Origin of the sequence: Paraburkholderia phymatum (assembly GCF_040965635.1) — a bacterium.
Classification (GTDB): domain Bacteria; phylum Pseudomonadota; class Gammaproteobacteria; order Burkholderiales; family Burkholderiaceae; genus Paraburkholderia; species Paraburkholderia phymatum_B.
Window position 1 is genome coordinate 1 of sequence record NZ_JBFRCH010000022.1, and the last position, 55472, is coordinate 55472.

57 protein-coding genes, 1 tRNA gene and 1 riboswitch (1 of these 59 running past the window's edge) are annotated in these 55472 nt (G+C 63.1%); of the genes, 10 read left to right on the plus strand and 48 right to left on the minus strand.

The window, feature by feature from the left end:
* Nucleotides 1–665: 665 nt before the first annotated feature.
* Complete coding sequence (locus tag AB4Y32_RS27940) at nucleotides 666–869, plus strand: cold-shock protein (protein ID WP_012402098.1); 204 nt, start codon at nucleotides 666–668, stop codon at nucleotides 867–869.
* A 91-nt stretch (nucleotides 870–960) separates the two neighbouring features.
* On the opposite strand, the gene AB4Y32_RS27945 is transcribed toward AB4Y32_RS27940, so the two are convergent.
* The gene (locus tag AB4Y32_RS27945) at nucleotides 961–2229 is read right to left on the minus strand and encodes an Hsp70 family protein (RefSeq protein WP_368724466.1); all 1269 of its coding nucleotides are present in this window, start codon (nucleotides 2227–2229) and stop codon (nucleotides 961–963) included.
* Nucleotides 2226–2477: a hypothetical protein gene (locus AB4Y32_RS27950; protein WP_368724467.1), complete on the minus strand. Its 252-nt coding sequence runs from the start codon at nucleotides 2475–2477 to the stop codon at nucleotides 2226–2228. Before AB4Y32_RS27950 ends, AB4Y32_RS27945 begins: the two co-directional genes overlap by 4 nt.
* 22 nt (nucleotides 2478–2499) lie before the next feature.
* On the opposite strand from AB4Y32_RS27950, the gene AB4Y32_RS27955 reads away from it, so the two are divergent.
* The gene (locus tag AB4Y32_RS27955; RefSeq protein ID WP_368724468.1) at nucleotides 2500–3969 is read left to right on the plus strand and encodes an MFS transporter; all 1470 of its coding nucleotides are present in this window, start codon (nucleotides 2500–2502) and stop codon (nucleotides 3967–3969) included.
* A gap of 70 nt (nucleotides 3970–4039) precedes the next feature.
* Here AB4Y32_RS27955 and AB4Y32_RS27960 read toward each other — a convergent pair whose 3' ends face one another.
* Nucleotides 4040–4633, minus strand: a complete 594-nt coding sequence (locus tag AB4Y32_RS27960) for a nitroreductase family protein (protein ID WP_368724469.1) — start codon at nucleotides 4631–4633, stop codon at nucleotides 4040–4042.
* 263 nt (nucleotides 4634–4896) lie between these two features.
* Entirely contained in the window at nucleotides 4897–6183 is a 1287-nt protein-coding gene (locus AB4Y32_RS27965; RefSeq protein WP_368724470.1) for an MFS transporter, read from the minus strand.
* 155 nt (nucleotides 6184–6338) lie between these two features.
* Here AB4Y32_RS27965 and AB4Y32_RS27970 point away from each other — a divergent pair, with 155 nt between their 5' ends.
* Nucleotides 6339–6971, plus strand: coding sequence for a TetR/AcrR family transcriptional regulator (locus AB4Y32_RS27970; protein ID WP_368724536.1), 633 nt, complete (start codon nucleotides 6339–6341; stop codon nucleotides 6969–6971).
* 31 nt (nucleotides 6972–7002) lie between these two features.
* Nucleotides 7003–7584, plus strand: coding sequence for a DUF1415 domain-containing protein (locus AB4Y32_RS27975; RefSeq protein WP_368724471.1), 582 nt, complete (start codon nucleotides 7003–7005; stop codon nucleotides 7582–7584).
* A 22-nt stretch (nucleotides 7585–7606) separates the two neighbouring features.
* Here the strand turns inward: AB4Y32_RS27975 and AB4Y32_RS27980 are convergent, their stop codons facing one another.
* Nucleotides 7607–8437, minus strand: a complete 831-nt coding sequence (locus AB4Y32_RS27980) for an SAM-dependent methyltransferase (RefSeq protein WP_368724472.1) — start codon at nucleotides 8435–8437, stop codon at nucleotides 7607–7609.
* Between the two features lie 404 nt (nucleotides 8438–8841).
* Between AB4Y32_RS27980 and AB4Y32_RS27985 the strand changes: the two genes are divergently transcribed.
* Nucleotides 8842–9162, plus strand: coding sequence for a DNA-binding protein (locus AB4Y32_RS27985; protein WP_087736351.1), 321 nt, complete (start codon nucleotides 8842–8844; stop codon nucleotides 9160–9162).
* Between the two features lie 124 nt (nucleotides 9163–9286).
* On the opposite strand, the gene AB4Y32_RS27990 is transcribed toward AB4Y32_RS27985, so the two are convergent.
* A complete protein-coding gene (locus AB4Y32_RS27990) occupies nucleotides 9287–9502 on the minus strand; it encodes a DUF1059 domain-containing protein (protein ID WP_368724473.1) in 216 nt (71 codons plus the stop codon).
* 299 nt (nucleotides 9503–9801) lie between these two features.
* On the opposite strand from AB4Y32_RS27990, the gene AB4Y32_RS27995 reads away from it, so the two are divergent.
* A complete protein-coding gene (locus AB4Y32_RS27995) occupies nucleotides 9802–11073 on the plus strand; it encodes a TIGR03862 family flavoprotein (protein WP_368724474.1) in 1272 nt (423 codons plus the stop codon).
* 48 nt (nucleotides 11074–11121) lie between these two features.
* Here the strand turns inward: AB4Y32_RS27995 and AB4Y32_RS28000 are convergent, their stop codons facing one another.
* From AB4Y32_RS28000 to AB4Y32_RS28035, 8 genes are all read right to left on the minus strand, one after another.
* A complete protein-coding gene (locus AB4Y32_RS28000; protein ID WP_368724537.1) occupies nucleotides 11122–12246 on the minus strand; it encodes a methyltransferase in 1125 nt (374 codons plus the stop codon).
* A gap of 147 nt (nucleotides 12247–12393) precedes the next feature.
* Nucleotides 12394–12469 (minus strand) — tRNA-Thr (locus AB4Y32_RS28005).
* A 19-nt stretch (nucleotides 12470–12488) separates the two neighbouring features.
* A complete protein-coding gene (locus AB4Y32_RS28010; protein WP_368724475.1) occupies nucleotides 12489–12962 on the minus strand; it encodes a ClpXP protease specificity-enhancing factor in 474 nt (157 codons plus the stop codon).
* Between the two features lie 71 nt (nucleotides 12963–13033).
* Entirely contained in the window at nucleotides 13034–13645 is a 612-nt protein-coding gene (locus AB4Y32_RS28015) for a glutathione S-transferase N-terminal domain-containing protein (protein ID WP_006052302.1), read from the minus strand.
* A 95-nt stretch (nucleotides 13646–13740) separates the two neighbouring features.
* Complete coding sequence (locus AB4Y32_RS28020; protein ID WP_368724538.1) at nucleotides 13741–14493, minus strand: cytochrome c1; 753 nt, start codon at nucleotides 14491–14493, stop codon at nucleotides 13741–13743.
* Between the two features lie 23 nt (nucleotides 14494–14516).
* Nucleotides 14517–15902, minus strand: coding sequence for a cytochrome bc complex cytochrome b subunit (locus tag AB4Y32_RS28025; RefSeq protein ID WP_368724476.1), 1386 nt, complete (start codon nucleotides 15900–15902; stop codon nucleotides 14517–14519).
* Entirely contained in the window at nucleotides 15902–16519 is a 618-nt protein-coding gene (gene petA, locus AB4Y32_RS28030; protein ID WP_368724539.1) for a ubiquinol-cytochrome c reductase iron-sulfur subunit, read from the minus strand. Before petA ends, AB4Y32_RS28025 begins: the two co-directional genes overlap by 1 nt.
* 219 nt (nucleotides 16520–16738) lie before the next feature.
* Nucleotides 16739–17485 carry a Nif3-like dinuclear metal center hexameric protein gene (locus AB4Y32_RS28035; RefSeq protein ID WP_368724477.1) on the minus strand — a complete coding sequence of 249 codons (747 nt, stop codon included), beginning with the start codon at nucleotides 17483–17485 and terminating at the stop codon, nucleotides 16739–16741.
* Between the two features lie 20 nt (nucleotides 17486–17505).
* Here AB4Y32_RS28035 and AB4Y32_RS28040 point away from each other — a divergent pair, with 20 nt between their 5' ends.
* A complete protein-coding gene (locus AB4Y32_RS28040) occupies nucleotides 17506–18720 on the plus strand; it encodes a Do family serine endopeptidase (protein ID WP_087736357.1) in 1215 nt (404 codons plus the stop codon).
* Between the two features lie 217 nt (nucleotides 18721–18937).
* Here the strand turns inward: AB4Y32_RS28040 and tatC are convergent, their stop codons facing one another.
* The 29 genes from tatC to AB4Y32_RS28185 form a co-directional block, all read right to left on the minus strand.
* Complete coding sequence (gene tatC / locus AB4Y32_RS28045; protein ID WP_368724478.1) at nucleotides 18938–19714, minus strand: twin-arginine translocase subunit TatC; 777 nt, start codon at nucleotides 19712–19714, stop codon at nucleotides 18938–18940.
* A 42-nt stretch (nucleotides 19715–19756) separates the two neighbouring features.
* Entirely contained in the window at nucleotides 19757–20305 is a 549-nt protein-coding gene (gene tatB / locus AB4Y32_RS28050; protein WP_368724479.1) for a Sec-independent protein translocase protein TatB, read from the minus strand.
* Nucleotides 20306–20363: 58 nt separating this feature from the next.
* Nucleotides 20364–20600 (minus strand): Sec-independent protein translocase subunit TatA, encoded by a 237-nt coding sequence (tatA, locus tag AB4Y32_RS28055; protein ID WP_087736360.1) that lies wholly within the window; start codon nucleotides 20598–20600, stop codon nucleotides 20364–20366.
* A gap of 309 nt (nucleotides 20601–20909) precedes the next feature.
* A complete protein-coding gene (locus AB4Y32_RS28060) occupies nucleotides 20910–21275 on the minus strand; it encodes a histidine triad nucleotide-binding protein (RefSeq protein WP_368724480.1) in 366 nt (121 codons plus the stop codon).
* A 46-nt stretch (nucleotides 21276–21321) separates the two neighbouring features.
* Complete coding sequence (locus AB4Y32_RS28065) at nucleotides 21322–21717, minus strand: DUF4870 family protein (RefSeq protein ID WP_090871810.1); 396 nt, start codon at nucleotides 21715–21717, stop codon at nucleotides 21322–21324.
* A 113-nt stretch (nucleotides 21718–21830) separates the two neighbouring features.
* Nucleotides 21831–22205: a phosphoribosyl-ATP diphosphatase gene (locus AB4Y32_RS28070; protein ID WP_087736363.1), complete on the minus strand. Its 375-nt coding sequence runs from the start codon at nucleotides 22203–22205 to the stop codon at nucleotides 21831–21833.
* Nucleotides 22202–22612: a phosphoribosyl-AMP cyclohydrolase gene (gene hisI / locus AB4Y32_RS28075; RefSeq protein ID WP_368724481.1), complete on the minus strand. Its 411-nt coding sequence runs from the start codon at nucleotides 22610–22612 to the stop codon at nucleotides 22202–22204. Before hisI ends, AB4Y32_RS28070 begins: the two co-directional genes overlap by 4 nt.
* A gap of 1 nt (nucleotide 22613) precedes the next feature.
* Nucleotides 22614–23387: an imidazole glycerol phosphate synthase subunit HisF gene (gene hisF / locus AB4Y32_RS28080; protein ID WP_152764657.1), complete on the minus strand. Its 774-nt coding sequence runs from the start codon at nucleotides 23385–23387 to the stop codon at nucleotides 22614–22616.
* Between the two features lie 158 nt (nucleotides 23388–23545).
* A complete protein-coding gene (hisA, locus tag AB4Y32_RS28085; protein ID WP_368724482.1) occupies nucleotides 23546–24298 on the minus strand; it encodes a 1-(5-phosphoribosyl)-5-[(5-phosphoribosylamino)methylideneamino]imidazole-4-carboxamide isomerase in 753 nt (250 codons plus the stop codon).
* A gap of 198 nt (nucleotides 24299–24496) precedes the next feature.
* The gene (gene hisH, locus AB4Y32_RS28090; RefSeq protein WP_368724483.1) at nucleotides 24497–25138 is read right to left on the minus strand and encodes an imidazole glycerol phosphate synthase subunit HisH; all 642 of its coding nucleotides are present in this window, start codon (nucleotides 25136–25138) and stop codon (nucleotides 24497–24499) included.
* Nucleotides 25135–25755 (minus strand): MarC family protein, encoded by a 621-nt coding sequence (locus AB4Y32_RS28095; RefSeq protein ID WP_152764661.1) that lies wholly within the window; start codon nucleotides 25753–25755, stop codon nucleotides 25135–25137. The genes hisH and AB4Y32_RS28095 overlap by 4 nt, the downstream gene beginning before the upstream one ends.
* Before the next feature lie 43 nt (nucleotides 25756–25798).
* Nucleotides 25799–26386, minus strand: coding sequence for an imidazoleglycerol-phosphate dehydratase HisB (gene hisB / locus AB4Y32_RS28100; RefSeq protein ID WP_087736369.1), 588 nt, complete (start codon nucleotides 26384–26386; stop codon nucleotides 25799–25801).
* 58 nt (nucleotides 26387–26444) lie between these two features.
* The gene (gene hisC, locus AB4Y32_RS28105) at nucleotides 26445–27515 is read right to left on the minus strand and encodes a histidinol-phosphate transaminase (protein WP_368724484.1); all 1071 of its coding nucleotides are present in this window, start codon (nucleotides 27513–27515) and stop codon (nucleotides 26445–26447) included.
* Nucleotides 27516–27668: 153 nt separating this feature from the next.
* Nucleotides 27669–28991 (minus strand): histidinol dehydrogenase, encoded by a 1323-nt coding sequence (hisD, locus tag AB4Y32_RS28110; protein ID WP_368724485.1) that lies wholly within the window; start codon nucleotides 28989–28991, stop codon nucleotides 27669–27671.
* Nucleotides 28992–29045: 54 nt separating this feature from the next.
* On the minus strand, nucleotides 29046–29744 hold the full coding sequence (gene hisG / locus AB4Y32_RS28115) for an ATP phosphoribosyltransferase (RefSeq protein ID WP_368724486.1): 699 nt from the start codon (nucleotides 29742–29744) through the stop codon (nucleotides 29046–29048).
* Nucleotides 29741–31003, minus strand: coding sequence for a UDP-N-acetylglucosamine 1-carboxyvinyltransferase (murA, locus tag AB4Y32_RS28120; RefSeq protein WP_368724487.1), 1263 nt, complete (start codon nucleotides 31001–31003; stop codon nucleotides 29741–29743). Before murA ends, hisG begins: the two co-directional genes overlap by 4 nt.
* 234 nt (nucleotides 31004–31237) lie before the next feature.
* Nucleotides 31238–31477: a BolA family protein gene (locus AB4Y32_RS28125; protein ID WP_368724488.1), complete on the minus strand. Its 240-nt coding sequence runs from the start codon at nucleotides 31475–31477 to the stop codon at nucleotides 31238–31240.
* 11 nt (nucleotides 31478–31488) lie between these two features.
* Nucleotides 31489–32244 (minus strand): ABC transporter permease, encoded by a 756-nt coding sequence (locus tag AB4Y32_RS28130; protein WP_368724489.1) that lies wholly within the window; start codon nucleotides 32242–32244, stop codon nucleotides 31489–31491.
* A complete protein-coding gene (locus tag AB4Y32_RS28135; protein ID WP_368724490.1) occupies nucleotides 32241–33167 on the minus strand; it encodes an ABC transporter ATP-binding protein in 927 nt (308 codons plus the stop codon). Before AB4Y32_RS28135 ends, AB4Y32_RS28130 begins: the two co-directional genes overlap by 4 nt.
* Nucleotides 33168–33640: 473 nt before the next feature.
* Nucleotides 33641–33934, minus strand: a complete 294-nt coding sequence (locus AB4Y32_RS28140; protein WP_368724540.1) for a lipid asymmetry maintenance protein MlaB — start codon at nucleotides 33932–33934, stop codon at nucleotides 33641–33643.
* A gap of 20 nt (nucleotides 33935–33954) precedes the next feature.
* Nucleotides 33955–34587, minus strand: coding sequence for a phospholipid-binding protein MlaC (locus AB4Y32_RS28145; protein ID WP_368724491.1), 633 nt, complete (start codon nucleotides 34585–34587; stop codon nucleotides 33955–33957).
* A gap of 138 nt (nucleotides 34588–34725) precedes the next feature.
* Nucleotides 34726–35706: a VacJ family lipoprotein gene (locus tag AB4Y32_RS28150; protein WP_368724492.1), complete on the minus strand. Its 981-nt coding sequence runs from the start codon at nucleotides 35704–35706 to the stop codon at nucleotides 34726–34728.
* A 12-nt stretch (nucleotides 35707–35718) separates the two neighbouring features.
* Nucleotides 35719–36273: an outer membrane lipid asymmetry maintenance protein MlaD gene (gene mlaD, locus AB4Y32_RS28155; RefSeq protein WP_368724541.1), complete on the minus strand. Its 555-nt coding sequence runs from the start codon at nucleotides 36271–36273 to the stop codon at nucleotides 35719–35721.
* A gap of 105 nt (nucleotides 36274–36378) precedes the next feature.
* The gene (gene mlaE, locus AB4Y32_RS28160) at nucleotides 36379–37146 is read right to left on the minus strand and encodes a lipid asymmetry maintenance ABC transporter permease subunit MlaE (RefSeq protein ID WP_368724493.1); all 768 of its coding nucleotides are present in this window, start codon (nucleotides 37144–37146) and stop codon (nucleotides 36379–36381) included.
* The gene (locus tag AB4Y32_RS28165; protein WP_368724494.1) at nucleotides 37143–37964 is read right to left on the minus strand and encodes an ABC transporter ATP-binding protein; all 822 of its coding nucleotides are present in this window, start codon (nucleotides 37962–37964) and stop codon (nucleotides 37143–37145) included. The genes mlaE and AB4Y32_RS28165 overlap by 4 nt, the downstream gene beginning before the upstream one ends.
* A gap of 109 nt (nucleotides 37965–38073) precedes the next feature.
* The gene (thiE, locus tag AB4Y32_RS28170) at nucleotides 38074–39171 is read right to left on the minus strand and encodes a thiamine phosphate synthase (protein ID WP_368724495.1); all 1098 of its coding nucleotides are present in this window, start codon (nucleotides 39169–39171) and stop codon (nucleotides 38074–38076) included.
* Nucleotides 39168–40004 carry a thiazole synthase gene (locus AB4Y32_RS28175; RefSeq protein WP_368724496.1) on the minus strand — a complete coding sequence of 279 codons (837 nt, stop codon included), beginning with the start codon at nucleotides 40002–40004 and terminating at the stop codon, nucleotides 39168–39170. The genes thiE and AB4Y32_RS28175 overlap by 4 nt, the downstream gene beginning before the upstream one ends.
* 255 nt (nucleotides 40005–40259) lie before the next feature.
* Nucleotides 40260–40457, minus strand: coding sequence for a sulfur carrier protein ThiS (gene thiS, locus AB4Y32_RS28180; protein WP_368724497.1), 198 nt, complete (start codon nucleotides 40455–40457; stop codon nucleotides 40260–40262).
* 9 nt (nucleotides 40458–40466) lie between these two features.
* Nucleotides 40467–41627, minus strand: coding sequence for an FAD-dependent oxidoreductase (locus AB4Y32_RS28185; protein ID WP_368724498.1), 1161 nt, complete (start codon nucleotides 41625–41627; stop codon nucleotides 40467–40469).
* 222 nt (nucleotides 41628–41849) lie between these two features.
* Nucleotides 41850–41960: riboswitch (TPP riboswitch) on the minus strand.
* A 329-nt stretch (nucleotides 41961–42289) separates the two neighbouring features.
* On the opposite strand from AB4Y32_RS28185, the gene AB4Y32_RS28190 reads away from it, so the two are divergent.
* Nucleotides 42290–44023 carry an ABC transporter ATP-binding protein/permease gene (locus AB4Y32_RS28190; RefSeq protein WP_368724499.1) on the plus strand — a complete coding sequence of 578 codons (1734 nt, stop codon included), beginning with the start codon at nucleotides 42290–42292 and terminating at the stop codon, nucleotides 44021–44023.
* Nucleotides 44024–44150: 127 nt separating this feature from the next.
* Here AB4Y32_RS28190 and thpR read toward each other — a convergent pair whose 3' ends face one another.
* From thpR to AB4Y32_RS28210, 4 genes are all read right to left on the minus strand, one after another.
* The gene (gene thpR / locus AB4Y32_RS28195; protein WP_368724500.1) at nucleotides 44151–44783 is read right to left on the minus strand and encodes an RNA 2',3'-cyclic phosphodiesterase; all 633 of its coding nucleotides are present in this window, start codon (nucleotides 44781–44783) and stop codon (nucleotides 44151–44153) included.
* A 307-nt stretch (nucleotides 44784–45090) separates the two neighbouring features.
* A complete protein-coding gene (locus tag AB4Y32_RS28200) occupies nucleotides 45091–46557 on the minus strand; it encodes a glutamate synthase subunit beta (protein WP_368724501.1) in 1467 nt (488 codons plus the stop codon).
* A 115-nt stretch (nucleotides 46558–46672) separates the two neighbouring features.
* Nucleotides 46673–51376, minus strand: a complete 4704-nt coding sequence (locus AB4Y32_RS28205) for a glutamate synthase-related protein (RefSeq protein WP_368724502.1) — start codon at nucleotides 51374–51376, stop codon at nucleotides 46673–46675.
* Between the two features lie 319 nt (nucleotides 51377–51695).
* A complete protein-coding gene (locus AB4Y32_RS28210) occupies nucleotides 51696–52403 on the minus strand; it encodes a transposase (protein ID WP_368724503.1) in 708 nt (235 codons plus the stop codon).
* Nucleotides 52404–52588: 185 nt separating this feature from the next.
* Here AB4Y32_RS28210 and AB4Y32_RS28215 point away from each other — a divergent pair, with 185 nt between their 5' ends.
* A complete protein-coding gene (locus AB4Y32_RS28215; RefSeq protein ID WP_368724504.1) occupies nucleotides 52589–53311 on the plus strand; it encodes an OmpW family protein in 723 nt (240 codons plus the stop codon).
* A 376-nt stretch (nucleotides 53312–53687) separates the two neighbouring features.
* Nucleotides 53688–54071: a YqjD family protein gene (locus AB4Y32_RS28220; protein WP_368724505.1), complete on the plus strand. Its 384-nt coding sequence runs from the start codon at nucleotides 53688–53690 to the stop codon at nucleotides 54069–54071.
* A 326-nt stretch (nucleotides 54072–54397) separates the two neighbouring features.
* Here AB4Y32_RS28220 and AB4Y32_RS28225 read toward each other — a convergent pair whose 3' ends face one another.
* On the minus strand, nucleotides 54398–55472 hold the 3' portion of the coding sequence (locus AB4Y32_RS28225) for a deoxyguanosinetriphosphate triphosphohydrolase (protein ID WP_368724542.1). Its footprint extends 119 nt past the window's final position; 1075 of the gene's 1194 nt are visible here — the last part of the coding sequence; its start codon lies off the right edge, out of view; it ends in the stop codon at nucleotides 54398–54400.

Sequence of the window (55472 nt, forward strand, 5' to 3'; positions counted from 1 at the left end):
CCCACGCGCAGATCGCGGCAGGACCTGCAATCTTGGCCGCCTTCCAGGCGCCGAACAGCCAGCCCGATCCGATGATCGAGCCGAGCCCCGTCAGCATCAGCGCGAATGGGCCGATGTGCCGTTGAATAGAACTTTTCACGACTTCTCCTGTGTCGACGGGAATTGGGCTTTAGCGCTTGCTCCCGTCCCATGCAAGATGGTTACGATCTGAAAGCACGCCGCTGCCGCGTGCCACGAGAGACGGCTGGAGGTCATCCAAAAGACTAGGGCATACGGAGGGCGGGCGCGAGTCCGGGTTGCGGGTTACGCAAGGTGCAACCCGTCGCGCGCGGGGCGTAGTTTAACGGTTGCACCGCCCGATTGCAGTCAAAAAGCGTGTCCGTCCTATAAAAAAATCAAGAACATAGCAAGCTTTGTAAGACAAGCGATGCGGCGCCGATATCCCCGTCCTATATGGGGATTTAAAGATTGCGGTTGACCTTCTCTCGAAATGCCCGTATAAAGAACGGGCAGGATTTCAAGCGGCGAGTGAATTGGTCTTTCGTAGTTCGCCCATCAACGGTACTCCGGTTGGTCCCATTACCCTTCCTTGATTTTCATGCACCCTCGGGCTACGGCCTTTTTTTTGGCTTCGGCCTTGTTCACCATTTTTAGGAAAAAGTAATATGGAAACCGGTACCGTCAAGTGGTTCAACGACGCAAAGGGCTTTGGCTTCATCACGCCGGACGCCGGCGGTGAAGATCTGTTCGCGCATTTCTCGGAAATCCGCGTCGAAGGCTTCAAGACGCTGCAGGAAAACCAAAAGGTTACCTACGACGTCAAGACGGGTCCGAAGGGCAAGCAAGCCGCTAACATCAAGCCGGCCTAAGCTTCGCCTCCTTCTGGAACGCAAAAAACCCCGCCTCGGCGGGGTTTTTTGTTTATTGACCGATGCGATTATCGACGCGCTGTATGAGTCTTTACCGGAACAGGCGTCGCGCGTGAATGCCCAAGCCTGTTGCGACGCTCGCGAGCCGGTCGCCGAAAACAGGACGCGCATCGGGAAACGCCGCCGCCAGCGCGCTCGACAGAAACGCGAGCCCCGTTGATCCGCCCGTGAAGTAAAGCGCATCGACGTCGCGCGGCGCGACGCCCGCTCGTTGCACCGTTTCGCGCGCAGCCTGCACGATGCGCTGCGTCTCGTCCTTGCCGGCCGCAATCAGTTGCGCTTCGTCGAAGGCAAGGCGCAAGTCCTCCTCGACGATCTCCAGGTCGATCAGCGTCTCACCGCCCGCCGCGACGCCAATCTTCGCTTCCTCCGCGTGCGCAGCAAGCGCATGGCCAAAGCGCTGCTCGACGACGCGCATCAGCCGGTCGTGATGGCGCGTGTCCGAGTAAAGATGCCGCATCAGCGCCAGTTCGGATACGCGCTTCGGCGTGTAAATCGTGTTGATCAGATGCCACGTCGCGAGGTCGAAATAAACGCGGTTCGGCACCTCACGGCTTTCGGGATCGAGCGACTGATAGCCGAGTTCGCGCAGGATCGTCGCTAGCTCGACGCGCCGGTCGAAATCCGTTCCGGCGACGTGCACGCCGTGGTGTGCCAGCACGTCGTCCTTGCGCTCCAGACGCTTCATCCGCTCCGGGCCGACGCGCACCAGCGAGAAATCGGACGTGCCGCCGCCGATATCCGCGACCAGCACGAGCCCCTCGTGCGTCAGATGCGCTTCGTAGTCGAACGCGGCCGCGATCGGCTCGTACTGGAAGTGAATCTCCCGAAGGCCGACCGAACGCGCCGCCGCTTCCAGTTGCTGTTGCGCGAGCAGGTCGGCGCGCGGATCGTCGTCGACGAAAAACACCGGACGTCCGAGCACCGCGCGGGCGATCGGCGTGCCCGCCGCCTGCTCGGCGCACCGCTTCAGATGCGTGACGAAGATCGCGATGACTTCGGTGTACTTGATCGCGCTGCCATCGCCGAGATCGGTCGTGTTCTCGGCAAGCGGCGAGCCGAGAATGCTCTTCATCGAACGCATCAGGCGGCCATCGAAGCCGTCGATATACGCGTCGAGCGCCGCACGGCCGTACTCGCGGGTGTTTTCGTCGGTGTTGAAGAAGACGGCGGTGGGCAGCGTCGTGTACGCGCCTTCGACGGGCGCCAACTTCAACACAGCTTGTTCAGCCGACGGGCCGCCGACCGGGACGGCGACCGCCGAGTTAGACGTGCCGAAGTCAATCGCGCAATAGGTCATGGCAGGAAACGCCGCTCGCGCTGGCGCGCACAGAAAGAGGACGGGCTTTGTAACATGAAAGCGGTGACACCATCAACCGACAGCAACCCCGACAGCGCCCATAGCGCACTGCGCACGTTGCCGGCGTCGCGGAACGCAATTTGCTCCATCCAAGGGTCGCGCCGCGCGCGGATGAATGCGACAGGATACCCCGTCAGATTGCCAGCTTGCAGAACCTTCCGATCACTCGACGGATCACATTCGAACATTCACGAGACTTCTGGAGACTCGATGGAGGAATCCTCCGCCGCCACGATTCGCAGCGACCCGACGACCATCGTCGAGACCGATCTGCCATCGCGGCTCGACCGCTTGCCCTGGGGGCGCTTTCACACGCTGATCGTCGTCGCGCTCGGCGTGACGTGGCTGCTCGACGGGCTGGAGGTGACGCTCGCGGGCTCGGTGGCGAGCGCGCTGAAGTCGAGCGCAGTGCTGCGTTTCTCGAACGCGGACGTCGGCCTCGCGGGCAGCGCGTATATCGCCGGCGCGGTGCTTGGCGCGCTCGGCTTCGGCTGGCTGACCGACCGGCTCGGGCGGCGCAAGCTGTTTTTCATCACGCTCGCGTTGTATCTGGCGGCCACGGCGGCGACGGCCTTTTCGTGGAATCTCGCGAGCTTTCTCATCTTTCGCTTCCTGACGGGCGCGGGCATCGGCGGCGAATACACGGCGATCAACTCGACGATTCAGGAGTTCACGCCCGCCCGCGTGCGCGGCCACACCGACCTCGCGATCAACGGCACGTTCTGGATCGGCGCGGCGCTGGGCGCGTTCGGCTCGCTGGTTCTGCTCGATCCGCATCTGCTGCCCGGCGACTGGGGCTGGCGCGCGTGCTTTTTCATCGGCGCGGCGCTCGCGCTGGCGATTCTGCCGATGCGCGCCTGGATACCCGAAAGCCCGCGCTGGCTGCTCACGCACGGCGAAGAGAAAGCGGCGCGCTCGATCGTCGAAGGCATCGAAACACGCTTTCGCGCGGCCAATCACACGCTCGCAGACGACGGCCTGAACCGCCTGCGTCTGCGGGCTCGCGATCACACGACGCTGCGCGAGGTTTTCCACACGCTGTTCATGCTGCACCGGCGCCGCGCGCTGGTCGGGCTGTCCTTGATGACGGCGCAGGCGTTCTTCTACAACGCGATCTTCTTCACCTACGCGCTCGTGCTGACCGACTTCTATCACGTGCCGGGCGAGCACATCGGCTGGTACATCCTGCCGTTCGCGTTCGGCAATTTCACCGGGCCGCTGCTGATCGGCAGGCTGTTCGACGTGATCGGCCGACGCAAGATGATCGCCGCGACGTATGCGCTGTCGGGAATCCTGCTGACCGTCAGCGGCTATATGTTCGAAAAGGAAATGCTCTCCGTGACGACGCAGACGATCTCGTGGATGGTGATTTTCTTTTTCGCTTCGGCGGCCGCGAGTTCCGCGTATCTGACCGTCAGCGAATCGTTCCCGCTCGAAATCCGCGCGCTTGCGATTGCGGTGTTCTACGCGTTCGGAACGGCGCTCGGCGGCATCGCGGGTCCCGCCTTCTTCGGCCGGCTGATCGACACGCACCAGCGCAGCGAAGTCTTTTCCGGCTATCTGGTGGGCTCGGCGCTGATGCTCGCCGCCGCGCTGATCGCCGCGATCTGGGGCGTCAACGCGGAACGGCGATCTCTCGAAACCGTCGCGACGCCGCTGTCCGCCGTCGACAGCGACTAATCGGACGCGCATGAAAAACGCGGCCCTCGGGCCGCGTCGGGTCGTGGTGCGAAAGCGGCTCGCGGATCGCTCAGAACGCCTTGTTCCACGCGCCCGCATAGGCGACGTCGCCGAGCGGCAGACGCACGCGCGCCGACTTCTCGCGCTCACGCAGCACAGGGTCGAGCTTGTCGATATCGCCGCAGTGCGCAAGCGAAATCATCGCGATCACTTCGACGTCGTCGGGCACCGAAAACGCCTTGCGGAATGCGTTCACGTCGAAGCCGCTCATCTGATGCGCGGCCAGTCCGAGCGCGTGCGCCTGCAAGACCAGCGACATTGCCGCCGCACCCGCGTCGTACGGCGCGCAGCGGTTCACATCGCCCTTCGACGTCAGCGTGTGCGTCGTCACGCAGATCAGCACCGGTGCATTCGCGTTCCAGGCCTGATTGAACGGCACGAGCGTGTCGAACGCTTTCTTGAACGCCACTTCGTCAGTCGAGCGATCGAACACGACGAAACGCCACGGCTGCATGTTGTACGACGAAGGCGCCCAGCGTGCCGCTTCGAGCACCGCGCGCAGTTGCTCGCGGCTCACAGGCTCGCTCGAATACGCGCGCGGGCTCCAGCGGCCGGCGATCAGTTCATGAATGGGAACGTCGGTGGGTGCGGGTTTGTTGGTCATGCGCATCTCTCGGTCGAAATTCATGAATGGCGGGCCGTAGCCCGAGGGCCCACTAGGATAACCGAGGCGTCCCGATCCCGCTTCGCGCGTCGTGCAGATGCAAATCGCGCGAGCGCAATGGAAAAGCGCGCCGCGGCTCTTCGGCTGCGACGCGCTGTGAGGATGATCCGAAGCGCTTGCTTCTGCGTCTAAACGTGGCGCCCCAAGGAATGCAAACGAAGGAGATCCAAACGGAGGGGACGCAAACCGCCGCGACGCAAGCGTCAGACAGTGGCCTGACTCGCCACGCGTCGTTCGCCGCGATTGATCCGCAGCACGATGATCGACGCGATGAGGCACAAGCCGCCCGAGATCATCGATGCAACCGTGTACGTGCCGAGGCTCGCGCGCAGCATGCCCGCGCCGAGCGCCGCGAATGCCGCTCCGAGCTGGTGCCCCGCGACGACCCAGCCGAACACGACGGGCGCCGACTCCTTGCCGTACACATCGGTGGCGAGGCGCACGGTCGGCGGGACGGTCGCGATCCAGTCGAGGCCGTAGAACACGGCAAAAAGCGGCAAGCCGAAGAAGTCGATGCCGAACGCGTGCGGCAGATAGATCAGCGACAGGCCGCGCAGGCCGTAGTACCAGAACAGCAGCACGCGGGCGTTGAAGCGGTCCGACAGCCAGCCCGACAGCGTCGTGCCGAACAGATCGAAGATGCCCATTGCCGCGAGCAGCGATGCGCCCTGCACTTCCGTCATCCCGTAGTCGCCGCACATCGCGATCAGGTGGGTACCGACATAACCGTTCGTGCTCGCGCCGCAGATGAAGAAGCTGAAAAACAGCAGCCAGAAGTCGCGCGTCTTGCTTGCCGAAGCCAGCGTGCCGAATGCGATCGCAAGCGGGTTTTGCTTGCTCATGTCGGACCGAATGGGCGCGTCGGCGGGTGAGCCATATGGACGCAGCGCCATGTCGGAGGGACGTTCCGGCAGCAGGAACGCGACGAGCGGGAGCACGACGGCCGCAGCCGCCGCGACCGTCCACACGACGGGCCGCCAGCCGTGATGCTGCGCGATCGCCGCAAGGAGCGGCAGGAACACGAGCTGGCCCGTCGCCGAACTGGCGGTGAGTATCCCCATCACGAGACCGCGATGCGTCGTGAACCAGCGGTTGACGACCGTCGCCGACAGCGTCAGCGCCGCCACGCCCGTCGCGCCGCCGACCATCACGCCCCACACGAGAATCATCTGCCACGGATGCGTCATCAGCGACGACAGGCCGACGCCCGCCGCCATCGCGCCGAGCGCCGCCAGAATGGTGGGGCGCACGCCGAAGCGCTGCATCGCCGCCGCCGCGAACGGGCCCATCAGCCCATACAGCGCGATATTCACCGAAATTGCCAGCGAGATCGTCGCGCGGCTCCAGCCGAAATCGTGTTCGAGCGGCACCATCATCACGCTCGGCGTCGCGCGCGTGCCGGCCGCCGCAAGCAACACCAGAAAGACCACCGCCACGGCCAGCCAGCCGTAGTGGAAGCGCCCACCTATCATTCTTGCTGCCCAGTTCATCGGTTCTCCAATGGGTTCGCCGTACCCGATCCTTCACAGCACGGATTCTTACCAACTTCGTAAAGGACTTGTGACTGGTCTGTCACAATCAGTGTTGCAATGTTAGTTACCGGTCGGTAACATGTCAAGGCGTCTTACTCGTGGATCACAAGACCATGGCCAATTCCGACACCACCAAATCCGCGCCGAGCCGCCGCACGCAGACGGCCGGCTCCGAAGCGCAGCGGCATCTGCTACGCGCCGCCGCCGACCTGTTCTACCGGGAAGGCGTGCGGGCGGTGGGGGTCGATGCCGTCGTCGAGCGCGCGGGCGTCAACAAGATGAGCCTGTATCGCCAGTTCTCGTCAAAGGACGATCTGGTCGTCGCCTATCTGGAAGAGTCGGACCTGCAGTTCTTCAAACGCTTCGACGAGAGCATCGCAAAGCATCCCGGCGAGCCGAAGAAGCAGATCGTGCAGTATTTCGAGGACCTGTCGGGACGCGCGTCGAAGGACGACTATCGCGGCTGCCCGTTCGTCAACGTGTCGGCGGAATTTCCGGAACCCTCGCATCCGGCGAGGCTGTGCGTGCTGAATAACAAGACGAAGCTGATGCAGCGGTTGAACGAGCTTTGCGCCGCTGCGGGCGCGCGCGATCCGGCCGAACTCGCGAACGCGCTTGCGCTGCTGATCGAAGGCGTTTACGCATCGAGCCAGACATATGGCCCGGGCTGCGGGCCGATCAAGGTCGCGCCGCTCGTCGCTGTGCAGCTTGTCGCACAGGCATGCGGAGAGGCGCCGGTAAAATAGCGGTTTCCGCTTTTGCCGCCCGCCTCACATCATGCCTTCGACGCCCGCCGGATCACACACCCCCAGCCACGACGCCATTCTCGACGCCACCCGCCACTGGCTGACACGGGCCGTCATCGGGCTGAATCTGTGTCCGTTCGCGAAAGCGGTGCACGTCAAGAACCAGATCCGCTACGCGATCAGCGAGGCAACCGATATGGAAGGCGTGCTTGCCGATCTGGAAACGGAACTGCGCATGCTGGCGGAATCCGACCCCGCCGATATCGACACGACGCTGCTTATCATCCCGCGCGCGCTCGCCGATTTTCTCGAGTACAACGACTGCCTGTTCTTCGCGGACCGGATGCTGAAGCAGTTGCGGCTGGAAGGCACGCTGCAGATCGCGAGCTTTCACCCGCACTATCAGTTCGAGGGCAGCGGCCCCGACGATATCGAGAACTACACGAACCATTCGCCGTGGCCAATCCTGCATCTGCTGCGCGAAGCGAGCATCCAGCGCGCAGTCGACGCTTTTCCGGACGCCGCTGACATCTACGAACGCAACGAGGAAACTGTGCGCCGCCTCGGGCCGGACGGCTGGCGAAAGTGGATGAGCGAGCCCGCCAAAGACTGACGGGCTAACCGTTCACCGCATCTCAGGCCTCGACGTAGAAGCGCTCGCGCAACTCGCCGATGCCGAGCGTCTCCATCACTTCATTGAGCCGTTCCGCCGGACGACGGCGCGGCAAGTCCTTATAGGTCGCGATGATGAGCTCGTTCTTCATCGAGTGCTCCCAGCCGACCAGTTCCGTCACGTTGACCTGATAGCCGTGCGCTTCCAGTTGCAGGCAGCGCAGCACATTGGTGATCTGGCTGCCGAACTCGCGCGTATGCAGCGGATGCCGCCAGATCTCCGTCAGCGCGTTGCCGAGCGATTTGCCTTTGTTCTTGCGCAGCACGCCCGCCACTTCCGCCTGGCAGCACGGCACGACGACGATGTACTTCGCATGCTTCTCCAGCGCGAAGCGGATCGCGTCGTCCGTGGCCGTGTTGCACGCGTGCAAGGCCGTGACAATGTCGACGCTCGCCGGCAGTTTGTCTGAAACGATCGACTCCGCTACGGAAAGATTCAGAAACGACATCCCCTTGAAGCCGAGGCGCGCGGCAAGCTCTTCGGACTTCGTAACGAGTTCCTCGCGCGTCTCAATGCCGAAAATGTGCGAGTTATCCCGCAGTTCTTTGACGAACAGGTCGTACAGAATAAAGCCAAGGTAGGACTTGCCCGCGCCGTGATCGACGAGGGTGAGCGCTCCTTTCGTCTCCTTCACATCCTGGAGCAGCGGCTCGATGAACTGGAACAGGTGATAGACCTGCTTGAGCTTGCGGCGGCTGTCCTGGTTCATCTTGCCGTCGCGCGTCAGGATATGGAGTTCTTTCAGTAGTTCGATCGACTGGTTCGGACGGACTTCGTAAGTTTTGCTGGACATCGAATGAACTCGCCACCGATTGCATCGCGAACGTGCGTCAGGTGACGGAAAAAGGGAAAAGTGTCTGTCAGTTTACCCAAAGCGCGGTGGACGGTCCCGGTTCTTCCGCGTCGGCGGCGATATCGCGCCCAGCCAGGAACAGTTCGTGCGGCAAAGCGGCTGACTCTGGACCTGCTGGACAAGCGTGTCGCGATGCAGGAGTCGTCTGTCGCGGGCCGGCGGCAAGCCGTACGGTGAGCCTGACGGCCCGCGGCACGCATGACAAGAGACAGGCGACCGGCCGCCGCGGCATCGAGAAGCCGGTACGCGTGGGGGAGGTCGAACGGCAACATGGTTCGAACGTTACATAACCTGAAGTGCGCCGGGACTGCAACGAAGCGCGCTCAGATCTGATGAGGCGGCAAATGGATACCACACCCAACGGAAACGCCGAGCGCAAGTTTCAGGAGCTCATGGCGAAACTGCTGGCCACGCCCGAGTGGACGGAAAAGCAGCAGCTGGAACTCGAAATGGCGCGCGACATCTCGGTCGAGATGTTGCATCTCGCGGAAGCCATGCGTGACGGCAGTGTCGATCTGGAGACGTGCCTGACGCTCCTCAAATACGCGAAAGTGCTGGACTTCGTGATGACGACACTCGCATCGCGTCGCGACATCAAGCCTCAGACGCTGCGCGTGATCTTCAAACTCGCGGGACTCAAGGTCGACGAGGCCTATCCGGGCTGAGTCCGTCACCGGCTGCGGGGCACGGCGCGCAGCCACCTGCTTCCTGTGAGCTGCTTGTGGCCGCACGCGCTCCTCGCCATGTCGGCGCGGTGATCCGATCGCCGCGCCTGAACTCACGGACACGCTACGCAGCGGCGGCAGGTGCGCCGAGCGGCGGCGTGCCATCGTGGAACAACGACTTCAATTGCTCGCGCAGTTCTGGCGTATCGCTGTGCTTGTGTGCCTGGACTGCATGCTCGACGGCGGCTTCGAGCAGTTCGCTTTCCGAATCGGCAGATAGCGCGACTGTGCAGTTGATGTCGCTCGGGAATTCGCGGCAATCGATGTATTTGCGACCCATGACAGTCTCCTCAGACCAAAACGTCGCGCGCAACGCGTGCGCTGGCGCCGCTTCGCCGTATCGGTCGGCGAAGCGGCGGGCAGCGGCGAAATACGTGAGTCGTGCGCGACAGGACGGCGCGGAGTGCGCCGGAACGGAAGGGATGTGAGAAAAGTATAGGTCGCTTGTGCCGCCGCGCGAGCCCGTTGCGGGTTTGCCGTTGCGGGTTTGCCGGGCTTCCAGGCCAGTGGGACAATACCGGCCTTCGCGCCGCGCGCCTTGCTTCCTTTCTCCACGCACTCCTTCTCTACTTCAAGCCGATGTCGAACTCGCCCGATCACGTCCAGGATCATATCCGCGTTGCCGTTATCGGCGGCGGCCCAGCGGGGCTGATGGCCGCCGAAGCACTGGCGCGCGGGGGCGTTCGCGCGGACGTGTACGACGCAATGCCGTCAGTCGGCCGCAAGTTTCTGATGGCGGGCAAAGGCGGCATGAACATCACGCATTCCGAGCCGATCGAGCCGTTTCTCGATCGTTACGGCAAGCGCCGCGCGGATATCGCGCCGCTGCTCGACGCATTCGGACCGCATGCGCTGCGTGCGTGGCTCGACGAGTTGGGTGTCGAGACGTTCGTCGGCAGTTCGGGACGGGTGTTTCCGACCGACATGAAAGCCGCGCCGATGCTGCGAGCGTGGCTGCATCGGCTGCGGGAATCGGGCGTGCGCTTTCATATGCGGCACAAGTGGACCGCTTGGTCGGCTTCATCCGATGACGCGCATGGCCTGCGCTTCGCGACACCTGCAGGCGGGCTGGATGTCACCGCGGACGCCGTGGTCCTCGCACTGGGCGGCGGCAGCTGGGCGCGCCTCGGCTCCGATGCCGCGTGGGTCGCGCTGATGAATGAGCGCGATGTCCCCGTCGCGCCGCTGTTGCCCGCGAACTGCGGCTTCGACGCTGACTGGACCGACTACTTCCGCGAGCGCTACGCGGGCCAGCCCGTAAAGCCGGTGTCGATCGGCGTCGAAGGCATGGACGGCGTTGTCCGGCATCGACAAGGTGAGTTCGTCGTAACGTCGACGGGCATCGAAGGGAGTCTTGTGTATGCGCTTTCCTCGACGATTCGCGACCGCCTGCTCGCCGAAGGCGAAGCGACGATACGACTCGATCTCGCGCCCGGCCTGACGGCACAGCGCGTGATCGATGAAGTGACGCGGCCGCGCGGCTCACGCTCGATGTCGAGTCATCTGCACAGCCGCATCGGCATTGCGGGTGTGAAGCTCGGCTTGCTGCATGAATGCCTGTCGAAGGAAGACTTCACCGATGCGCCAAAGCTCGCCCAGGCGATCAAATCGCTGCCGCTGCGGCTTGCACGTGCGCGCCCTATCGACGAAGCGATCAGCAGCGCAGGCGGCGTTCCGTTCGAAGCGCTCGATCGCGCGCTGATGCTCAGACAGTTGCCCGGCGTGTTCTGCGCGGGCGAGATGCTCGACTGGGAGGCGCCGACGGGCGGCTATCTGTTGACGGCCTGTTTCGCTAGCGGCCTCGTTGCCGGGCGCGGCGCGCTGGATTTCGTCGCGGCGTCGGAGCGCTGAGCCCCGGCTCGCTTTTCGCCCGGTTGCGCCTGTCGTGCAATCAGCGGTTTATTTGGCCTTGAGCCGCCACAGCGATGTGACTTCGGCGACGCGCGCCGTGTGCAACGGGTCCGTTGTGTCCGTCGCCTTCGGATGACGCGGCTTGATGTCGTCGCGCCCCGCGACGGTGAGGCCCGCGTTGTCGATTGCAGTCAGCAGCCAGTCACGCGTGCGCATGCCAAGATGCTCCGCGAAATCGGACAGAATCAGCCAGCCTTCGCCGTCCGGCTCGAGATGATCGGCGAGTCCGCTCAGAAAACCGAGCAGCATCCGATTCTCATAGTCGTACACGGCGTTCTCGATCGGCGATGCCGGGCGCGCCGGCACCCAAGGCGGATTGCAGACGACGAGCGGCGAACGGTCTTCCGGGAACAGATCGACTGCGACGATTTCCACCTGCCTGTCATAACCGAGGCGCGTCAGGTTTTCCTTCGCGCACGCCAGCGCGCGTGGGTCCTGGTCGGTCGCGACGATACGCTTGACGCCGCGCTTCGCGAGAACGGCCGACAGCACGCCCGTGCCGACGCCGATATCGAACGCCTTTTCGAGCGACGGCAACGGCGTCCGCGCGATGAGATCCACATACTCGCCGCGCACTGGCGAGAACACGCCGTAATGCGGGTGAATGCGCTCCTCAAGCGCGGGAATCTCGACGCCTTTCTTGCGCCATTCATGCGCGCCGATCAGGCCAAGCAGCTCGCGCAACGAAACGATTGACGGCTCCTGTGCCGGCCGTCCGTAGACTTCTTCGCACGCCTGCCGAACATCGGGCGCGCGGCGCAACGGAATCGTGTAGTCGCCTTCGAGCGGAATCAGCAGCATGCCGAGCGTGCGTGCGCGCTGCGACTGGGCTTGCCGGTGGAGGTTGAACGCATCGAGCGGACTGGCGGCCTGCTTGCGAGGCTTGCGTTCGAGCCGGCGAGTCATCGCCTGCAGCAGTTGGCGTGCGTTCTGGAAATCGCCGCGCCACAACAGCGCGGTGCCCTCGCAGGCAAGGCGATATGCGGCGTCGGCCGTCGTGCGATCGTCGGCGATGACGACGCGTTTGGCGGGCGGGACGGCGGCTTCGGAACGCCAACGCGCGGAATGCGGGCCGTCGGCTTCGGGCCAGGTCAAGGTCGGGAAATCGGTCATGTGTGCAAGCACGTATGCGCCACGGGCGCTCGTGTCGGTTCCGGCGAAGCCGCGTGCATTCGCCGTCGATGTTTCGACCGGGAACGCGATCATGCGCCCAAAAACAAATCGGGCCACGCGATGCCGCGTGGCCCGACTCTCAATGCGTGGTGCCGGCTGCAGGACTCGAACCCGCCACCTGATGATTACAAATCAACTGCTCTACCAGATGAGCTAAGCCGGCATAAGACCGCGATTCTACTTCATTTCACGACTTTGAGGTGGCCTCTACCGCCGCCTTTCGTTCCATCGTCGTCCGGACGCGGTTCTTCATCGGTTTCGCTGACTTTTTCCGCCGCCGCCGCTTCCGGCTCGTCGGCGATCACGGCTTCGTCGTCCTCGGAATCCGTCGCCTCGCCGCCTGCCGACTCGACCGGGAACGCCATGCCCTGCCCGTTCTCGCGCGCGTAGATGGCGAGCACGTTCGCGACAGGCACCTCGATCTTGTGCGACTTGCCCGAAAAACGCGCGTGGAACTCGATCCACTCGTTGCCCATCTGCAGCTGGCTCGTCGCCTCGAAGCTGATGTTCAACACGATCTCGTTGTCGCGCACGAACTGGCGCGGCACACGCGTCTGGTTATCGACACGCACCGCGATATGCGGCGTATAACCGTTATCGGTACACCACTCGTACAGCGCGCGCAGCAGGTACGGCTTCGTGGAAATCTCTTGCATCAACTGTCCTCGTGCCGGGCAGACGCGTGAATCGAAGCGCCACGCGCCCCACCCGAAGCCAATCTCAAACCTCAGCGGCGCATCACCTTTTCCGACGGCGTCAGCGCTTCGATATAGGCCGGACGGCTAAAAATACGCTCGGCGTACTTCATCAGCGGCGCGGCGTTCTTCGACAGTTCGATGCCATAGTGATCCAGACGCCACAACAGCGGCGCGATCGCGACGTCGAGCATCGAGAACTCTTCACCGAGCATGTACTTGTTCTTCAGGAAGATCGGCGCGAGTTGCGTCAGGCGGTCGCGGATCGCGAGGCGCGCCTTCTCGTGATTCTTCTCGGCGGCCTTGCCCTTCTCGTTTTCGAGCGTGCCGACGTGGACGAACAGTTCCTTCTCGAAGTTCAGCAAGAACAGGCGTGCGCGGGCACGCTGGACGGGATCCGCGGGCATCAGCTGCGGATGCGGGAAGCGCTCGTCGATATACTCGTTGATGATGTTCGATTCATAAAGGATCAGGTCCCGTTCGACGAGAATCGGCACCTGACCATACGGATTCATCACGGCGATGTCTTCCGGTTTGTTGAACAGGTCGACGTCGCGGATTTCGAAGTCCATGCCCTTTTCGAACAACACCAGCCGGCAGCGCTGGGAGAACGGGCAAGTAGTGCCGGAATACAGAACCATCATGTTTGCGTTTCCTCAAAAAACTTAAAGGGCCAGCGACCGGGAAAACCGTCCTGCAGGTCTTCCCTTGCGCCGGCCCCACACCCGTCACGGTGTGACTATTTGATATCTTTCCAGTACGCGGCGTTCAGTCGCCATGCGAAAAAGCTCAGAACGCCGAGGAACAGCAGCACCCACACGCCAAGCTGACGACGGGTTTTCTGCGTCGGTTCGGACATCCATGAAAGGTACGACACGAGGTCGGCCACAGCAGAATCATAATCTACCGGCGACATCGTCCCCGGCGTCACCTGCTGGAAGCCCACGAATTTCTTGACCTTTTCCTTCGTCTCTTCGTTGACTTCGTCTTCGAACTTCGCCGTTCGTTGCCCCTGAAGCTGCCACAGCACGTGAGGCATGCTCACGTTTTCGTACACGATATTGTTCCAGCCTGTCGGCCGTGTGTCATCGCGGTAGAAACCGCGCAAATACGTGTACAGCCAGTCGCTGTTCTTCGCGCGCGCTTCCACGGACAGATCCGGCGGCATCGCGCCGAGCCACGCTTTCGCGTCGTCGGGGCGCATTGCGACCGTCATCGTATTGCCGACTTTATCTGTCGTGAACAACAGGTTCTTTTCAATTTCCTTCTGCGAAATGCCGATATCCTGCAATCGGCTGTAACGCATCTGGTTCGCGCTGTGGCAATTGAGGCAGTAGTTTACAAACAATTGGGCGCCGTGCTGCAACGAGGCGATATTTTCGGTGTTGTCGGGCGCGCGGTCGAGCGGGATTTCTTCCGCGCGAACGAGTGCCGTGGACAGCGCCAGCGCCGTTGCGCCGAGCAGCGCGAGCGTCGAAAGTAGTTTTTTCATCTTCGTTTTCTCCTGGCTCGCGGTTAGTGGGGTTTGAACCGCACTCGTTCGGGCGGCTGCTTGAACTTGCCAAGCGGCGTCCAGAACGGCATGCCAAGGAAAAACGCGAAGTAAACCAGCGCGCAAATCTGCGCGATCAGCGTCGCGGCTGGCGACGGCGGCTTCGTTCCGAGGAACGCCAGCGTCAGGAAGGCCAGCACGAAGATCGCGTAAAACGCCTTGTGGAAGAACGGCCGGTAACGGATCGACTTCACAGGCGACCGGTCGAGCCACGGCAGGAAGAACAGCGATACCACCGCACTGCCCATCACCACCACGCCCCAGAACTTCGACTCGGTGAACGCCATCGCCAGAATCACGAGGACTGCGAGCACGGGCAGACCGAGCTTCCACTTGCCGCGCGCCCGCACCAGCGCGAACAGGCCCAGCAGACCAATCACGATCATCAAGACGATCTTGAACGGGTCCGTGGTCGCGCGCAGCATCGCGTAGAACGCGGTGAAGTACCAGACGGGGGCGATTTCAGGCGGCGTCTGCAGCGGATTCGCCGGAATGAAATTGTTCGCTTCGAGGAAGTAGCCGCCCATCTCCGGCGCGAAAAAGATGATCGCCGCGAACACCATCAGGAAGATGCACACGCCCATGAAGTCGTGCACCGAGTAGTACGGATGGAACGGAATGCCGTCGAGCGGAATGCCATTCGCGTCCTTCTTCGCCTTGATCTCGATGCCGTCCGGGTTGTTCGACCCCACTTCGTGCAGCGCGACGATATGCGCAACCACGAGCAGCAGCAGCACCAGCGGAATCGCAATTACGTGAAACGCGAAGAAGCGATTCAGCGTGACGTCCGACACGACGTAGTCGCCACGAATCCACAGCGACAGGTCCGGGCCGATGAACGGAATCGCCGAGAACAGATTCACGATCACCTGCGCGCCCCAGTACGACATCTGGCCCCACGGCAGCAGATAGCCGAAGAACGCTTCCGCCATCAGGCACAGGAAGATCGCGCAGCCGAAGATCCACACGAGCTCGCGCGGCTTGCGGTACGAACCGTACAGCAGCCCGCGGAACATATGCAGATACACGACGACGAAAAACATCGATGCGCCCGTCGAGTGCATGTAGCGGATCAGCCAGCCCCACGGCACTTCGCGCATGATGTACTCGACCGATGCGAACGCCGTCATCGAGTCGGGCTTGTAGTTCATCGTCAGGAAAATGCCGGTGACGATCTGATTGACCAGCACCAGCAGCGCAAGCGAGCCGAAGAAGTACCAGAAGTTGAAGTTCTTAGGCGCGTAATACTCGGAGACATGCGCTTTCCACGTCGCCGTCATCGGAAAACGGCGATCGATCCAGCCCGTCAGCCCCGTCGTCGTTCCCACCTCTTTTTCGGTTGTCGCCATTACGCTTCTCCTTTCTCGTCCTTGCCGATCACGAGCGTACTGCCGGTGATCATATAAGGCGGGATATCGAGGTTTTGCGGCGCAGGTTTGTTCTTGAAGACGCGGCCAGCCATGTCATAGGTCGAGCCGTGACACGGGCAGAGGAAGCCACCAGGCCAGTCGTCGGGCAGATTCGGCTGCGCGCCTTCCTGGAAGCGGGGCGTCGGCGTGCAGCCCAAGTGGGTGCACACCGCGACGGCAACGAAAAGATTCTTGTGATCGGCGCGAGCGCGGAACTCGTTCTTGCAGTAATCCGGCTCGGGCAGCGAAAAAGGGTTCTTGGTTTCGGGGTCGGCGACTTCTTTGTCGGCCTTCTGGACGTCGGCCAGCATCTTGTCGGTGCGGTTGATGATCCACACGGGCTTGCCGCGCCATGCGACGGTCAGCATATCGCCGGGCTTCAGGTTGGAGATATCGACCTCGACGGGCGCACCTGCCGCCTTGGCCTTTTCGGATGGTGCAAACGAACTAACAAAGGGTACGACAGTGGCGACTCCTCCGATGCCACCTGCTACGGTCGTCGCAATCAGCCAGCTACGGCGGCTGCCATCGACGCGTTCATCTTCCTTGTCTCGCATCACACGCCCCACTTCTGAGTTGGATTTTTCCTTCACGTCGGGTCTACCGCCGCTAGTTTGCTCGAATGGAGTCAGCATTTACAAGGGCCGAGTGCCAAAAACCGTGCGAAGTCATTGATAAATCAGGGTTTCCCCGCACGGATCGCAAACATTTTTGCGGCTTTTATTAAGCATTTCCTCCGTTTTTAAAGCCTTTTTGTTGCGTAATCGGATCGTTATTCAGACCGGATTATGAATATCGATAAAGAGGTGTTCGATCTCGAACTGTTCGGACAGATGCGCGCCGAGCGCCTGTACGCCGTAGCGCTCGGTGGCGTGGTGACCGGCGGCGAGGAACGCGACGCCGCTTTCCGCCGACATATGCGTGATCGGCTCGGAAATTTCACCCGTCAGGTAGACGTCCGCGCCCGCTTCGATCGCGGCGTCGAAATAGCCTTGCGCGGCGCCCGTGCACCATGCAACGCGCCGTAATTCCTGGTCGCGATCGCCGAGCACCAAGGGAGCGCGAGCAAGCGTATGCTCAATTTGTGCGGCAAAGTGCGCGAGCGTGATCGGCATCGGCAGCGTGGTGATCCACCCGATGTCGTTTTCGCCGAAGCGCGATTCACCGATCAGTCCGAGCTTCGCGCCGAGTTGCGCGTTGTTGCCGTAGACGGGGTGATCGTCGAGTGGCAAATGGAAGGCAAACAGACTCAAATCGTTGGCGATCAGCGCGTTGAGCCGCTGGTATTTCCGGCCGGTGATCTGCGGCGGCTCGTTGCGCCAGAAGTAGCCGTGATGGACCAGCACAGCATCGGCGCCCCACTCCAGCGCGGCCTCCAGAAAGGCCAGCGACGCCGTCACACCCGTCGCAATCTTGTCGATCTTGCGCCGCCCTTCGACCTGCAGGCCGTTCGGGCAGTAGTCCTTGAAGCGCGAAGTTTCAAGGAGCTTGTTCAAGTACAATTCGAGTTCGATCCGATCCATATATCCCTCTAATTTTTCAGATGCTCAGACGCTTTTGGCTGTTCTTCGCCCAGGCGGTGACCGTGCTGCTGGCGCTGATGTTCATCATTGCGACCCTCAAACCGCAATGGCTGCAACGTCAAGGGCAGTTCGGCAAGCAACTGGCCGAGCCGATCGTCGCGCTGCGAGAGGTAGCACCGGGGATCGGCAACGGCGGCGCTGTGCAAAATTCCTATGCCGACGCGGCACAAAAAGCGATGCCCGCAGTCGTCAACGTGTTTTCGAGCAAGGACGGATCGCTTCCGCCCGATCCGCGCGCCAAAGATCCTCTCTTTCGCTATTTCTTCGGCGACCGGAACCGCAAGCAGCAAGAGCAACCCGCAGCCAACCTGGGCTCGGGAGTTATCGTCAGTTCGGAAGGTTACATTCTAACGAACCAGCACGTCGTGGACGGCGCGGATCAGATCGAAATCGCGCTCGCCGACGGACGCACGACGGAAGCAAAGGTGATCGGCGTCGATCCCGAAACCGATCTCGCCGTGCTCAAGGTCAACATGACCAACCTGCCGACCATTACGCTCGGCCGCATGGACCAGACCCGCGTGGGCGACGTCGTGCTCGCGATCGGCAATCCGTTCGGCGTCGGACAGACGGTGACGATGGGCATCGTCAGCGCACTCGGGCGCAATCATCTCGGCATCAACACGTTCGAAAACTTCATCCAGACCGACGCGCCGATCAATCCCGGCAACTCGGGCGGCGCGCTCGTCGACGTGAACGGCAACCTGCTCGGCATCAACACGGCCATCTACTCGCGCTCGGGCGGCTCCCTCGGCATCGGTTTCGCGATTCCCGTCTCGACGGCGCGCAGCGTGCTGGAAAGCATCATCACGACGGGCACGGTGACGCGTGGCTGGATCGGCGTCGAACCGCAGGACGTGACGCCTGAGATCGCCGAATCGTTCGGGCTCGACCAGAAATCGGGCGCGATCGTTGCGGGCGTGCTGAAAGGCGGCCCCGCCGACAAGGCGGGCATCAAGCCCGGCGACATCCTGGTATCCGTCAATGGCCAGGACATCACCGATACGACGCGCCTGCTCAACGTCATCGCGCAGATCAAGCCGGGTACAGGCGCGAAAGTGCATCTGGTGCGCAAGAATAAGGAAATGGATCTGACGGTGATGATCGGGAAGCGCCCGCCGCCGCCGAAGCAGCCGTCCGACGAAGGCGACGATCAGGGCGACGACGGCGGCTAAAGTCTGCTGAACTGAAACCACGAAGCGCGGCGATTTGACGCGCCCCACACGCGCGAGCCGACAGCAGCGCAAACGAAAAGGGCAGACTCCGATGGAGCACTGCCCTTTTTGCTATCCGCCCGTTTTGTCCGCTTACTCTGCGCTTTTCTCTGTCGACTGCGGCTCGACCCGAAGCGCCTTCGTCACAATGACCGGCCGTCAGCACAATGACCGGCCGTCAGCTCGCCGCCTTCTCTTCGTTCTCCGTGGTCACCGACTTGCTCACGAAGAGCCGCGCCGCGATGATCCCCGCTTCGTAGAGGACGATCAGCGGGATCGCGAGAATCAGTTGCGAGAACACATCCGGCGGTGTCACGACGGCCGACACGACAAACGCGCCGACGATCACATACGGCCGGATCTCCTTGAGCTTCTTCACCGTCAGCACGCCCATCCGGACGAGCAGCACGACGACGATCGGCACTTCGAACGTCACGCCAAAGGCAATGAACATCGTCAAAACGAAGCTCAGGTAGTTGTCGATGTCGGTCGTCATTTCCGCGCCGAGCGGCGCGTTGTAATGCGCCATCACGCGAAAAATGGTCGGAAACACGACGAAGTACGCGAACGCCATGCCGCACAGAAACAGCGTATAGCTGCTGCCGACGAGCGGCCCGACCAGCTTCTTTTCATGCTGATAGAGACCGGGCGCGACGAATGCCCAGATCTGATACAGCACGAACGGCAGCGCGATCACGAAGGCGACGAGCATCGTCACCTTCATCGGCACGAAGAACGAGCCGGTGACGTCGGTGACGATCATCTTGCCGTCCTTGGGCAGATTGGTCATCAGCGGACGGGCGAGCAGCCGGAAGATGTCCGGCGCCCAATACACGAGCCCGACAAACACGACGATCACCGAAATGCCGGCGCGAATGATGCGATCGCGCAGCTCGACGAGATGCGAGATGAAGGTCTCTTCAGTGCCTTCGTTCTGGTTTTGGGGGTCGCTCACACCGGCCCTCGGTTGGAGATTGATGCGCGTGACATCGGAAGATCAGAAGAAGCGTGTCGGCCGGCGCAGACTGACGGGCGTATGCCGCGCAACGCGCGCCGCCCCCGATTGGACACGCGTGCGCCGCAACGTGGCGCGTTTGTACCAGCTCGGCGTGGCTGTCTGCTTGACGCGCCAGTTCCTGCGTTTGGCTGCGGACGCGCTGTGGCTGCGCCAGGACGTGCCCTCCGATGCGGCGGAAGAATCGGCCGTGGCGGACGCCTCGCTCTCCGCAGCGCCGCCTGCAATGCTCGGCGACACCGACGTGCCCTGCGCCCACGCCTCGTTCAGTTCGGCTTCATGCTTGCGCAGATTCTCGTGGATCGACGACTGGACGTTTTGCGCCGCCGATTCGAAGTCCGTCTTCATGCGGCGCAATTCGTCGAGTTCGATTTCGCGCGTGACTTCGGCCTTTACGTCGTTGATATAGCGCTGCGCGCGCCCGAACAGCGCGCCGGCCGTGCGCGCGACGCGCGGCAGCCGCTCCGGCCCGAGCACGACCAGCGCGACAACGCCGATCAACGCCATCTTGGTCAAACCGAGGTCCAGCATGGATTGGGCTTCCCGTCAGTGCGCGCCTCGTCAGCGCAAGCGTGCGGCTTGCGCCGGATTAGCGGGAATCGCCGGAATGCGGCGCCTTTTCCTTTGCGTCGACATCGACGGTGTTCGAGCGCGACAGTTGATCACGCTGCTGCGCCTCAGGCGATTCGCTTTCCTTCATTCCTTCCTTGAATCCCTTCACCGCGCCACCCAGATCGCTGCCGATATTGCGCAGCTTCTTGGTGCCGAACACCAGTGCGACGATCAGCAGAACGATCAGCCAATGCCAAATACTCAATGAGCCCATGAAAAATCTCCTTAACCCCCGCCGTCGTGCCTTGCGACGGCAATCGTGTGCCTTGCGGCGTAAATCGAAGTGCGGCCTTCCGAACGCGCCCCGTGTGTAAAACCTGCCGACCCCAGGCGCAAATCGCGTCGGCGGCCGTTAGCCTAGTCCCTCGCTCATTATGAGCACGTCCGCGGGTCGCTGTCGTTACATCCCTACATAAAACAGCGTCTTCGGCTTCGGGTCTCGCCATTGTGCGCAGTCAAAATGCCTGGGCGGCAAATTAATGCTGTTTGGCTTAGCACCGAACATGCGGCAGCATTCCCGCGTTCAGCCCATCCGCAGCCACGGACGCGGCCCCGCGAGCAAATGAGCATGCAGGTGATAGACCTCTTGTCCGCCGCCCGGCCCCGTGTTGATGACCGTGCGAAAGCCTGTCTGGCCGCCGTTGTACGCGACGCCCAACTGTTCGGCGAGACGTGCAACCAATATCAACATTTTACCAAGCAGAGCGACATCGCCTTCAGTGCAATTCGACAGCGTTTCGATGTGCTTGCGCGGTATGACGAGTACATGCGTCTCGGCTGCGGGGCGGATGTCGCGGAACGCGACAAACTCGTCGTCTTCGTGGATTTTCGTCGACGGAATCTCGCCCGCGGCGATCTTGCAGAACAGGCAGTTTGGATCGTGGCTCATGGTCTCGATGGACGCCGAACGCAGCGCGCGCCGCATTCGGCGATTGTCAGAACCAGCTGCGCGGATTCGTCAGCGGCTTGTTGTCGTACAGAAACAACCAGCCTTTGATGATACGGTACAACGTCCATATCGCGACAGCCCACAGAATCGGCACGCCGATCAGCACGATAAAGAGCGCGACGCCGATCAGATGCCCAAGCAGCCCCATCCAGAACGTGCGGATCTGCCAGTCGAAGTGCGCTTCGTACGGCGTGCCAATTGTCTCCGGCCGCTTGATGTAGTTGAGGATGATCGCGATCAGCACAGAAATCCCGCCCGTCAGCCAGTAGACGGCGTAGAGCGCGTAGATGATATGCGTCAGCGTGCGCAGGCTGCGCTGCCGATCGATTTCGATTGCGCTCTGATACGACGGTGGCGGATATCCGCCCTGCGACTGTTCCATATGTGCGTCCTCCTCGAGGGTGCGACGGGATACTGTTGCTGTGCCGGTGCTGTAACGCCTTGTCTCGCGGCTCCTGAACCCGCCGAGCCTGCCATTGCTTGAATCGGACGGTCTCAGTCGCCGTTGCGCTCGCGTTCCCGGCTCTTGCGCAGGGCCTTTTCCTCGATGCCCGACAGGCCTTCGCGACGCTCCAGCTCGGCGAGCACGTCGGCGGGATTCAGGTCGAAGTGCGACAGCATCACGAGGCAGTGAAACCACAAGTCGGCCACTTCGCCGACGAGCGCCTTGCGTTCCGCGCCGAGGCGCACGTCCTTCGCGGCGAGTACGACTTCCGTGGCTTCTTCGCCGATCTTCTTCAGCACCGCGTCGTCGCCTTTATGGAAAAGGCGCGACACATACGAAACTTCGGGATCGCCACCCTTGCGGCTGTCGATGACGGCGGCGAGGCGCTGAAGCGTGTCGCCCGTCGATTGAGAATTTTGCGTCATTTGTAGATGTGTTCGGGATCTTTCAGCACGGGATCGACGGCAACCCAGTTGCCGGTGTCGGCCGAGCCTTCGAATTTCTGGAAAAAGCACGAATGCCGGCCGGTATGGCACGCGATGCCCGATACCTGCTCGACCTTCAGCAGCACGACGTCTTCGTCGCAGTCGAGGCGCACCTCACGCACATGCTGCACGTGGCCCGACTCTTCGCCCTTGAACCACAGGCGCTGCCGCGAGCGCGAAAAGTAGACCGCGCGGCCCGTTTCGATCGTCTTGGACAGCGCTTCGCGGTTCATCCACGCGAACATCAGCACGTCGTTCGTCGACGCTTCCTGCGCGATCACGGGCACAAGGCCGCTCGCGTCCCACTTCACCTTGTCGAGCCAGCTGACTTCAGACGGATTGACCACGTTACAACCTCACCGAAATGCCTTGATCGGCCATGAAGCGCTTGCACTCGCCGACCGTGTGCTCGCCATAGTGGAAGATGCTCGCAGCCAGCACGGCATCCGCGCGGCCTTGCTTGATACCGTCGGCGAGATGCTGCAGCGAGCCGACGCCGCCCGACGCGATCACGGGAACGGGCACTGCGTCCGACACGGCGCGCGTCAGCGCAATGTCGAAGCCGCTCTTCGTGCCGTCGCGGTCCATGCTGGTCAGCAGGATTTCGCCCGCGCCGAATTCGGCCATCTTGCGTGCCCACTCCACTGCATCGAGGCCCGTGTTCTTGCGACCGCCGTGCGTGAACACTTCCCAGCGCGGCGTCTCGCCGTCTGCGGATACGCGCTTCGCGTCGATCGCGACGACGATGCACTGCGAGCCGTACTTGTCCGTCGCGTCGCGCACGAGTTGCGGATTCGCCACCGCCGACGAATTCATGCTGACCTTGTCGGCGCCCGCGTTCAAAAGGCGTCGCACGTCTTCCACGGCGCGCACGCCGCCGCCGACCGTCAGCGGAATAAACACTTGCGAGGCCACCGCTTCGATGATCGGCAGGATCAGGTCGCGCTGGTCAGACGTGGCTGTGATGTCGAGGAACGTGAGTTCGTCCGCGCCCTGCTCGTCGTAGCGGCGTGCGATTTCGACGGGGTCGCCCGCGTCGCGCAGTTCGACGAAATTTACGCCCTTGACCACGCGGCCGGCCGTGACGTCCAGACAGGGGATGATGCGTTTAGCTAAAGCCATGATCTTGCGAGTTCTTGCCAATACCGCTGGTAAGGACGCTCATCCATTCGCGATTCGCAGGAGAGCGGAAAAAGTCCGACTTCGGGTCGGCACGCGGGACGCTGCACAATGTGCGCTCACACATATCGGCCGCGCCGTATGCGCAAAACGCCCGGGGCTCAGGCGTCGTCCGATTCGCGCAAGCGGTCCGCGCGCGTCTGCGCCGCAGCGAAGTCGAGGTCGCCCGAATAGATCGCGCGGCCGCAGATCACGCCTTCGATCCCTTCGGCCTCCACTTCGCACAGCGCTTCGATGTCGCCCATGTTCGACAGACCGCCGCTCGCGATCACCGGAATCTTCACCGCGCGCGCAAGGCGCACCGTCGCCTCGATATTGATGCCCTGGAGCATACCGTCGCGGCCAATGTCCGTGTAGATGATCGACTCGCAGCCGTAGTCCTCGAACTTGCGCGCGAGATCGGCCACTTCGTGACCCGTCAGCTTGCTCCAGCCGTCGGTGGCCACCTTGCCGTCCTTCGCGTCGAGGCCGACGATGATATGGCCGCCGAACGCCGTGCACGCTTCGAGCAGGAAGCCCGGATTCTTCACCGCCGCCGTGCCGATGATCACGTACTCGAGGCCGTCGTCCAGATAGCGCTCGATCGTGTTCAGATCGCGGATGCCGCCGCCCAGTTGCACGGGAATCTCGCCGCCGACTTCCTCGATGATCGCGCGAATCGCCTCTTCGTTCTTTGGCTTGCCGGCAAACGCGCCATTCAGGTCGACGAGGTGCAGGCGCCGCGCGCCACGGTCGACCCAATGCCGGGCCATCACCTGCGGTTCCTCGTGGAAAATCGTCGCCTGGTCCATATCGCCCTGTTTGAGGCGTACACACTGACCGTCTTTCAGGTCGATGGCGGGGATCAGCAGCATAGCAATCGGGTGGTATCTGGGAAGAAAGTTGAAGTTCGGCTGGCGGGAAATCCGGCTGTGGCCCGCGCCAGGCCGTTCCGCTAGTTTAGTACATGTCTTTCGGCGAGCTTGCCAACGGGCAGCGTACGCATATGCATGTGAGCGAGGCAATCGGACCGGAAAGGGAACATGGACGGTTGAAGACGCTGACGAAAGGGATCAGGGATTCCAGTGCACGAAGTTGCGATACACGCGCAAACCCGCGTCGGCGCTCTTTTCCGGGTGGAATTGGGTCGCAAAAATGTTATCCCGCGCCACCGCCGAGGTAAAGGGCACGCCATACACCGTCTCGCCCGATGTGTGCGACGCGTTCTCAGGCACTACGTAGTAGCTGTGCACGAAATAGAAGAACGCGTTGTCGGCGACGCCGTCCCACAGCGGGTGCGGCACGACCTGACGGACACGGTTCCAGCCCATTTGCGGCACTTTGAAGCGCGAGCCGTCGTCCTGCAACTGCCCGTCCAGCTCGAAGCGCACGACCTGGCCCGGCAGCAGGCCGAGTCCTTTCGTGTCGCCTTCCGCGCTCCAGTCGAACAGCATCTGCTCGCCGACGCACACGCCCATCAGCGGCCTGGTGCGCGACGCTTCGACGACGGCATCCTGCAAGCCGGATTCGCCGAGCGAGCGCATGCAGTCGGGCATCGCGCCCTGGCCCGGCAGCACCACGCGGTCTGCCGAACGGATGGCTTCAGGCTTGTCGACGATCGCCACGTCCGCTTCCGGCGCGGCTTTCTTCAACGCCTGCGCAACCGAGCGCAGGTTGCCCATTCCGTAATCCACAATCGCAATCGAAGTTTTCATTTCAAGTTAGGCAGCAACGCCTTCAATCCGTCGACGATGAACTCCACCGCCAGCGCCGACAACATCAAACCCATCAACCGCGTGCCGATATTGATGCCCGTCCGGCCGACCCAGCGGGCGATCGGCTCGGCAAGACTCAGCGACCCGAAGCAGAGCGCCGCAATCACGGCGCCGATCACGATCAGACTAACGCGGTCGTACCAATGATGAAAGCTGGCCGAATAGACGATGACCGTACTAATCGAACCCGGCCCCGTGAGCAGCGGAATCGCCAGCGGCACGACGGCGACGTTGTCCTTCAGCTCGGCTTCGTGGCGCTCTTCTGGCGTCGAGCGGGCGTTGCCGATCTGCGCGTTCAGCATGTTGATCGACATCAGTAACATGATGATGCCGCCACCAACTTCAAGCGATCCAACCGAAATGCCGAAGAAGCTGATGATCTGCTGCCCTAGCAGCGTCGTCACGGCGATCACGCAGAACACCGAAATCGATGCGATCCGGATCGTGCGGCGCTGCTCGGCGGCCGATTGCTGCGACGTCAGGCTCAGAAAGAACGGTATGGCGCCGACGGGATTGATCAGCGCCAGCAGCGAAATAAACGACTTGAGGATATCCATCGCAAGCCGGACGCGCGCGGCGCAGCCGGTTCCGTTATGTCGCTCAGAGGCTGCCCTTGGTCGACGGAATCTGCCCCGCCGCGCGTTCATCCAGTTCGACGGCCATGCGCAGCGCGCGGCCGAACGCCTTGAACACCGTTTCCATCTGGTGATGCGCGTTCAGTCCGCGCAGGTTGTCGATATGCAGCGTGACGCCCGCATGATTCACGAAGCCGCGGAAAAATTCGATGGACAGATCGACGTCGAACGTGCCGATGCGCGCGCGCGTGAACGGCACATGGAATTCGAGGCCCGGACGGCCGGAAAAGTCGATCACGACGCGCGACAACGCTTCGTCAAGCGGCACGTACGAATGGCCGTAGCGGCGGATGCCCTTCCTGTCGCCGACCGCTTTCGCAATGGCCTGGCCAAGCGTGATGCCGACGTCTTCGACGGTATGGTGGTCGTCGATATGCGTGTCGCCATGCGCTTCGATGTCCAGATCGATCAGCCCGTGACGGGCGATCTGGTCGAGCATGTGATCGAGGAACGGCACGCCCGTGGCCAGCTTCTGCTGACCGGTGCCGTCCAGGTTGATCTTCACACGGATCTGCGTTTCGCTGGTGTTGCGAACGACTTCCGCAAGGCGCATGGCAATTCCTCGAATCTGACTTTTGAAAGTGTGGGTTGAGAAGTGCTGAAGTGAGAGATCAGTTCAGCACGAGTTTCAGCGCGGCGAGCATCTGCGCGTTTTCTTCCGGAGAACCGACTGTCAAACGCACGCAATTCGCGAGCAATGGATGCATTTTACTCACGTTTTTGATCAAAACCCGCGATGTGAGCAGGGTTTCGAAGGTCGCCGACGCGTCCGGCACGCGCACGAGCAGGAAATTGCCGGCGCTCGGGAACACTTCGGCGCCAGGCAGCGCGGCCACGGCCTGCGCAAGCTTCGCGCGTTCGTCGCGCAGTTGCTTGGCCTGCGCGTCGAGCACTTCGATGTGATCGAGCAGGAAATCGGCCGTCGCCTGCGTGAGCACGTTGACGTTGTACGGCGGGCGCACCTTGTCGAACTCGTTGATCCATTCCGTGCGGCCCGCCATATAGCCGAGCCGGATGCCCGCAAGCCCTAGCTTGGACACCGTGCGCATCACGACGACATTGTCGAACTCGCCCGCGCGCGGCATCCAGCTGTGCTGCGCGAACGGCTGATACGCCTCGTCGATCACGACGAGGCTCATGCTCGCCGCAGCAATGATGCGCTCCATATCGGCGGCGTCGTACAGCGTGCCCGTCGGGTTGTTCGGATACGCGAGATCGATGACGGCAGGCCGATGCTCGGCGATCGCGGCAAGCATCGCGTCCGTGTCGAGCGTGAAATCGGCATTGAGCGGCACGCCGACGAATTCCATATGCGCAAGCTTCGCCGACAGCGCGTACATCACGAAGCCCGGCACAGGCGCGAGCACCTTCGCGCCCGGCGTCGAGCACGCGACGGAAATCATGCTGATCAGCTCGTCCGAACCGTTGCCGAGCAGCACCTCGCAGTTCGCCGGCACGTTCATCACGCGCTTGAGCTTGTCGAGCAGCGCCTCGGGGCGCGGCGCGGGGTAGCGGTTCAGCGCGACGCCGGCCAGGTGCTCGCCGAGCTGCACGGCGAGCGCTTCGGGCAGCGGAAACGGATTTTCCATCGCGTCGAGCTTCACGAGGCCTGTTGCGTCGGGAACGGGATAGCTCGTCATCGCGAGCACGTCGCGGCGAATGATGTCTTGAGGTGTCGTCATGGCGTGGAGCGCGGCCGCCCTCTCCGGCAGGCCATAGCGCAAATGGGGCGGCTCGCCGGCCGCCCGGGTTGAGTTCTATTAATCTGGCAACGGCGTCTGCATCGGATAGAGCACGCGTAATGCCCGTCCGAAGCGGGCAGACTCGCCGCAGGTTCAGCCCGTGTTCTTCATCCGGTATTCGGCACTGCGAGCATGCGCCTGCAGGCCTTCGCCGTATGCGAGTTCGGCGGCGATTTCACCGAGCGTCTGCGCGCCGTCCGCGCTCACTTCGATCAGGCTCGAACGCTTGAAGAAATCATAAACGCCGAGCGGCGACGAGAAACGTGCGGTACGAGACGTAGGCAGCACGTGATTGGGCCCTGCGCAGTAATCGCCGAGGCTTTCACTCGTATAGCGGCCGAGGAAGATCGCGCCCGCGTGGCGAATCTGCTGCGCCCATTGCTGCGGCTCCAGCGCGGAAATTTCGAGGTGCTCCGGCGCGATGTCGTTGGCGATCGCGCAGGCTTGCTCCATGTCGCGCACCTTCACCAGCGCGCCGCGCCCTTCGAGCGAAGCCTGGATCACTGCGCGGCGCGGCATCGCCGGCAGCAGTTCGTCGATCGCTTCCTCGACTCGCGCGATGAACCCTTCGTCCGGACACAGCAAAATGGATTGCGCGAGTTCGTCGTGCTCGGCCTGCGAGAACAGGTCCATCGCGACCCAACGCGGATCGGTCGTGCCGTCGCACAGCACGAGAATTTCCGAAGGACCGGCAATCATGTCGATGCCGACCGTGCCGAACACGCAGCGCTTCGCCGACGCGACGTACGCATTGCCCGGCCCGCAGATCTTGTCGACGGCGGGGATGGTCTGTGTGCCATACGCGAGCGCGCCAACGGCCTGCGCACCGCCGATCGTGAACACGCGATCGACGCCGCCCAGCAGCGCCGCTGCCAGCACGAGCTGGTTCTTCACGCCGTCCGGCGTCGGCACGACCATGACGATTTCGCGCACGCCGGCGACGCGCGCGGGAATCGCGTTCATCAGCACCGACGACGGATACGCCGCCTTGCCGCCCGGCACGTAGATACCGGCGCGATCGAGCGGCGTCACTTTCTGGCCGAGCACGGTGCCGTCGGCTTCCGTGTACTGCCAGCTATGGCTGCCGCATTCGATCTTCTGCTTCTCGTGATACCCGCGCACGCGCGCCGCGGCCGCTTCGAGCGCCGCGCGGCGCTTCGGCTCGAGCCCTTCCAGCGCCGCTTCCAGTTCGGCCATCGGCAGTTCGAGCGCGGCGACGTCCCGCGCGTTCAGACGGTCGAAACGGTTCGTGTATTCGAGGACGGCGGCGTCGCCGCGCGCCTTCACGTCGCCCAGGATCTGCGCGACCGAGCGCTCGATCGCTTCATCTTCGCTCGCTTCGAACGCGAGCACCGCATGCAGCGACTTCTGGAAATCTTCAGTGCTGGAATCGAGTTTGCGAATCTTGATAGACATGCTGGTATCCGTTTCGGTAAGGCGCGCGAGTGAGCCGCGAATCGAGAGCTTTCGTCAGGCCGGTGCGTCGGTGCGTTGCGACGCGCGTTCAAACGCGTCGAGGATCGGAGCCAGCGCGGCGCGCTTGAGCTTCAGCGCCGCCTGGTTCACGACGAGGCGCGACGAGATCGGCATGATCTCTTCGACCTCAACTAGATTGTTGGCACGCAGCGTGCCGCCCGAGCTGACCAGATCGACGATCGCGTCGGCGAGGCCCACGAGCGGCGCGAGCTCCATCGAGCCGTACAGCTTGATCAGATCGACGTGCACGCCCTTGGCCGCGAAGTGCTCGCGCGCGGTTTCCACATACTTCGTGGCGACGCGCACGCGCGCGCCCTGGCGCACGGCATTCGCGTAGTCGAAGCCGGCCGCGACCGCAACCGACATCCGGCAGCGCGCGATGTTCAGATCGATCGGCTGGTAAAGGCCGCTGCCGCCGTGCTCGATCAGCACGTCCTTGCCCGCGACGCCGAAATCGGCGGCACCGTATTCGACGTACGTGGGCACGTCCGTCGCGCGCACGACGATGACGCGCAGGTTCGGATCGGTGGTCGGCAGAATCAGCTTGCGCGACGTTTCCGGGTCTTCCGTCACTTCGATGCCGGCTGCCGCGAGCAGCGGCACCGTTTCCTCGAAGATGCGGCCCTTCGACAGCGCGAGCGTCAGCGGATTGCCCACTGCCGGCGACAACGACGTTTGCGGCAACTCGCTCATGCCTGATTACCCTTGATGCGGCGCACCTTCGCGCCGACTGCGGTGAGTTTCGATTCCATCCGGTCGTAGCCGCGATCGAGGTGGTAGATGCGGTCGATCAGCGTTTCGCCGTCCGCGCACAGGCCCGCGATCACGAGGCTCGCCGACGCGCGCAGGTCGGTCGCCATCACCTTCGCGCCCGACAGTTTCTCGACGCCGTTGACGAGCGCCGTCTTGCCGTCGATCGTGATGTGCGCGCCGAGACGGTTCAGCTCCTGCACGTGCATGAAGCGATTTTCGAAGATCGTTTCGACGACTTGCGACGTGCCGTCAGCCAGCGCGTTGAGCGCCATGAACTGCGCCTGCATGTCGGTCGGGAACGCCGGATACTCGGACGTGCGGAACGACACGGCCTTCGGACGCTGGTTCATGCGCACGCGCATCCAGTCGTCGCCTTCCTCGATCGTCACGCCTGCTTCGCGCAGCTTGTCGATCACGGCTTCGAGGATCTGCGGACGCACGTGGCGCAACGTGACGTCGCCGCCTGCCGCCGCGACCGCGCACAGGAACGTGCCCGCTTCGATGCGGTCCGGCACGATCGTGTGCTTCGCGCCATGCAGCCTGTCGACGCCCTGAATGACGAGGCGATCGGTGCCGATGCCGTCGATCTTCGCGCCCATCGCGACGAGCAGATTCGCCAGATCGCCGACTTCGGGCTCGCGCGCCGCGTTTTCGATGATCGTTTCGCCTTCCGCGAGCACGGCCGCCATCAGCAGGTTTTCCGTGCCCGTGACGGTGATCATGTCGGTGACGATGCGCGCGCCCTTCAGACGCTTCGCGCGCGCTTCGATGAAGCCGTGCTCGATGTTGATCTCGGCGCCCATCGCCTGCAGGCCCTTGATGTGCTGATCGACGGGACGCGCGCCGATCGCGCAGCCGCCCGGCAGCGACACCTTCGCTTCGCCGAAACGCGCGACGAGCGGACCCAGCACGAGAATCGACGCGCGCATCGTCTTCACGAGCTCGTACGGCGCGACGAGGTTGTCGACCTTCGACGCATCGAGCGACACCTTGCCCTCGCCGCTTTCCGCGCGCACGCCCATCTGGCCGAGCAGCTTCAGCGTGGTGCGCACGTCCTGCAGATCGGGCACGTTGTCGAGGTGAACCGGCTCCGCGCTCAACAAGCCTGCGCAGAGAATCGGCAGCGCCGCGTTCTTCGCACCCGAAACGACGATCTCACCGGCGAGCTTCTGCCCGCCTTCAATCACGAGTTTGTCCATGCCTGTTTGTTCCTGATCTGCCCGTCCGCCAACGGGCGTCTTATGGGCGGTTGCTGCGGCGCCATACGCGACGTCGCGACTCTCATTTGTAATTCGCACTAATGTTCCAACTGATTGGGTGCTACATCCGAAGCTTATTGTGCAGCTTGTTGTTCCGCTCTTTCTTGCAGCCGGGTTGTTGAGCGCTGTCCCCCGACAGACAGCCTGTTTTTTCGCCCTCGATTACGCGCCTGGTCAGGCGCTTTGCCATTCGGAGGGCGTCAGCGTTTTCATGCTGAGCGCGTGAATTTCTTCACGCATGCGGTCGCCGAGCGCCGCATACACCAGTTGATGCCGTTGAATCAGGCGCTTGCCTTCGAAGTTCGGCGACACGATGGTCGCAAAGAAATGCTGGCCGTCGCCTTCGACTTCGAGATGCTCGCAAGGAAGGGCAGCCGCGATGTAGTTCTTGACCTGTTCGGGAGTGGGTAGCATGAGTGCTCCTGTCAGTGACGCAGCTTATAGCCGGACGCGAGCATACGCATTGCCAGCACGGCCAGCACGACGAAGAAACCGCCGACGATCGCGAGGCTCCACAGCGGATCGATATCCGACATGCCGAAGAAGCCGTAGCGAAAGCCGTCGATCATGTAGAAAAACGGGTTCAGCCGCGAGATTTCGCGCCACACGGGTGGCAGCGTATGCGTCGAGTAGAACACGCCCGAGAGGAACGTGAGCGGCATGATCAAAAAATTCTGGAACGCGGCGAGCTGGTCGAACTTCTCCGCCCAGATTCCGGCGATCAGACCGAGCGTGCCGAGAATCGCCGAACCGAGCACCGCGAACGCGACGATATAGAACGGCGCCGTAAAGCTCACGGGAATGAACCAGATCGTCACGATGAACACGCCGAAGCCGACGCACATCCCGCGCACGACGGCCGCGAGCACGTAGGCGGCATACATCTCCCAATGCGACAGCGGCGGCAGTAGCACGAACACGAGATTGCCCGTGATCTTCGATTGAATCAGCGACGACGAGCTGTTCGCGAACGCGTTCTGCAACACGCTCATCATCACGAGGCCCGGCACGAGAAAGCTCGTGTACAGCACGCCCGGATAGACCTGCACGTGGTCGCGCAGCGCGTGGCCGAAGATCGTCAGATACAGCAGCGCCGTGATGACGGGTGCGAGCACGGTCTGGAACGACACCTTCCAGAAGCGCAGCAGCTCTTTGTAAAACAGGGTACGGAAGCCGCTCATGCCAGTCCCTCGATCATTTCCGGTCCGTTCATCACTTGCAGGAACACGTCTTCGAGATCAGCCTTGCGCACTTCGATTTCCTCGAACGTGCAGCCTGCGGCGCGACATTGCGCGAGGATGCGCTCGACGTCGTCATAGCTCGACAGGCGCAGCAGATGCTGACGTCCGTTGATGGCGCCCGGATCGACTTCGAGCGATCGCAGTTCGGCGGGCAGAACGCCTTGCGCGAAGCGGATGAACAGCTGCGTGCCTGCGAAACGCTGCAGCAGCGTGCTCGTGCGTTCCAGCGCGACCACTTCGCCACGCCGCAGCATGGCGATGCGGTCGCACAGCGATTCGGCTTCTTCCAGATAGTGCGTGGTCAGCACGATCGTGTGGCCTTCGCGGTTCAGGCGCGAGATGAATTTCCACAACGTCTGGCGCAGTTCGACGTCGACGCCCGCTGTCGGCTCGTCGAGCACGATTACGGGCGGCCGGTGCACGAGCGCCTGCGCGACCAGCACGCGGCGCTTCATCCCGCCCGAAAGCGCACGCATGTTCGCGTCGGCTTTCTCGGTGAGATCGAGATTGGCCATCACTTCGTCGATCCAGTCGTCGTTGTTGCGCAGGCCGAAGTAGCCCGACTGGAGGCGCAGCGTCTCGCGTACGGTGAAGAACGGGTCGAACACGAGTTCCTGCGGCACGACGCCGAGCGCGCGGCGCGCGAGCCGGAAATCGCCGACGACATCGTGACCGTGAACCGCGATGCTGCCTTCATCGGCGCGCGCGAGACCGGCGAGGATGCTGATGAGCGTGGTCTTGCCGGCGCCGTTCGGACCGAGCAGCCCGAAAAACTCGCCTTGCTCGACGGTGAAGCTGACGCCTTTGAGCGCTTGCAGATCCTTGTAGCGCTTCTTGACGTTACGAATTTCGATCGCTGACATGACTGTGCGCCGTCGACATCGACAGCGCCTGATTGGTCGCCCGCCAAGGGCGCGAAAGCTGGGGAAACGGAATTGGGGCCCGGTGCGCAACAACCGCCATCGCGACGGCTGCAGCCGCTACAGCCCCGCTACCACCATGCGCGGGATGTGGCCTGAGGCGGCCAGGCGCCAAAAAACGTTTGATTATAGGGCAAAAGTCGAGTCGGCCGACTTGCCTTGGGAGAACGCGAGCCCGCGCGTGCAGTGTAGGGCGACGCGTGGCTCATCGACGTGTGAGCGTCAAGGTCGTGCGGTGCAACTGCGTTACGTGGGACGGGAGTAAGCGCTAAAGCGCCAACCCGGGTCGACCGCCCTGAATGGGGCCGAAGTAAGCGCTAAAGCGCCAACTCCGGTCGACCGGCCTTGCATGGGACGGGAGTAGGCGCTAAAGCGCCAACTCCGGTCGACCGCCTTGCATGGGACGGGAGTAGGCGCTAAAGCGCCAACTCCCGTCGACAGACCAAAGTGTCGACGCCATAGGCTTGCGCGAGACTGGACAGTCCCGCGGGCAGATTGACGATGGAAAGCGGCGTGCCGCGGGCGGTCGCCGCGCGCTGCCATGCGAGCAGCACGGCGAGCGCCGACGAATCGAACTGCGTGAGCGGCGCGCAATCGACAGCCGTCGCACCGCCGCCGATGCGCGCAAGACCCGCTGCTAGCGCGGCTTTCGCGCTAGCGTGGGTCAGCGTGTCGCCCGTTTCGAACGTGTCGGCCGACGACGTGGTCATCGGCGCGGTCGAAAAGTTGTTCACGACTGTTTGCCGTTCGCCAGTTGCTGGTTGCGAGCCGTGAGGAACTGGATCAAACCGTCGACGCCGTTCTTCTGGATCTGCTCGTTGAACTGCTGCTGATACGCCTGGATCAGCCATGCGCCGAGCACGTTCAGGTCATACACGCGCCAGCCTTGCGCCGTCTTGTACAGACGATAGTCGAGCTCGACGGGCGAACCGTTGTTCATCACGACCGAGCGAACGACCACATCGGTGTCGTCCGGGTTCGCGCGGAACGGCTTGTACTGGATATCCTGGTCCTTCACCTGCGCGAGCGCGCCCGAGTACGTGCGGATCAGCAGTGTCTTGAACTGCTCGACGACGGCGGCCTGCTGCTCAGGCGTCGCGGTGCGCCAGTTGCGGCCCATCGCCAGTTGCGTCGTGCGGCGGAAGTCCGTGTACGGGAGGATTTTTTCGTTCACGAGCTTGGTGACGGCGGAAATGTTCCCGGTCTGGATCGTCTTGTCGGCGCGCACTGCGTCGATCACCTGCTGCGTGACCGTCTTGACCATCACGTCCGGATTGCTGGTATCCACGGTTTGCGCGGACGCAGCACCGCCGAACGCAAAGAGAGCTGCAAAAAACGGGATAAAGAAGAAGAATTTTTTCATTTCCAGTCCTGCAAAAAAAATAAGCTTAACGTTGGAGGCGACAATACCACGCGAGTTCAGCCGCAAGCCACGTGCAAACTGCGAGAGTCGTATCCGAGTGTTACGGTAGCCCAACCACCGACTCTCAATCATCTGACATCAGTGCAGCTTCAGCGACGGGTACCCGAAATGCGCGGGCGGCACGATCTGGCCGCCGGGGACGGTCGGCGGCACGTCGGCGGGCGGCGTCGGCTGCGCGCCCGATGCCGGCTCGGCGCCGCCCGCCGTCGCGCCCGAAGCCGCTTGTGGCGCGGACGCGGGTGCAGCGGGTTTGGCGGTTACTCCCGCGCCGGGCGCGGCGCCAGCCGCTGGCGCTGCCGCCGCGGCGCCGCCTTCGACGTCTTCGTACTTCGGCGGCGGCGCCTCGCTGCCGTAGTCCGGCAGGCCCGTCGCAGCGCTCCCATCCGACAGCAGATAGCGGCGGCGCTGCAAGTAGGCGTTGCGCACGAACGAGTACTTGTCGAGCGCCGCGCCTTCGAGCACGTCGCTCGCGCCCAGCAGATTCGCGCGCACGTTGATGAGGTTCAGGCCATAGAGCGCCCAGCTCACGCTGTCGGGCTTCACGTACGTCAGCGGGTTGATGAAGTAATTGCCCACCATGCCGACGCCGTCACGCACCGTGCTAGGCCCGAACAGCGGCAGCACGAGATACGGCCCCGACGGCACACCGTAATGGCCGAGCGTCAGACCGAAGTCGTTGTCGTGCTTCGGCAGCTTGGCAATCGTCGCGACGTCGAACAGGCCGCCGACACCGAACACTGTGTTGATCACGATCCGCATGATGTCGGACACGCCATCGGCGATCTTCAGCTGCAACAGGTTGTTCGCGGCGATGTACACGTCGCCGATGTTCGAGAAGAAGTTCGTCACGCTATCGCGCACGGGCTGCGGCGTCACGAACACGTAGCCCTTCGCGACGGGCTTCACCGCGTACTGGTCGACCTTGTCGTTGAAGGTGAAGATCGTGCGGTTGAAACCTTCGAGCGGATCTTCCTTCGTCGGATTCTGAACGGTTGCGCAACCTGCAAGCATCGTCGCGGCGAGCGCGAGCGCCGCGACACGTGGGCGTGTCGTCTTCATTTCTTGTTCTCCTTATTGACCAGACGCGCCCGAAGCAGCCGCAGCCGGAGCCGCGAGAGCCGGCGCTCCGGATGCGGGCGCCGCAGCAGACGCACCCGGTTTGGCAGCCCCCGAATCCGCCGCCTTGCTATAGAGGAACTGCCCGATCAGATTCTCCAGGACGATTGCCGACTGGGTCATCGTGATCGTGTCGCCGGCTTTCAGCATTTCGCTGTCGCCGCCCGGTTCGAGACCGATGTACTGCTCACCCAGCAAGCCCGCCGTCAGAATCTTCGCGGACGTGTCCTTTGGAAACTGATATTGCTTGTAGATATCGAGCGTCACGAGCGCCTGATACGAGTTGGTGTCGAAGCCGATCGACGCCACGCGGCCTACCGTCACGCCCGCGCTCTTGACGGGCGCGCGCGGCTTGAGTCCGCCGATATTGTCGAATTTCAGCTTGACGGGATACGTCGCCTGAAACGACAGCGAGCTCATGTTGCCGGCCTTCAGCGCGAGGAACAGTAGCGCGATGAACCCCAACACCACGAACAGACCGACCCAGAAATCGAGAGCAGTTTTTTTCATCGTCATCCCAAAGAGAATCTGCCGCAGCGGCGTGACACCCGTGCGGCGCAGTTGGATCTGCGCCGCATCGCGGTTCACTCCGCGCAAGTCTTGGCTGAATACCGCCTAGCTGAACATCAGAGCGGTCAGCAGGAAATCGAGACCGAGCACCGCGAGCGACGCATAGACGACTGTCTTCGTCGTCGCGCGCGATACGCCTTCCGGCGTGGCTTTCGCTTCGTAGCCCTGGTAGAGGGCGATGAACGTCACCGCGAAGCCGAACACGATGCTTTTGATCACGCCGTTGCCGACGTCGCGATACGCATCGACGCCGCTTTGCATCTGCGACCAGAACGAGCCCGCGTCGACGCCGATCATCAGCACGCCCACGACATAGCCGCCCAGCACGCCGACGGCGCTGAAGATCGCGGCGAGCACCGGCATCGCGATGATGCCCGCCCACATGCGCGGCGCGACGACTACTTTGAGCGGATCGACGGCCATCATTTCCATTGCCGTCAGTTGCTCGCCTGCCTTCATCAGGCCGATTTCAGCCGTCAGCGACGTGCCCGCGCGCCCAGCGAACAGCAGCGCCGTCACGACGGGCCCGAGTTCGCGCACGAGCGACAGCGCGACAAGCAAGCCCAGCGCCTGCTCGGAACCATAGCGGTTGAGCGTGTAGTAGCCCTGCAGCCCCAGCACGAAGCCGACGAACAGCCCCGACACCGCGATGATCACCAGCGAATAGTTGCCGACGAAGTGGATCTGCTTCGTGACAAGACGCGGACGGCGCAGCAGCGGGAAAAATTCCAGCACGAGGCGCACGAACATGCGGGACGCATAGCCCGTCTGACCGAGGCCCAGGATGACGGTACGACCGATAGTGCTGATCATGCGCGGCCTCCGCCAATGCCGAAATCCGCCGCGAGCGGCGTGCTGCTCGGATAGTGAAATTTGAACGGACCGTCGGGCGCGCCGTCGATGAACTGGCGCACAGTCGGATCGGTCGACTCGCGCAGCTCGGCGGGCGTGCCTTCGGCGAGGACGCCGCCGTTCGCGAGGAAGTAGACGTAATCGGCGATCGCGAACGACTCGGGCACGTCGTGCGTGACGAGGATGGATGTGGCGCCGAGCGCCTGATTCAGCGCGCGGATCAGGTTCGCGGTGACGCCGAGCGAGATGGGGTCGAGACCGGCGAACGGCTCGTCGTACATCATCAGTTCGGGATCAAGCGCGATTGCGCGGGCAAGCGCGACGCGGCGCGCCATGCCGCCCGAAATCTCCGACGGCGCGAGATCGCGCGCGCCGCGCAGACCAACCGCGTTCAGCTTCATCAGCACGAGGTCGCGGATCAGTTCTTCGGGGAGGTCGGTGTGCTCGCGCAGCGCGAAGGCGACGTTCTCGAACACCGACATGTCGGTGAAAAGCGCGCCGAACTGGAACAGCATGCCCATTTTGCGGCGCAGCGCGTACAGGCCATCGCGCGTCTGCGCGCCGATGTCCTGTCCGTGGAACAGCACCTGGCCGCGTTTCGCGCGCACGAGGCCGCCGATGAGCCGCAGCACGGTGGTCTTCCCGCACCCCGATCCGCCCATGACCGCGACCACCTGGCCGCGTTTGAAGCGCAGATTCAGGTTCGACAGGACGAGGCGCTCGCCATAGCCGAAGTCGACGTCGCGCAGCTCGAGAAGGGTCTCGGAAGAGGATGGCACGTAACGGACAGTCCTTTTACACGGAAGGCCGAATTATAGGGCCTTCGTGCAAACCCTGCCTTGACGGCGCCACGATTTAACTTTTCGAACCCTTCTCCCAATCTTTGGGCTACGCGAAGGCCTGCTGCAACGACGCGACCGCGGCGGCGGGATCGGTGGCTTCCGTCACCGCGCGCACCACGGCTGCGCTTTTCACGCCCGTCGTGAGCACTTGCGGCAGCACATCGCCGCTGATGCCTCCGATCGCGACGAGCGGCACGACGCCGTCCAGCAATTTCACGTAGCGCGCGAGCCTTGCGAGACCTTGCGGCGCGGTAGGCATCACCTTCGTCGTGGTCGGGAACACGGCGCCGAGCGCGATATAGCTCGGACGGAAATGCAGCGCCGTCAGCATCTCGTAGTAGCCGTGCGTCGAGAGGCCGAGGCGCACGCCCGCTGCCGCGAGCGCGTGCAGGTCGGCCGTATGCACGTCTTCCTGGCCGAGATGCACGCCGTAAGCGCCCGCGTCGATGGCGGCCTGCCAGTGATCGTTGATGAACACCTGCGCGTCGTGCTCGCGGCCCGCCGCGATCGCGCGCGCGATTTCCTTTTTAAGCTCGTCGGGTTCCGCCGTCTTGCGACGCAACTGCACCGTCTTCACGCCGAAGCCGACCACGCGTTCGACCCAGTCCGCCGTGGGCAGCACGGGATAGAGGCCGAGCGCTTCGGGGCACGAGGCGAACGGCTGCGCGGGCGCGTCGGGCAGACCGGCAACGCGCGGAAAGCGCGACAGATCGCACGGCCAGGCATCGTCGGATTTCGTTTCGTCGCCGTCGCGCCATGCGAGCGCGAGCACCAGCGCGTCGTGCGTATCGAACCCGCAATCAAGGAACGCCGCCAGCGCGGGAATCCAGTCTTCGGCCAGATGGCCTTCGAGCTGATAGCGCGCGCCGCCCAGATGCAGCACCGCGCGGCCCGCAGCCGCTTCGATCACGCCCGCGCCCTGCGTCATCCAGCGCGCGATCTGCTCGCCGTGCTGCTGCAGATCGGCGACGACGATCAGATCGCCGCCGTTCGCGTCATCGGGTGCCGTCAGGCAGATGCGCCAGTCGACGTGCGTCGGCGGCCAGTCGCCGAGGCGCGCGCGGATGCGCTCGGCGGCTTCCGTGAGTTCGTCGGCGGGCGGCCAGAACAGGTCGCGGCCCGCGAGTTTCAGGGTTTCGGTCATGCAGCGGCGCTCCCATCCTGATGCCAGAACGGCATGCCGACGACGGGCGTGCTCGCGTGGGCGGTTTCACGTTCGGCCATCGGGCCGGCCAGATAAGCCTCGCGGCCCGCTTCGACGCCCAGCGCGAACGCGCGCGCCATGGTCTCGGGGTGCGTCGCCTGCGACACGGCCGTATTCAGCAGCACGCCGTCGAAGCCCCACTCCATCACCTGGCTAGCATGCGACGGCACGCCGAGGCCCGCGTCGACGATCAGCGGCACGCCGGGCAGACGTTCGCGCAGCACGCGCAAGCCATACGGATTCAGCACGCCCTTGCCGGTGCCGATGGGCGCGCCCCACGGCATCAGCGCTTCGCAGCCCGCATCGAGCAGACGCCGGCCGATCACGAGATCTTCGGTGCAGTAAGGCAGCACCTTGAAGCCATCCTTGACCAGTTGCGCGGCCGCTTCGATCAGGCCGACGGGATCGGGCTGCAGCGTGTAGTCATCGCCGATCAGCTCGAGCTTGATCCAGTCAGTCTCGAAGATCTCGCGCGCCATGTGCGCCGTCGTGACGGCCTCGCCGACCGTCTGGCATCCCGCCGTGTTCGGCAGCAGCGGCACGCCGTGGCGCTTGATCAGGTCGAAGAAGCCGGCTTCCGCGCCGCCCTCGTTCATCTGCCGGCGCAGCGCGATTGTCACCATGCCGGGCTTCGCCGCCGCGATCGAATCCGACAGCGACTGTAGCGACGGATAGCGCGATGTGCCCAGCAGCACGCGGCTCTGGAAAGTTTTGCCGTAAAGCGTGAGCGCGTCGGCGGGGGCCAGCGCGGGTGGGTTCGCGTGTGAGTTCATGCGTGAGTCCTTGGCTTGTGTCAGCTGCTTGTATCGCGTGCTTGGGTCGCCTGCTTGGGTCGCCTGCTTGGGTCGCCTGCCTGGGTCGCCTGCCTGGGTCGCCTGCTTGGGTCGCCTGCCTGGGTCGCCTGCCTGGGTCGCCTGCCTGGGTCGCCTGCCTGGGTCGCCTGCTTGGGTCGCCTGCCTGGGTCGCCTGCTTGCGTCGCCTGCTTCTGTCACTGTTTGTGTCACTTGCGGCAGGCGGCGCCTCGTCCGTCATCCACCCGCGACGGGGTGCACGACGTCGAGCTTGTCGCCCGCCTGCAAGGCGCGCGCGGCATGCTGTCCACGCGCGACGAAATTGCCGTTCAGCGCGACGGCAAACGGCGGCCGCGCGCCGAAAGCGTTGAGCGCATCGGCGACCGTCGCGCCCTCGGGCAGCGACAGCGGCTTGTGGTTGATCTGTATATCCATGTCTTTCGTTCAAACGTTGAAAGTAGCGGCCGTGCGGGCGTCGCCACGGATGTGCCCGCGATCCAGCTGGAACAGCTCGCTCCAGCGCGCATTGCTCCGCCAGTCGGCGAAGGCGTCTTCATCGGCGACGCGGCCATCCAGCAGCGCCGACGCGAAGCGCACCGCTTCGCCCGCGATTTCGGGCACGATCATGTAGCCATGCCGATACAGCCCGTTCACGCGCAGCGTGCTCGCGCCGTCCCACATCAGAGCGGGGCGATGGTCGGGCAGCGTCGGCCGGCACTGCGAATTCAGTTCGAGAATGCGCGCCTCGCCGAAAGCCGGGTGGACCGAGAACGCCGCGCTCAGCAGTTCGAGCGCCGAGCGCACGCTGACGGGCGACATGTCCTCGCCCTCCACCTCGGTCGCGCCGATCACGTACAGATCGTTCTCCTTCGGCGCGATATAGAGCGGATAGCGCGGATGCAGCAGCCGCACCGGGCGCGTCAGGCCGATGCCGGGCGCGTGCACGCGCGCGACCTCGCCGCGAATGCCGCGCAGCGTCGGCATGACGGGCTTCGCGCCCAGCCCCCGGCAATCGATCGTGATGCGCGCGGCCGGCAACGCGTTGTCGTCGACAGACGTATTCCAGTGCGTCTCGACGCCGCGCGCCGCGAGGCCCGCCGCGAGCGCCGCCAGCAGTTGACGGTTATCGAGCTGCCCCTCGTGCGGCAACAGCCAGCCCTGGTTGAAACGGCCGCCGAGCGCCGGTTCAGCCGCGCCGACCTGTGCGCCCGCCAGCGCTACGAGACCGCCGTCGAGCAGTTCGGCGGGCGCGTTCGCGCGCAGGCGGCGCTCGAACAGCGGCGCTTCGGCGCGATCGCTGTGGTGCCACACGATCAGCGAGCCATTGCGCTGGAAAAACACCCGCTCGGGCAACTGATCTAGCAGCGTCGGCCATGTTTCTAGCGACGCGGCGCCCAGCCGCGTAATCAGCAGTTCGGCGCTGGCCGCCTCGGCGAGCGGCGCGAGCATGGCCGCCGCGACCCACGCTGCCGCCTGCGAGCCCGACGCGTCGCCGCGCTCGTACAGCGCGACGCGGTGCCCGTCGCCCGCGAGTTGCCATGCGACGAGACGCCCGCACAGCCCGCCGCCGATCACCGCGAAATCCGGTTGAGCAGAGATCGTCATCGCGCGGCTCCCCGGCGCGCCGCAAACGGCGCGCGCATGACGAAGCGACCGGCAGAAGCCGGGCCAACGATGCAAAAAACTGAAAATTGAGCGGTCATCGAATCCTTTCCGTACGGCAGACGTGCGCACGTACCCAAGGACGAAACCGGCGGGCGAGGCCGGCCGGGCATGGACGCTCACGGTTGAACGGGAGCGCGGCCCGGCGGAAGGAGCACTTCCAGGAAAAACTTCCCGAAAACTTCCCGCGCCGGTATTACCCGGATCGGGTGCGAAGGGTCTCTCTCAGCCTCGCTGCAACGACTGCTTGCGCACGAAGCACCCCTGTTTCGTCCGGACCATTAGACCATAAAAGCTGCGCGCGCCGCAAACCCGGAAGGAACGCAATCGGCCGGGGCTTATTTTCGATTTGTCGTGGCGTTCGCCGGGTCTGGCACAATGGCACGCGTCAATGCGGACGGAGTCACGCCGCGCTGTCAGGCCGCTGCCCCGCTATGGGCGGCGAACTCGCGGCGCTGCGCATCGTCTGCTTAAGTTCAGATTAAGCCGCTGCCGGGACAATCGCAGCCCGAGCTGCAACGCGACGAGGCATAGGGCGCGCGACACCAAACCGCACCACGAAGGCACCGCGCCGCCACTCGCGACGACCGTTTGAAAGGACGCATATGGCCAACAATTCGACCAGTTCCGCGGACATCACCGCGTGGGGTCTCATCAAGCCCTACTGGGTGTCCGAGGACAAATGGAAAGCGTGGGGACTTCTCGCGCTCGTCATTGCGATGAACATGACGATGGTCGCTGCCAACGTCTGGTTCAACACCTGGCAGCGCACGTTCTTCGATGCGATCCAGCAATACAACTACCCCGTCTTCAAGTATTCGCTGCTGCAGTTCACGGTCATTGCGCTCGCGCTGATCCTGCTCGGCTCGTACCGGACGTACTTCCGCCAGATGCTCGAATTCCGCTGGCGGCAATGGCTCACGAACCGCTATCTGAACGAATGGCTCGGCGACCGCGCGTACTACCGGATCGAGCGCGACAGTCTCGCCGACAACCCCGACCAGCGTGTGTCCGCCGACCTGCAAGGGCTGGCCAGCACGACGCTGAATCTGTCGCTCGGCCTGCTGTCTACCACCGTCACGCTGTTCTCGTTCATCGTGATCCTTTGGAACCTGTCGGGCGCGCTGTCGTTCAACATCCTCGGCACGCAGATGTCGATCCCCGGCTACATGGTGTGGGTCGCGCTGATCTACGCGGCGCTCGGCTCGTGGGTCACGCACAAGGTCAACCACCCGCTCGTGTCGATCAACTATCAGCAGCAGCGCGTCGAGGCTGACTTCCGTTTCTCGCTGATCCGCATCCGCGAGAACGCCGACCAGATCGCGCTGTACCAGGGCGAGCCGTCGGAAGAGCGCGCGCTCAAAGGCGTGTTCGGCCATATCCGCGACAACTGGCGTCTGATCATGCGCTTCACGCGGCGCTTCAACATCGTCGTGATCAGCTATTCGCAGTTGGCGATCGTCTTTCCGTACATCGCGGCCGCGCCGAAGTACTTTTCGAAGAGCATCTCGTTCGGCGTCTACCAGCAGCTGACGGGCGCGTTCGGCACGGTCAGCGATTCCTTTTCGTGGTTCATCAACAATTACGATTCGCTCGCCGAATGGCGCGCCACCGTCAACCGTCTGCGGGAATTCAATCGCGTGATGCGCTCGCAGCATCTGCATGAATCGGTCGTCGAAGGCACCGCGCACGGCGGCATCAACATTCACCTCACCGACACCGACTCGCTCGACGTGACGGACCTGCGCCTGCTGCGCCCGAACGGCGAAGCGATGGCGAACGTCGGCTCGTTCCGCATCGCGCCGAAGTCGCGCTGGCTAGTGCGCGGTCCGTCGGGCGCGGGCAAGAGCACGCTGATGCGCACGCTCGCGGGCTTGTGGCCGTTCGGCGAAGGCACGATCGAGATGCCCGCCGGCGCGAAGCTGCTGTTCATTCCGCAGCGAAGCTATCTGCCCATCGGCACGCTGAAGGCCGCCCTCTGCTATCCGTCGGAGGCGTCCTCGTTCTCCGATGAAGCGTGCCGCGAAGTGCTCACGGTCTGCCGCCTGTCGGAGTTCGCGGACCGGCTCGGCGAAGCGTCGCATTGGGAACGGTCGCTGTCGCCGGGCGAGCAGCAGCGCCTCGCGGCAGCGCGCGCGCTACTGCAGAAGCCCGACTTCCTGTTCCTCGACGAAGCGACGAGCGCGCTCGACCCGGACAACGAAAGCATCGTCTACAACGCGCTGATCGAGCGTCTGCCGAATGCGGCGATCGTCAGCGTCGCGCATCGCAAGACACTCGAAACGTTCCACGATCAGACGCTGTTCGTCGAGCGCGCTGTCGAGCGCGTGGCCGCATGAGCGACGCGCCGTTGATCGCGCGGTGCTCGTCACGTCACGCAGCGCGAGCCGGACATCGATCTCGACCGGCTGACGCTGGCGCGCTATCGCGTTTGATGAGCGGCAAGCGGCGGTCCGCGTCGCCGCGTCATCCGTAGACGACGGGCACGCTCGCCAGCGACCGATACCGCGCGCCGTTGCGGGCCAATGTGCTCGAATACAGTGTCAGCGAATTGAAACGCGCCATCAGTTCGCCTTGCAACTCGGTTGCGGGACCGACTGCCGCTGCGTCGTGCCGGTATCGCGCGAGCGTCACATGTGGCCGGAAAGTGCGGGCATCGACGGGCAGGCCGAGCGCGATCATCGACGAGCGCACGCGCCAATCCAGCGTGACGAACTCATCGGACATCGCGAGCGCCGCGACCGTCAGGCGCGGATGCGATGCGCGGGGCCAATGCTCGATCTTCGTGACGGGCGTGAGTTGCAGCGGCACGGTCTCGCGCGTCAGTGCATCGATCAGTGCTGCGCTTTTCTCGTGCGGCAGCATGCCGATGAACGTCACGGTCAGATGCAGTTGTTCGTAAGGCACGCGGCGTGCCGTCGAAGGAACGGCTATCGACGTGAGCGCATCGCGTGTCGCGGCATCGGGCACGAGCGCGATGAAGCAGCGCTGGTAGTCCTGCTGCGTGTCCTGTTCGGCCGGCGCGCCGTTCGGGGACGCATTGTCGAATGCCGTGTCTGCGCTTTCTTCTGGATCAGGCTGCGGATCGGTGCGTTGCATCGTTCTGTCTCCGTACGCTTTCCCGCTCATCGACACATTATCGCCTGATGCAAAGAAAAAACCGGGTCGCTCTTGCGAGCGCCCGGTTTTGTCCTGCTTTTACTGCTGAGCGGTATGGTTTAACGCGTCCGCGTCTGTCCCCTCTTCGTCTGTCGACCGGAGTTAGCGCTTTAGCGCTTACTCCGGTCCCATGCAGAGCGGTCGACCGGACTTGGCGCTTTAGCGCCATACTCCCGTCCCATGCAAAGCCTGTTAAGAGTGGCGAGCCGCGCGATGCATGCCGCGTGACCCCGCCCGAACGCGAGACTTAACGCGGCAGTTCCGAGTGCCCCATCAGGTACGCATCGACTGAGCGCGCACACTGACGGCCTTCGCGGATCGCCCACACGACAAGCGACTGGCCGCGGCGCATGTCGCCTGCCGTAAACACCTTGTCGACGGACGTGTAATAGGCCTTGTCGCCTTCCGTCGACGCGCGCACGTTGCCGCGCGCATCCTTGTCGACGCCGAACGCCTCCAGCACGGGCGAGACCGGCTGAGTGAAGCCCATCGCGAGCAGCACGAGATCGGCCTTCATTTCGAACTCGGAGCCCGGCACTTCCTGCATCTTGCCGTCCTTCCATTCGACGCGCGCCGCGATCAGCTTCTCGACCTTACCGTTCTTGCCTTCGAAGCGCTTCGTCGCGACGGCCCAGTCGCGCTCGCAGCCTTCCTCATGCGACGACGACGTGCGCAGCTTCACCGGCCAGTACGGCCACACGAGCGGCTTGTTTTCCTCTTCCGGCGGTTGCGGCAACAGCTCGAACTGCGTGACGCCCTTCGCGCCGTGACGGTTCGACGTGCCGACGCAGTCCGAACCCGTATCGCCGCCGCCGATCACGACGACATGCTTGCCCTTCGCCAGCAGTTGATCGGCCACCTTGTCGCCGGCGTTGACCTTGTTCTGCTGCGGCAGGAACTCCATCGCGTAGTAGATGCCCGCGAGTTCGCGACCCGGCACGGGCAGATCACGCGGCGTTTCGGAACCGCCCGTCAGGATCACGGCGTCGAACTGTTCCTTCAGTTGGTCCGGCGTGATGCTTTCCTTGGCGGTGTTGCCGATGTGCGCGGGAATCGCGTCCTTGCCAACGAACACGTTCGCGCGGAACGTCACGCCTTCGGCTTCCATCTGGCGCATGCGGCGGTCGATCAGCCACTTCTCCAGCTTGAAGTCGGGGATGCCATAACGCAGCAGTCCGCCGATGCGGTCGTTCTTTTCGAACACCGTCACGTCATGGCCGGCGCGCGCGAGTTGCTGCGCGGCGGCGAGGCCCGCCGGGCCCGAGCCGACGACCGCGATCTTCTTACCCGTCTTGTGCTTCGGCTGCTGCGGCGCGACCCAGCCTTCGGCCCACGCCTTGTCGATGATCGCGTGCTCGATCGACTTGATGCCGACCGGGTCGTCGTTGATGCCGAGCGTGCACGCCGCTTCGCACGGCGCCGGGCAGATGCGGCCCGTGAATTCGGGGAAGTTGTTCGTCGAGTGCAGGACTTCGATCGCGTTCTTCCAGTCCTGGCGGAACACCAGATCGTTGAAGTCCGGGATGATGTTGTTCACCGGACAGCCGTTGTTGCAGAACGGGATGCCGCAGTCCATGCAACGTGCGCCTTGAATCTTCGCTTCGTCGTCGGTCAGCGCCGAGACGAATTCCTTGTAGTGCTTCACACGCGTAAGCGGTGCTTCGTACGCCTCGTGGCGGCGTTCGAATTCGAGAAAACCGGTTGCCTTGCCCATGTGGTTCTCTATGTCTATCTGAATCGGTGAGGGGATCGGCGCCCGCCGCCTGCGTTTTCGTTCGCAGGCAGCGGGTGCGCTTCGTTATGTCGTCAGTGGCTTTGTCGGGAAACGATCAGGCCGCGAGCACTTCCTTGCTGGCCTTCTTCGCGCCCATTTCGCCCAGCGCGCGCTTGTATTCGGTCGGGAACACCTTCACGAACTGACGTCGCGACGCATCCCAGTTTTCGAGCAGCGCCTTTGCGCGCGGCGAACCCGTGAACTGGAAGTGACGTTCGATGAGCCCCTTGAGCAGCGCTTCGTCGGTCTGGCCCGTGTGCCACAGCGCCTTGTCGACCGTACGCTCCTGTTCGGCCTGTTGCAGCACCGGTTCGAGCGCGACCATCGACTTGTTGCACTTCGCCGCGAACGTTCCGTCCGGGTCGTACATGTAAGCGATGCCGCCCGACATGCCCGCTGCGAAGTTGCGGCCCGTCTCGCCGAGCACGATGACCGTGCCGCCCGTCATGTATTCGCAGCCGTGATCGCCCGTGCCTTCGACGACGGCCGTCGCGCCCGAGTTGCGCACGCAGAAGCGCTCGCCGGCGACGCCGCGGAAGAACGATTCGCCTTCGATTGCGCCGTACATCACCGTGTTGCCGATGATGATGTTCTCTTCGGACTTGCCGCGGAAATCGTTGGTCGGACGCACGATGATGCGGCCGCCCGACAGGCCCTTGCCGACATAGTCGTTGCCGTCGCCGACGAGATCGAGCGTGACGCCCTTCGCGAGGAACGCGCCGAAGCTCTGGCCCGCCGTGCCCTTCAGCTGGATGTGGACCGTGTCGTCGGGCAGACCGTCGTGGCCGTACTTCTTCGCGATCGTGCCCGACAGCATTGCGCCGACAGTACGGTTCACGTTGCGCACCGGCTGGATGAACGACACATGCTCGCCCTTCTCGATCGCGGCCTTCGCCTTCTCGATCAGCGTGTGATCGAGCGCGCGGTCCAGACCGTGATCCTGCGATTCGACATGCAGACGCGCGACGCTCGCCGGCACGCTCGGCTGGTAGAACACGCGCGAGAAGTCGAGACCCTTCGCCTTCCAGTGCTCGATGCCCTTCTTCATGTCGAGGAATTCGCTGTGGCCGATCAGGTCGTCGAACTTGCGCACGCCCAGTTGCGCCATGATCTCACGCACTTCTTCGGCGATGAAGAAGAAGAAGTTCACCACGTGTTCCGGCTGGCCCTGGAACTTCGCGCGCAGCACGGGGTCTTGCGTCGCAACGCCGACGGGGCACGTGTTCAGGTGGCACTTGCGCATCATGATGCAGCCCTCGACGACGAGCGGCGCCGTCGCAAAGCCGAATTCGTCCGCGCCGAGCAGCGCGCCGATCACGACGTCGCGGCCCGTCTTCATCTGGCCGTCGGCCTGCACGCGGATACGGCCCCGCAGCTGGTTGAGCACCAGCGTTTGCTGTGTTTCGGCGAGACCTAGTTCCCACGGCGTGCCTGCGTGCTTGATCGACGACAGCGGCGATGCGCCCGTGCCGCCATCGTGGCCCGCGATCACGACGTGATCGGCCTTCGCCTTCGCGACGCCCGCAGCGACCGTGCCGACGCCCACTTCCGACACGAGCTTCACCGAAATGCTCGCCGACGAGTTCGCGTTCTTCAGATCGTGAATGAGCTGCGCAAGGTCTTCGATCGAATAGATGTCGTGGTGCGGCGGCGGCGAAATGAGGCCGACGCCCGGAACCGAATAACGCAGCTTGCCGATGTACTCGGACACCTTGTGGCCCGGCAACTGACCGCCTTCGCCCGGCTTCGCGCCTTGCGCCATCTTGATCTGGATCTGGTCCGCCGACGCGAGGTATTCCGCCGTCACGCCGAAACGGCCCGACGCGACCTGCTTGATCTTCGAGCGAAGCGAATCGCCATCCTTCAACGGGATGTCGACGATCACTTCGTCGCCGAGGACGGTCTTCATCGTGTCGCCGTTCTTGATCGGGATGCCGCGCAGCTCGTTGCGATAGCGCTTTTCGTCTTCGCCGCCTTCACCCGTGTTCGACTTGCCGCCGATACGGTTCATCGCGACGGCCAATGTGGCGTGCGCTTCCGTCGAGATCGAGCCGAGCGACATCGCGCCCGTCGCAAAGCGCTTGACGATTTCCTTCGCCGGTTCCACTTCGTCGAGCGGAATCGCCTTCGACGGATCGACCTTGAATTCGAACAAGCCGCGGAACGTCATGTGACGCTTCGTCTGGTCGTTGATCAGGTGCGCGTATTCCTTGTACGTCTGATACGAGTTGCTGCGTGCCGAATGCTGCAGCTTCGCGATCGCATCGGGCGTCCACATGTGGTCTTCGCCGCGCACGCGATACGCGTACTCGCCGCCCGCGTCGAGCATGTTCGCGAGAACGGGGCTCTCGCCGAACGCTTCGCGATGCAGGCGAATCGCTTCTTCAGCCACTTCGAACAGACCAATGCCGCCGACCTTCGACGCCGTCCCCTTGAAGTACTTGTTCACGAGATCTTCGGCGAGACCGACCGCTTCGAAAATCTGCGCGCCCGTGTATGACATGTACGTCGAAATGCCCATCTTCGACATGACCTTCTGCAGGCCCTTGCCGACTGCCTTCGTGAAGTTGTAGACGGCCTTTTCCGCCGACAGGTCACCCTTCATGCCCGCCGCCAGCTGCGCGAGCGTTTCCATCGCGAGATACGGATGCACGGCTTCCGCGCCGTAGCCCGCGAGCAGCGCGAAGTGGTGCGTCTCACGCGCCGAGCCTGTCTCGACGACGAGGCCCGTGCTCGTGCGCAGACCTTGCTGCACGAGGTGCGTATGGATTGCAGACGTGGCGAGCAGCGCCGGAATCGCGACGTTGTCGCGGTCCGTCTTGCGGTCGGACACGATCAGCATGTTGTAGCCGGACTTGACGGCGTCGACGGCTTCCGCGCACAGCGACGCGAGGCGCGCTTCGATGCCTTCCTTGCCCCAGCCGACGGGATAGCAGATGTTCAGCTCGTAAGAGCTGAACTTGCCGCCCGTGTACTGATCGATTGCGCGGATCTTCGCGATGTCCTTGAAGTCGAGCACAGGCTGCGACACTTCGAGACGCATCGGCGGGTTGATGTTGTTCGTGTCGAGCAAGTTCGGCTTCGGACCGACGAACGACACCAGCGACATCACCATGTTTTCGCGGATCGGGTCGATCGGCGGGTTCGTGACTTGCGCGAACAGCTGCTTGAAGTAGTGATAGAGCGTCTTGTTCTTGTTGGACATGACGGCGAGCGGCGAGTCGTTGCCCATCGAGCCGACGGCTTCTTCGCCTGCCTGCGCCATCGGCGCCATCAGGAACTTGAGATCTTCCTGCGTATAGCCGAACGACTGCTGGCGATCGAGCAGCGCAGCCGCTTCGCGGCGTTCCGTTGCGACGTCTTCCGCGTTCGGTTCGATTTCGTCGAGCTTGATGGTGACCGCGTCGATCCAGCTCTTGTACGGCTTCGCGTTCGCGAGGTTGTCCTTCAGTTCCTTGTCGTCGATGATGCGGCCGTGCTCCATGTCGATCAGGAACATCTTGCCCGGCTGCAGGCGCCACTTCTTGACGATCTTCGATTCGGGAATGGGCAGCGTGCCCGCTTCCGACGCCATGATGACCAGGTCGTCGTCGGTAATGATGTAGCGCGCCGGGCGCAGGCCGTTACGATCGAGCGTCGCGCCGATCTGGCGGCCGTCGGTGAACGCGATCGCAGCGGGGCCGTCCCACGGCTCCATCATCGCGGCGTGGTATTCGTAGAACGCGCGGCGGTTGTCGTCCATCAGCGTGTGCTGTTCCCACGCTTCCGGAATCATCATCATCACCGCGTGGACGAGCGGGTAGCCCGCCATCACGAGCAGTTCGAGACAGTTGTCGAACGATGCCGTATCCGACTGGCCCGGATAGATCAGCGGCCACAGCTTCGGCAGGTCGTCGCCGAGCACGTGCGACGCGATCGCGCCCGTGCGCGCGTTCAGCCAGTTGACGTTGCCCTTCACCGTGTTGATCTCGCCGTTGTGGGCGATCATCCGGTACGGGTGAGCCAGCTCCCACGCCGGGAACGTGTTGGTCGAGAAGCGCTGGTGCACGAGCGCCAGCGCCGACACGACGCGCTCGTCCTGCAGGTCGCGGTAGTACACGCCGACCTGGCCCGCCAGCAGCAGACCTTTGTAGACAACCGTGCGCGCCGAGCACGACGGCACGAAGTATTCCTTGCCGTGCTTGAGCTTGAGCGCCTGGATGCGGTGGCTCGCCGTCTTGCGGATTACATACAGCTTCCGCTCGAGTGCGTCCGTCACCATGATGTCCTTGCCGCGGCCGATGAAGATCTGGCGGATCAGCGGCTCGCTCGCCTTCACGGTCGGCGAAATCGGCATGTTGTGATCGACGGGCACGTCGCGCCAGCCGAGCACGACCTGGCCTTCGGCCTTCACCGTGCGCTCCAGTTCCTGTTCGCACGCGAGACGCGATGCGTGCTCTTTCGGCAGGAAGATCATGCCGACGCCGTATTCGCCAGCGGGCGGCAGCGTCACGCCCTGCTTCGCCATTTCCTCGCGATAGAACGCATCCGGAATCTGGATCAGGATGCCCGCGCCGTCGCCCATCAGCGGATCGGCGCCGACGGCGCCCCGGTGATCGAGGTTCTCGAGAATCTTCAGGCCTTGCTGGATGATCTCGTGGCTCTTTTTGCCCTTGATATGCGCAACAAAGCCAACGCCGCATGCGTCGTGCTCGTTCTGCGGGTCATAGAGACCCTGTGCGGCGGGAACCGTGGAAATCGGCTGCTGGTGGTCGTTCATGGGGACACCGTCTGTCAGGGGCCGTGGGGCCGTTAATCCATTTTGTTGTTGCCCGCAGCTTCAACCTCAACTGCGCGGGCGGCCGCTTGTCGTGTGACTGCGCGATATTGCAGTCGCACATTCGGACGCCGGAAGTCGAAATATACGCGACGAATCAAAGGAATAGCAAACAAAATCTGTTGTTCGAGCCCCTATTATCAATATGGTGCATTTTTCTTCAAGTTAATTGGTGCCATATCAAAACCGGGCAAAAGAAAACGGCATTCGCGGATGCCGTTCGCTCTCTCTCGCTACTAGCAAATTCTTGATCACAAAGGCTTTATTGCGTTTGCGGCGTTTCGCGGACCTTACGCGGCCGGCCTCGCGGCAGCGGCGACACGCGCCGGTTCGCCGCCCGCGCCGCCCACTCGCGATACGAGTCGCTGCCGAGCACCCACCCCTTCAGCGTGGCCTGCTGAAGCTGGCTCGCTTCGCGTTCATCGAGCGGCTGCTCACACAGTTCGCGATAAGCGCGCTGCCGTTCGAACGGCGTATTTCCGAGCGACCAGTACAAACGATGGTCGGTGATGAGACTGTCCAAGGTCAGGCCTATGTGATGCCGATAACTGGACCATCGATAGTCGTCGGGCGCGCTCGCAAGCTGGTTGCGCACCGGCGACATCTCGACGACGCGGCTCGCGAGCAGGAAGTACTTCTCGCCTTCGATGACCGTCGCGCGATAACGGCCTTCCCACAACGTGCCGCGTCGTGAGTAACGACGGTTGAAGTGCGCGACGTAGCGCCGGCCGACTGCCTGCATTGCTTTCGGCAAGCTCGATTCGTCGGTGGGCGTGACGAGCAGTTGCACCGCGCCTGGCATCAGCGCGTATGCGTGAACGGACAAATGATGATCGCGCGAAGCCGCCTTCAGGCAATCGATGAACAGTTCGTAATCCTGGTCGTCGACGAATGCGGGCTGCTGGTCGAGTCCGCGCAGGATCACGTGCTGCGGCTGGTCGGGGACATAAAGACGTGCAAGCCGTGCCATGCTGGATTATCCAAAGTCGCGTTGGTACATACCCGAAGGTCCGAAAAACTGCGCCGGCGCGACCTCACGCGCCGTACGGGTCTGCCGGAAACGGCATAAAGCCCAGGCAGAACGCTCTAACCGGCGCCATGGTTTGTTTGAAACGTTGTGGTCATAATTAGCGGGCCTTTTTTGGAGGAGCACAAATGAAATTAAAACAGGCCTTGGGGATCGCGACGCTTGCCTGCATGACAACCGCAGCGCACGCGCAATCGGCCGGCAGTATCTACGTTACAACCGGGTGGTTCCATCTTGCGCCGCAATCCAGCAGTCAGCCGTTGAGAGTGACAAACGTCGGCGGTTCTCCCGTCAACGTTACGGTACCCAACTCCGGCGCCACGCTCGGCGATGGCGATACCCTTGGTTTCACGGCCGGGTATTTCATTACCGACCACATCGCCACCCAGTTCGACATCGGCATTCCACCGCAATTCGATCTCAAAGGCACAGGCGCATTTGCGCAGTACGGCAAGATCGGCTCGGCCAAACAATGGAGCCCGACACTGCTGCTGAAGTACTACTTCAATCAGCCGCAAGCGAAATTCCGCCCGTATCTCGGCATCGGCGTGAGCCGCATCTGGTTCACCGACGAGCACATCACGAACGGCACATTCCAGAACAACGTCCTGCATGGTCCGACCACGGTGACCACGGATAGTTCGTGGGAGCCCGTGTTTAATGCCGGCTTCACGTACGCGTTCACCGATCACTGGTTCGCCGGCTTCTCGATTTCGTACCTGCCGCTCAGCACGACGGCCAAGCTGAACACCACGGCAAGCACACCCGTCGGCCCGCTTACCGTGCAATCTGAAACGAAGATCCGTCTGAATCCGATCGTCACGTACGTGAGCCTCGGATACCGCTTCTAACACAACAGGTTAGTCGAGATTTTCGGGCTTGAACAACGCCGTCGCGTTAAACCGTGACGGCGTTCTGCTTTCAATCGCATCACAATACTCGTGTGGACGTGCCTTCGTCTCCGGCGTATCGCGACATCGTTTCCGCCACTTGCGACCTTGCCCTGCTCGCGCGCACAACTCGTTGTAAATTTGACTGACGCGCAAAGACTGCCGACGCAATTTCTGCCGCATGCTGCGGGCATCATCTGACGCGAAACGCGTCGTCGATGCATGTTATGGCGCACGTTATAGAGCCTCGCGCCAGGCGGGCATCGAAGTTGCGTCAGGGGAGTCTTCCCGCGCTGTGTTGCGGGCATGTTGAACCACCCTCATCGACGGAGCGACCATGACAGCACTACCTAATACGCGAGATGCCATCGGCGAATCCTGGACAACGACGGGGCGTCGTGCGCGCCGCATAGCGCGCCATAGCCGGCATGCCGCTGAAGACATTGCCAGTGAGCTGCGCAGACTGATGACGGAACTTGAGAGTTCGCTCGGCGACGGCACGCAGGCGGATGCCGAGGCCATCAAGACGCAATTCCGCAAACGCCTTGACGATGCGCGCTCACGCCTGAACGACACGCGCGACGCAATGCGCGACCGCGCACAAGTAGCGTTTCACGATGCCGACGACTACGTGCACGAAAACCCGTGGCGGACGATTGCGCTGGTCGGCGGCGTCGCGCTGATCGCGGGAGCGCTCATCGCGCGAGGCGGCATTCGTTGATGCGCGTGCCGACGTACGTGCGGATGCGCTCACTGAACGGACCTGGCTGAATGGCCAGGCGATAGGATCGGCTGGACTTCGGATCGCTGTAAAGGACGGGGCGCTTATGCACAGCCGCGCGCCGACGCACGGTTGTGCAGGCGCGCGTGCGCGTGTTGTCGTGATCCGTCGTGATCGTACGCGCGTCTGCGTCTTCACAGAGGTGCAATGGACGTTGCACGGCGCCTGCACCGCTTTGCGCGTGACGGTGAGCGTGAGAGGTCTTGCATCGCCTTCACGGCGGACACGGGTTGAGCATCGCGTGCCAACGCGGCACACGTATGTCATCAGTTGCCGTCGACGACGAAGAGCCGCTGATATTCCTTCGACGCGTAACGATCCGTCATCCCCGCGATGTAATGCGCGATCAGTCGCGGCTGCTTCGCCGCGTCCGCAGTCTGGTAATCCGGCGGCAACAGCCGGGGGTCGTCGATGAACGCGTCGAACAGACCGATAATCACGCGCCGCGCCTTGTTCGCCATGCGCATCACCCGATAGTGCCGATACAGGTTCTTGAACAGAAACTGCTTGAGCGCCGCGGCCTGCGCGGCGACGGTTGCGCTATGCGCGACGAGCGGCGGCGCACGTCGCACATCGTCGAGCGATGTCGGTGCATGGTGCGCGATGTTGCGCGTCGTCGTGTCGATCAGATCGACGACCAGCGTGTTGATGATGCGGCGAACCGTCTCGTGAACCAGCCTGCGCCCTTCGATGTGCGGATAGTCGCGACGCGCCGCCTCGTAGTGCATGCGCCATAGCTCGACTTCGGCGAGCTGGTCGATGGTGAGCAATCCCGAGCGCAGCCCGTCGTCCACGTCGTGATTGTTGTACGCGATTTCGTCGGCGAGATTCGCGATCTGCGCTTCGATCGACGGCTGGCCTCCTTGCAGAAAACGCTCGCCCAGTTCGCCAAGACGCCGCGCGTTTTCGCGCGAGCAATGCTTGAGGATGCCTTCGCGCGTTTCGAAGCACAGATTCAGGCCATCGAATGCGCCGTAGTGCTCTTCTAGATCGTCGACGACGGCAAGGCTCTGCAGATTGTGCTCGAAGCCGCCGTACTCGCGCATGCATTCGTTGAGCGCGTCCTGTCCCGCGTGGCCGAACGGCGTGTGTCCGAGATCGTGCGCAAGCGAGATCGCTTCGACGAGATCCTCGTTCACGCGCAGATTGCGCGCAACAGAACGCGCGATCTGCGCGACTTCGAGACTGTGCGTGAGCCGCGTGCGAAAAAGATCGCCCTCGTGGTTCACGAACACCTGCGTCTTGTATTCGAGCCGGCGGAATGCCGTGGAGTGAACGATGCGGTCGCGGTCTCGCTGGAACTCGGTGCGCGCGCTCGGCGGCGGTTCGTAATGGCGCCGG

Coding starts and splice junctions, on each gene's coding strand:
- AB4Y32_RS28135 (WP_368724490.1), bottom strand. CDS start 33,167: ATGTCAGCGATCGAAATTCGTAACGTCAAGAAGCGCTACAAGGATCTG.
- AB4Y32_RS27950 (WP_368724467.1), bottom strand. CDS start 2,477: ATGTTCGAATGTGATCCGTCGAGTGATCGGAAGGTTCTGCAAGCTGGC.
- thiS (WP_368724497.1), bottom strand. CDS start 40,457: ATGGATATACAGATCAACCACAAGCCGCTGTCGCTGCCCGAGGGCGCG.
- AB4Y32_RS28010 (WP_368724475.1), bottom strand. CDS start 12,962: ATGCAAGAGATTTCCACGAAGCCGTACCTGCTGCGCGCGCTGTACGAG.
- AB4Y32_RS28185 (WP_368724498.1), bottom strand. CDS start 41,627: ATGACGATCTCTGCTCAACCGGATTTCGCGGTGATCGGCGGCGGGCTG.
- hisF (WP_152764657.1), bottom strand. CDS start 23,387: ATGGCTTTAGCTAAACGCATCATCCCCTGTCTGGACGTCACGGCCGGC.
- hisD (WP_368724485.1), bottom strand. CDS start 28,991: ATGTCTATCAAGATTCGCAAACTCGATTCCAGCACTGAAGATTTCCAG.
- AB4Y32_RS27970 (WP_368724536.1), top strand. CDS start 6,339: ATGGCCAATTCCGACACCACCAAATCCGCGCCGAGCCGCCGCACGCAG.
- thpR (WP_368724500.1), bottom strand. CDS start 44,783: ATGCAACGCACCGATCCGCAGCCTGATCCAGAAGAAAGCGCAGACACG.
- AB4Y32_RS28065 (WP_090871810.1), bottom strand. CDS start 21,717: ATGGAACAGTCGCAGGGCGGATATCCGCCACCGTCGTATCAGAGCGCA.
- tatA (WP_087736360.1), bottom strand. CDS start 20,600: ATGGGCTCATTGAGTATTTGGCATTGGCTGATCGTTCTGCTGATCGTC.
- tatB (WP_368724479.1), bottom strand. CDS start 20,305: ATGCTGGACCTCGGTTTGACCAAGATGGCGTTGATCGGCGTTGTCGCG.
- AB4Y32_RS28220 (WP_368724505.1), top strand. CDS start 53,688: ATGACAGCACTACCTAATACGCGAGATGCCATCGGCGAATCCTGGACA.
- AB4Y32_RS28040 (WP_087736357.1), top strand. CDS start 17,506: ATGCTCAGACGCTTTTGGCTGTTCTTCGCCCAGGCGGTGACCGTGCTG.
- AB4Y32_RS27945 (WP_368724466.1), bottom strand. CDS start 2,229: ATGACCTATTGCGCGATTGACTTCGGCACGTCTAACTCGGCGGTCGCC.
- AB4Y32_RS28060 (WP_368724480.1), bottom strand. CDS start 21,275: ATGAGCCACGATCCAAACTGCCTGTTCTGCAAGATCGCCGCGGGCGAG.
- hisA (WP_368724482.1), bottom strand. CDS start 24,298: ATGCTGCTGATCCCCGCCATCGACCTGAAAGACGGTCAGTGTGTACGC.
- AB4Y32_RS28175 (WP_368724496.1), bottom strand. CDS start 40,004: ATGAACTCACACGCGAACCCACCCGCGCTGGCCCCCGCCGACGCGCTC.
- AB4Y32_RS28025 (WP_368724476.1), bottom strand. CDS start 15,902: ATGGCGACAACCGAAAAAGAGGTGGGAACGACGACGGGGCTGACGGGC.
- AB4Y32_RS28015 (WP_006052302.1), bottom strand. CDS start 13,645: ATGATGGTTCTGTATTCCGGCACTACTTGCCCGTTCTCCCAGCGCTGC.
- mlaE (WP_368724493.1), bottom strand. CDS start 37,146: ATGATCAGCACTATCGGTCGTACCGTCATCCTGGGCCTCGGTCAGACG.
- AB4Y32_RS27975 (WP_368724471.1), top strand. CDS start 7,003: ATGCCTTCGACGCCCGCCGGATCACACACCCCCAGCCACGACGCCATT.
- AB4Y32_RS28095 (WP_152764661.1), bottom strand. CDS start 25,755: ATGGATATCCTCAAGTCGTTTATTTCGCTGCTGGCGCTGATCAATCCC.
- AB4Y32_RS28205 (WP_368724502.1), bottom strand. CDS start 51,376: ATGAACGACCACCAGCAGCCGATTTCCACGGTTCCCGCCGCACAGGGT.
- mlaD (WP_368724541.1), bottom strand. CDS start 36,273: ATGAAAAAAACTGCTCTCGATTTCTGGGTCGGTCTGTTCGTGGTGTTG.
- AB4Y32_RS28125 (WP_368724488.1), bottom strand. CDS start 31,477: ATGCTACCCACTCCCGAACAGGTCAAGAACTACATCGCGGCTGCCCTT.
- hisG (WP_368724486.1), bottom strand. CDS start 29,744: ATGAGCGAGTTGCCGCAAACGTCGTTGTCGCCGGCAGTGGGCAATCCG.
- hisB (WP_087736369.1), bottom strand. CDS start 26,386: ATGCGCCTTGCGGAAGTCGTTCGCAACACCAGCGAAACGCAGATCCGT.
- hisC (WP_368724484.1), bottom strand. CDS start 27,515: ATGACGACACCTCAAGACATCATTCGCCGCGACGTGCTCGCGATGACG.
- AB4Y32_RS28140 (WP_368724540.1), bottom strand. CDS start 33,934: ATGACCACGTCGTCGGCCGACACGTTCGAAACGGGCGACACGCTGACC.
- AB4Y32_RS27990 (WP_368724473.1), bottom strand. CDS start 9,502: ATGGGTCGCAAATACATCGATTGCCGCGAATTCCCGAGCGACATCAAC.
- AB4Y32_RS27995 (WP_368724474.1), top strand. CDS start 9,802: ATGTCGAACTCGCCCGATCACGTCCAGGATCATATCCGCGTTGCCGTT.
- AB4Y32_RS27980 (WP_368724472.1), bottom strand. CDS start 8,437: ATGTCCAGCAAAACTTACGAAGTCCGTCCGAACCAGTCGATCGAACTA.
- AB4Y32_RS28215 (WP_368724504.1), top strand. CDS start 52,589: ATGAAATTAAAACAGGCCTTGGGGATCGCGACGCTTGCCTGCATGACA.
- AB4Y32_RS28190 (WP_368724499.1), top strand. CDS start 42,290: ATGGCCAACAATTCGACCAGTTCCGCGGACATCACCGCGTGGGGTCTC.
- AB4Y32_RS27960 (WP_368724469.1), bottom strand. CDS start 4,633: ATGACCAACAAACCCGCACCCACCGACGTTCCCATTCATGAACTGATC.
- AB4Y32_RS28130 (WP_368724489.1), bottom strand. CDS start 32,244: ATGAGCGGCTTCCGTACCCTGTTTTACAAAGAGCTGCTGCGCTTCTGG.
- AB4Y32_RS28020 (WP_368724538.1), bottom strand. CDS start 14,493: ATGAAAAAACTACTTTCGACGCTCGCGCTGCTCGGCGCAACGGCGCTG.
- AB4Y32_RS27940 (WP_012402098.1), top strand. CDS start 666: ATGGAAACCGGTACCGTCAAGTGGTTCAACGACGCAAAGGGCTTTGGC.
- AB4Y32_RS27955 (WP_368724468.1), top strand. CDS start 2,500: ATGGAGGAATCCTCCGCCGCCACGATTCGCAGCGACCCGACGACCATC.
- AB4Y32_RS28000 (WP_368724537.1), bottom strand. CDS start 12,246: ATGACCGATTTCCCGACCTTGACCTGGCCCGAAGCCGACGGCCCGCAT.
- AB4Y32_RS28150 (WP_368724492.1), bottom strand. CDS start 35,706: ATGAAGACGACACGCCCACGTGTCGCGGCGCTCGCGCTCGCCGCGACG.
- AB4Y32_RS27965 (WP_368724470.1), bottom strand. CDS start 6,183: ATGAACTGGGCAGCAAGAATGATAGGTGGGCGCTTCCACTACGGCTGG.
- petA (WP_368724539.1), bottom strand. CDS start 16,519: ATGCGAGACAAGGAAGATGAACGCGTCGATGGCAGCCGCCGTAGCTGG.
- thiE (WP_368724495.1), bottom strand. CDS start 39,171: ATGACCGAAACCCTGAAACTCGCGGGCCGCGACCTGTTCTGGCCGCCC.
- AB4Y32_RS28035 (WP_368724477.1), bottom strand. CDS start 17,485: ATGGATCGGATCGAACTCGAATTGTACTTGAACAAGCTCCTTGAAACT.
- murA (WP_368724487.1), bottom strand. CDS start 31,003: ATGGACAAACTCGTGATTGAAGGCGGGCAGAAGCTCGCCGGTGAGATC.
- hisH (WP_368724483.1), bottom strand. CDS start 25,138: ATGAAAACTTCGATTGCGATTGTGGATTACGGAATGGGCAACCTGCGC.
- AB4Y32_RS28145 (WP_368724491.1), bottom strand. CDS start 34,587: ATGAAAAAATTCTTCTTCTTTATCCCGTTTTTTGCAGCTCTCTTTGCG.
- AB4Y32_RS27985 (WP_087736351.1), top strand. CDS start 8,842: ATGGATACCACACCCAACGGAAACGCCGAGCGCAAGTTTCAGGAGCTC.
- AB4Y32_RS28070 (WP_087736363.1), bottom strand. CDS start 22,205: ATGACGCAAAATTCTCAATCGACGGGCGACACGCTTCAGCGCCTCGCC.
- AB4Y32_RS28210 (WP_368724503.1), bottom strand. CDS start 52,403: ATGGCACGGCTTGCACGTCTTTATGTCCCCGACCAGCCGCAGCACGTG.
- AB4Y32_RS28200 (WP_368724501.1), bottom strand. CDS start 46,557: ATGGGCAAGGCAACCGGTTTTCTCGAATTCGAACGCCGCCACGAGGCG.